This is a genomic window from Pseudomonas sp. NPDC089554 (assembly GCF_050280645.1).
Taxonomy (GTDB): domain Bacteria; phylum Pseudomonadota; class Gammaproteobacteria; order Pseudomonadales; family Pseudomonadaceae; genus Aquipseudomonas.
The window spans coordinates 1-57,671 of sequence record NZ_JBNNVR010000023.1 but is presented as its reverse complement, the minus strand read 5'-3'; the positions used below and the strand labels follow the sequence as shown (position 1 = coordinate 57,671).

The window sequence follows — 57,671 nt, the reverse complement described above, 5'->3', positions numbered from 1 at the left end:
CTCGGTTCCTTGCAGCACTCATGTTCAACCCGCACGCTTGCCGGGGTTGTGATAGAGGTCAGCGAACATGTCGGCCATGGCTTCTTCGCTGGGGTCTTCCTGCAACTGCACGCTCACTGCCCGGCTTACCAGCTGGTGCTTGCGCGGCAGCTGCAGGTCGTCAGGGATGCGTGGTCCATCGGTCAGGTAGGCAACCGGCAGTTGATGACTGATGGCCAGGCTCAGCACTTCGCCGAGGCTGCCCGTTTCGTCGAGTTTGGTCAGGATGCAACCGGCCAGCCCGCAGCGTTTGTAGCTGTGGTAGGCGGCGGTGAGCACCTGCTTCTGGCTGGTGGTGGCCAGTACCAGGTAGTTCTTGGCGGCGATGCCACGGCTGGCGAGGCTCTCCAGCTGCATGCGCAGGGCCGGGTCGCTGGCTTGCAGGCCAGCGGTATCGATCAGCACCACGCGCTTGCGCAGCAACGGCTCCAGGGCTTGGCCCAGGGACTCGCCCGGGTCGACGTAGGTCACCGGAACGTTGAGGATCCGCCCCAGGGTCTTGAGCTGCTCCTGGGCGCCGATGCGGAAGCTGTCCATGCTGACCAGGGCAATATTCTGCGCGCCGTACTTGAGCACGTAGCGCGCCGCCAGCTTGGCCAGGGTGGTGGTCTTGCCCATGCCGGCCGGGCCGACCATGGCGATCACCCCGCCCTCCTCGATCGGCTCCACCTCGGGTACGTGGATCATGCGCGCCAGGTGCGCCAGGAGCATACGCCAGGCTTGACGCGGCTCTTCGATGCCACCGGTCATGTCGAGCAGCTCACGGGCGATGGGCCCGGACAAGCCAATACGTTGCAGGCGGCGCCACAGGTTGGCCTGTTGCGGCTGGTTGCCTTGCAGCTGGCTCCAGGCCAGCGAGCCGAGCTGCACTTCGAGCAGCTCGCGCAGGCCAGAGAGTTCCGAGCGCATGGCGTCGAACAGACGCGGGTCGACCGGCGCGGGCGTCGGCGCCTTGACGGCTGCTGGCGGCAGTTCCACATGAGGTTCGATCAGCGGTTCCGAGGCGGTCAGCGAAAGGCCGGCAAACAGCTGGCGGTTACCTTCCTCAGTCTCTTTGCGGCTGCCGAGCTCCGCCTGGGCGGTGGCGATACGCGACTGCGTCTTGCGCAGCTCGTCCTCGAGTTCGGCATTGGGCACGCGCGGGGCCAGCGCGGACAGCTTGTAGTCCAGCGCGGCGGTCAGTTCGACGCCACCGGCGATACGCCGGTTGCCAATGATAGCGGCATCAGCGCCCAGCTCATCGCGGACCAGTTTCATGGCCTGACGCATGTCGGCGGCGAAAAAACGCTTAACTTGCATAACCCACTACCTCAGCCATTAGGGCCCACGGTGGCAACGATGGTGACTTGCTTGTTGTCCGGTATTTCCTGATACGCAAGGACATGCAGGTTCGGTACGGCAAGACGGCCGAAGCGCGACAGCATGGCGCGGATCGGGCCAGCCACCAGAAGGATGGCAGGTTGACCTTGCATCTCCTGGCGCTGCGCCGCTTCGATCAGTGAACGCTGCAGCTTCTCGGCCATGCTCGGCTCCAGGAGAACACCGTCTTCCTGGCCCTGCCCGGCCCGTTGCAAACTATTGAGCAAGATCTGTTCCAACCTTGGCTCCAAGGTGATCACAGGCAGCTCCGACTCAGTGCCGACAATGCTTTGCACGATGGCGCGACACAATCCGACGCGCACCGACGCCACCAGCGCGGCGGTATCTTGACTCTTGGCGGCGTTGTTCGCGATGGCCTCGGCAATGCTACGAATATCGCGCACCGGCACTTGCTCGGCAAGCAACGCCTGAAGGACCTTGAGCAAGCCCGACAAGGAAATGACACCCGGCACCAGCTCCTCGGCGAGCTTGGGCGACGCCTTGGCCAGCACTTGCAGCAGTTGCTGCACTTCCTCGTGGCCGATCAGCTCGTGGCAATGCTTCTGCAGGATCTGGTTGAGGTGGGTGGCAACCACGGTACTGGCGTCCACCACGGTGTAGCCCAGCGACTGCGCCTGGGCGCGCTGAGCGATGTCGATCCACACCGCTTCCAGGCCGAATGCCGGGTCGCGCGCGGCGATACCGTTGAGGCTGCCGAACACCTGCCCGGGGTTGATCGCAAGTTCGCGGTCCGGGTAGATCTCGGCCTCGGCCAGGATCACCCCCATCAGCGTCAGGCGGTAGGCACTGGGTTGCAGGTCGAGGTTGTCGCGAATGTGCACGGTGGGCATGAGAAAGCCCAGGTCCTGGGACAGCTTCTTGCGCACCCCCTTGATCCGCGCCAGCAACTGGCCGCCCTGGTTGCGGTCTACCAGGGGAATCAGCCGGTAGCCGACTTCCAGGCCAATGGTGTCGATCGGCGTCACGTCGTCCCAGCCCAGCTCCTTGGTTTCCATGGCGCGTTGCGGCGAGGGCAGCAAATCCTGCTGGCGCTGGGCTTCCTGCTGGGCCACGACCTTGGCCTTCTGTTGTTTCTTCCACACCAGGTACGCACCACCGCCAGCCAACACGCCCAGGCTGATGAAGGCCACGTGTGGCATGCCGGGTACCAAGCCCATGATGATCATCAGCGCGGCGGACACTGCCAGGGCCTTGGGCGAATCGAACATCTGCCGGTTGATCAGCTTGCCCATGTCCTCGGAGCCCGAGGCACGGGTGACCATGATGGCGGCCGCAGTGGACAGCAGCAGCGAAGGCAGCTGCGCCACCAAACCGTCACCGATGGTCAGCAGGGCGTAGATCTTGCCGGCTTCGCTGAAGGTCATGCCGTGCTGCAGCATACCGATGAGCATGCCGCCGATGAGGTTGATGAACAGGATCAGCAGGCCGGCGATGGCGTCACCGCGCACGAATTTGCTGGCACCGTCCATCGAACCGTAGAACTCGGCCTCCTGGGCCACCTCGGCGCGGCGCGCCTTGGCCTGGGCCTGATCGATCAGGCCGGCGTTGAGGTCGGCGTCGATGGCCATCTGCTTGCCCGGCATGGCGTCGAGGGTGAAGCGCGCGCTCACCTCGGAGATACGCCCGGCACCCTTGGTGACCACCACGAAGTTGATGATCATGAGGATGGCGAACACCACCGCACCGACCACGTAGTTACCGCCGATCACCACCTCGCCGAAGGCCTGGATCACCTTGCCCGCGGCATCATGGCCGTCCTGGCCGTGCAGCAGCACCACGCGGGTGGAGGCCACGTTCAGCGCCAGGCGCAGCAGGGTCGCGACCAGCAGGATGGTGGGGAAGGCGGCGAAGTCCAGCGGGCGCAGGGCATACACGCAGACCAGCAGGACCACGATCGACAGGGCGATGTTGAAGGTGAAGAACACGTCCAGCAGGAACGGCGGGATCGGCAACATCATCATTGCCAGCATGACCAGCAGCAACAGCGGCACGCCCAGGTTGCCTCGACCGAGGCCTGCCATGTTGTTGCGGGCATTGCTGATTAACTGGGAGCGATCCACCGCGATTCCTCTTCAAGCAAAACTTTGACGCCTGGACGGCGCTTGGGCGTGGCTTTGCAAGAAGCTTTCCAACTTTTGCAGGTAGTAGGATCACGGGCGGTGAATGGCTCAAGATCGCGGGTTGCATCGCAATGATGCCAGGAGCCGGAACATTAGCCTCGCTCCCTGATCTGATCGAGACTACCCTGGCGGCGAATCAATGACTTCAACCTCACGGCTGTTTGGAAAGGACACTATGGATCACCGAGTCATCATCGTAGGTGCGGGCATTACCGGAACGGCAATGGCCCGCGCGCTCAGCGCGAAAGGCATTGACGCAGTCGTGGTCGAGAAACGCACCGTGGCTGCGGACGACGGCCTGGCAATCAACCTGCCGGGCAACGCTATCGCGGCGCTTGATCGCCTGGGCCTCGCCGAGGATGTGACCCGGCTTGGCATGCCTGTACGCCGACGTGAGTACCGCACAGCCTCGGGGCGCCTGCTGTTCCAGGTTGACGAGGACGCGTTCTGGGGCGAGTCCATGCGACCGCATGCGATGCTGCGAGGGGACTTGCTGCGCATGCTCGGCAGCGGCCTCGAGGAAACCTCGATACTGCGCGGCAGCGGCATCGCCCGACTGGAACAAGACCAGCGGACAGTCACCGCAACCCTGGAAAACGGCCACACACTCAACGCCGAACTGCTGATCGGCGCGGACGGTGTTCACTCGCTGACGCGCGAGGCCATGGGGCTGGGCGAGCAACGCAAACCCTCGCTGATTGGCAGTGCGAGCTGGCGCTTCATGGTGCCCAACCCAGGCGTGGACTGCTGGACCGTGTTTGCCTCTGGCGGCACGGTGATCCTCTTGATGCCGGTGAACCAAGGCCAAGCCTACGGCTGGGCCATGACCGAGCAGCCCTCGAACGGGGACGCTCCGGCGGTCCTGGAAAACGCCTTCGCCAACTTCCCGAGCGTGGTTCGCCAAGCGATCGGCGCAGCGCTGGCAGAGCCTTCACGCCTCTACCATTCGCCGCTGCTCGACGTTCGTACAGGCGATTGGTCTCGCGGTCGTATCGTGCTGGCCGGCGACTCGGCCCATGCCATGGCGCCGGTCTGGGCACAGGGCGCGGCGCTCGGCCTGGAGGACGCCCTGGTGCTGGCGCAAGAGCTGTCCGACACCTCGGACTGGATCGAGGCCATTAACAAATACGAGGCGCGGCGCAAACCTCGCGCCGCCCATGTACAGGCCGCCACCGACGGCATGTCGCGCGCCGCCAAGCTGCCGCAATGGCTTCGTTCGCTGGTCTTGCCCATCGTAGGGCCGAAACGCTACGCCTCGACGTACGAGCCGCTGAAAAACAGGGCGTGATCAACAGGCGCGAGGTTCAACTATCGCGCTGCAGATCCGGCGGAATCGGCAGGTCCGACTTGAGCGGGTCAGGCGCCTTGCCCTTGCCGGCGCGGTACTGGCGGATCTGGAACACGTACGCCAGCACCTGCGCCACCGCCAGGTACAGCCCCGCCGGGATCTCGCTCTCAAGCTCGGTGGAGTAGTAGATCGCCCGCGCCAGTGCGGGCGACTCGAGGATCTGCACCTTGTGCTCCACGCCGATCTCGCGGATTTTCAGCGCCACAAAATCGGTGCCCTTGGCCAGCAGCAGCGGCGCCGCCCCGCCCTTCTCCGGGTCGTACTTGAGGGCGACGGCGTAGTGGGTCGGGTTGGTGATGATGACGTCGGCTTCCGGGACCGCAGCCATCATCCGTCGCTGTGACATCTCGCGCTGCACCTGGCGGATGCGCTGCTTGACCTCAGGCTTGCCCTCGGTGTTCTTGTACTCGTCGAGCACTTCCTGCTTGGTCATCTTCAGCTTGTTGTGCGCCTGCCACATCTGGAACGGCACATCCACGGCTGCGATCAACAACAGGCTCGCCGCCATCCACAAGGTGCTCCAGCCGACCACCTGGATGCTGTGAATGATCGCCATCTCCATCGGCTCGTTGGCGATCGCCAGCAACGCCTCGCGGTCGTGGGCCAGCACCACGACCGCCACGATCAGCACCAGGAAGAACTTGGCGACGGCCTTGAGCAGTTCGGTCAGCGAATGCAGCGAAAACATCCGCTTGATCCCCGCCAAGGGGTTCATGCGGCTGAACTTCGGTTGCAACAGCGAGCCCGAGAACAGGAAACCGCCCAGGGCGATCGGGGCGATCAGCGACAACACGAACAACAAAATCAATACGGGCTGGCTCGCCCAGATGGCCATTTTGCCCGAGGTCAGCAAGAGCGCGCCCATGGCGTCCTGATTGAGCACCATCTCACGCGTTAGCGAGAAGCTCATGCGCATCAGGTCCATCATCGTCTCGGCCATGAAACCACCGAAAATCAGCAGGCCAGCCGCTCCACCCAAGGTCACCGCGAAGGTGTTGAGCTCCTTGGAACGCGCCACCTCACCTTTTTCGCGCGCGTCGCGCTTGCGCTTGTCGGTGGGTTCCTCTGTCTTGTCCTGACCGCTCTCGCTCTCTGCCATGCTCGCTAGGCCCGTGCCAGTTCACGCAACCACTGCAGCGCTTCGCTGGCCAGCAGTTGGTAGTGCGAAAGAATGTCCGCCAGCCCGACCCAGAAGATGCCAAGCCCCAGCACTACGGTCAGCGGAAAGCCAATGGAGAAGATGTTCAACTGCGGCGCCGCGCGGGTCATCACGCCGAAGGCGATGTTGACCACCAGCAGCGCCGCGATCACCGGCAGGATCAACAGCAGGCCGGCGCCCAGCACCCACCCCAGGCGCCCGGCGATTTCCCAGAAATGCGTGACCACCAGGGCATTGCCGATCGGCAGCGTGGTGAAACTCTCGGTAAGCACTTCGAACACCACCAGGTGGCCATTCATCAGCAGGAACAGCACGCTCACCAGCATGGTCATGAACTGCCCCACCACCGCCACGTTGACGCCGTTGGCCGGGTCGATCATCGAGGCGATCGCCATACCCATCTGCACCGCAATGATCTGGCCGGCGACGACGAAGGCCTGGAACAGCATCTGCAACGAGAACCCGAACAACGCACCGACGATGATCTGCTCGGCACACAACAACAAGCCACGCAGGCTCAAGGGCTCGAATTCAGGGATCGGCGGCAGGCTCGGCACGATCACCACGGTGATGGCCACCGACACGTAGAGGCAAATGCGTGTCGGCAACATGCGCGTACCGAAGATCGGCATGGTCATCAGCACCGCCGTCACACGAAACAGCGGCAGCATGAACGTGGCGACCCAGGTGCCGATCTGCGCAGCGCTCAGCTCCAGCATGGCGGCCTCACCCGATCAACTGCGGAATGCTGGTGTACAGGCCGGTGAAGTACTCCATGAACTTCTGCACCAGCCAGGGCCCGGCGAAGATCAAGGTCACCAGCATCACCAACAGGCGCGGCAGGAAGCTCAGGGTCTGTTCGTTGATCTGCGTGGCGGCCTGGAAAATCGCCACCACCAGGCCCACCAACAGGCTCGGCACCACCAGCACTGCAACCATCAGCGCGGTCAGCCACAGGGCTTCGCGAAACAGGTCGACGGCAACTTCGGGGCTCATGGGCAACTCTCCTTGAGGGCGTCAGACGCCGCCGAAACTACTGGCGAGGGTACCCATGATCAGCGCCCAGCCGTCGACCAGCACGAACAGCATGATCTTGAACGGCAGCGAGATGATCAGCGGCGACAGCATCATCATACCCATGGCCATCAGCACACTGGCGACCACCATGTCGATGATCAGGAACGGGATGAAGATCATGAAGCCGATCTGGAAGGCCGTCTTCAGCTCGGAGGTGACGAACGCCGGCACCAGGATGGTCAGCGGCACCTGGTCGGGCCCTGCGATGTCGGTGCGCTTGGACAGGCGCATGAACAGGTCCAGGTCGCTTTGCCGGGTTTGCGCCAGCATGAAGTCCTTCAAAGGTCCCTGGGCCCTGTCGATGGCCTGCTGGGCAGTCATCTGCTCGTTCAGGTAGGGCTGCAGGGCATCGCGGTTCACCCGGTCGAACACCGGCGCCATGATGAACAGGGTGAGAAACAGCGCCATGCCGGTGAGCAACTGGTTCGAGGGTGTCTGCTGCAAGCCCAGGGCCTGGCGCAGGATGGAGAAGACAATGATGATGCGGGTGAAGCTGGTCATCAGGATGACGAACGCCGGGATGAAGCTCAGCGCCGTCATGATCAGCAGGATCTGCAAGCTGACCGAGTATTCCTGCTGGCCGTCCGCCCCGCTGGACAAGGTGATGGCCGGGATCGACAACGGGTCGGCGGCCAGGGCCAGCGGCGCCAGCATCAGCAGCGCCAGGGTCAACAATATGCGCGGCGCGCCGATCATCACGTCTTGTCCTTCTGGTCCTTGCCCATCAGCTCGAGCAGCCGCTGGGCGAATTCCGGCGCCGCCGGGCGCGCATTGGCGGGCATTGGCACAGGCTCCGCCAACACGTGCAAGGCTTCGATATTGCCTGGGCTGTGGCCAATCAGGATCTGCTCCTTGCCCACCTGCACCAGCAGCAACCGGTCACGCGGGCCGATGGCACGGCTGCCGACGATCTCGATCACCTGGCCGCCGCGCGGCGAAGCCACCTGCATGCGCCGCAGCAGCCAGGCCAGGCCGAAGATCAGGCCAACCACCAGCAGCAGGCCGAAGAGCATCTGTGCCAGTTGCCCACCCAACCCACCCGGCGTGCTGCTTGCCGTGGTCGCAACCTTTGCACCCGGCTCGGCGGCGGCCATCGCCACTTCGCTGGCCAGCAAGGCGCCCACGGCCGTCACGGCCCGCATCAAGCGCTTCATTCAGCGCAGCTTCTTGATACGTTCGCTGGGGCTGATCACGTCGGTCAGGCGGATGCCGAACTTCTCGTTGACCACTACCACTTCGCCATGGGCGATCAAGGTGCCGTTGACCAGTACGTCCAGCGGCTCACCCGCCAGGCGATCGAGCTCGATCACCGAGCCCTGGTTCAATTGCAGCAGGTTGCGGATGTTGATCTCGGTGCTGCCCACTTCCATGGAAATGCTCACCGGGATATCCAGGATCACGTCCAGGTTCGGGCCTTCGAGGGAGACGTTCTCGTTCGAGCGCGGCGAGCTGGCGAACTCCTCCATCGGCAGGCGCCCGGCGCCGGAGGCCTTGGCATCGGCGGCCAGCAGTGCGTCGATGTCGGATTGGCCGGCATCGCCGGTTTCTTCCAGGGCTGCGGCCCACTCGTCGGCCAGCGCCTGGTCTTCCGAAGAAGTGATCTCGTTTTCGTTAGCCATGATTTCCTCGACAAACATTCAATACGGGGTTGCGAACGACACGCCGTCAGCGGCGGTCGATCGGGTCGATGATCTGCAGCGACAGGGTGCCCTTGTGCGAGCCCAGCCGCGCCTTGAACGACGGCACGCCGTTGGCGCGCAGCACCAGGTGGTCCGGCAACTCCACCGGGATCACATCGCCGGGCTGCATGTGCAGGATGTCGCGCAGCTTGAGCTGGCGACGGGCGACGGTGGCCGAAACCGGTACGCTGACATCCAGCACGTCTTCGCGCAGGGCCTTGACCCAACGCTCGTCCTGGTCGTCCAGGTCGGACTGGAAACCGGCGTCGAGCATCTCGCGCACCGGCTCGATCATCGAGTACGGCATGGTCACGTGCAGGTCGCCGCCACCGCCGTCGAGCTCGATATGGAAAGTCGATACCACCACGGCCTCGCTGGGGCCGACGATGTTGGCCATGGCCGGGTTGACCTCGGAGTTTATGTACTCGAAGTTGACCGGCATGATCGCCTGCCAGGCTTCCTTGAGGTCGATGAAGCACTGGTCCAGCACCATGCGCACCACGCGCAGCTCGGTGGGGGTGAACTCCCGGCCTTCGATCTTGGCGTGGCGGCCATCGCCGCCGAAGAAGTTGTCCACCAGCTTGAACACCAGCTTGGCGTCGAGGATGAACAACGCCGTGCCGCGCAGCGGCTTGATCTTGACCAGGTTGAGGCTGGTGGGCACATACAGCGAGTGCACGTATTCGCCGAACTTCATCACCTGCACGCCGCCCACCGCCACGTCCGCAGAGCGGCGCAGCAGGTTGAACATGCTGATGCGGGTGTAGCGGGCGAAACGCTCGTTGATCATTTCCAGGGTCGGCATACGACCACGGACGATCCGATCCTGGCTGGTCAAATCGTAGCTTTTGACACCACCGGGTTCACCAGCGCTCTCGGTCTGCACCAGCCCATCGTCGACGCCATGCAACAGGGCATCGATCTCATCCTGGGACAGCAGGTCTTGCACGGCCATCTATGTGCTCCTACTGCAATACGAAATTGGTGAACAGCAGCTGGTCGATGACCGGCTTGCCGACTTCCTTCTGCGCCACTTCCTGGACCACCGCGGTGGCCTTCTGACGCAGCATTTCCTGACCCACGGCACTGCTGGACAAGGTGTCAAAGCCTTGGCCGGAGAACATCATCACCAGGTTGTTGCGGATCACCGGCATGTGCACCTTGAGGGCATCCAGGTCGACCTGATTACGCCCTTGCAAGGTGATGCTCACCTGCATGTAGCGCTGACGGCCATTCTGGTTGAAATTGACCACGAAGGCCGGTGCGAGTGGCTCGTAGATCGCGGCGGCCTTGACGTTGGTCTGGGCCGCCTCCGGCGCTGGGGCCGGCTCGCTCTTGTTCATGATGAACCAGGTGGCGCCCACCGACAGGCCCACGGCCAGCAGCAGGGCCAGTACCACCAGCAGGATCAGCTTGAGTTTGCCTTTAGTGGCGGGGTCTTTGACTGCTTCGCTCTTCGCCATGCCAATAATCCGTCGTCCGTCGGGGGTTTCAAGAAGGATGACGTGGCTTGAGCAAGTGTTATGCCAGATTTTGCAGGAGGCGCGCGACGGCGCTCGAACGTATCGCCCTCATCGCGGGACAAGCCCGCGATGAGGGCGACGCTGATGGCTCAGGCGTAATAGTCGATCGCACTGTCGCCGATGACCGTCTGGCGCTCCACCGGCCGCGAAGCATCGGCCAGCTCATCGGCCTCGCCACCCTCCTCGGCACGGCGCGCGGCTACACCGGAGAAGTTCGAGCCGCCCTGCTGGGCCTGCTGTTGCTGCTGCTCACGGGACTGGTCGGCGACGTTCACATCAGGCTGGGCCAACCCTTGCTGGGCGAACAGCTCACGCAGGCGATAGGCCTGGTTATCGAGAGCCTCACGTACGCCAGCGTGGCCACTGATGAAGATGATCTGGGTGGACTGGTCCGTCGCCACATTGACACGAATGTCCAGGCGCCCCAACTCAGCGGGCTCGAGCTGGATATCCGCCGACTTGAGGTTCTGGCTGGACAAGTACATCACCCGGTTCACCAAGCCCTCGCTCCAGGCACCCTGGTTCATCTGCAACGGCTGGTGCAGCGGGTTGCTCGGCGGTACGGCATTGGCGGTCTTCGGCGTGACCGCCTGGGTCAGGTTGGCCAGGCGGTTGGCGAAGTCATCGACACGGGTGTCGCTGGCCGCACCTTTGACATCCTTGAGGCCGTCACCCAGCAGCTCGGTGAAAGCCTTGTCGCCATGCTCGGACTGACCGGCATCGGCCTGGGGCTTGTCGGCCAGGTTCGCCAAGGTATTGACGGCAGCCTGTGCGTTGACGTCGGCGTCAGCCTGCGGTTGTGGAGTGGTTTCGCTGCGGGTGCTGGCGTGCGCGGAGGTGACGCCTTTGGCTTGGGCGTTCTGCTCCAGGGCCAGGCGCAAGGTCGGCAGGTTGGCCAGCGGGTCGGCTTCGGGGTCGAAGGTTTCGGCCGCGGCTTCTTCCGTCACCGGTGGTGGCGCGACGGGCAGCGACGGCTGTTGCGCTACCACAGGCGGCTGCACGGCCGCCTGCAGAACCGGCGCCACTGCCTCGGCCTGGGCCTGGAGCAACTGCCCGCCAGGCAGCGCATCGGTGACCTGGCCGGCGACCAGGCTGGCATCCAGCGAACTGCCCTGGTCAGCCTGCGCCGTATCGCTGACGTCGCTGGCTGGCAAATCATTGCCGCCATCGGCAACCGGCGTTGCCTTGTCGTCAGGCTTGTTGCCGCCCTGGGCAACCTCCGGCTTGCCATTGGGCTTGTCGTTGGGCTTGGCCTGCGGCGCCTTGTCGTCACGTGCAGGCACGGCATCGCGGGCCTGCTTGGCCATCACCTTGTCGAAGCTCGCGGCCTGGCTGGCTGGGGCTTGCAGGATTTTATCCGGCGCACTGACGGACGGGCGCGAGGCTACGCTCGCGGGCCCGCTTTGCAGTAATGGGTTGGGTGCGACAGGCATGAAAAAGGTCTCCGCGCCAGAAACAGAAGAAGCGTCTGGAGCTTAGAGAGGCAAAACTCGCGCCAGGTTTTGCACTAGCCCGCAGATACGCGTTGTCGCTCGCTGCGGTAGAAGCGTTGCACTTCGAGAAATTCCTGGTCGATGCGGTTGATCAGGTCCTCGATGCCATACAGCGGTTGCTGGCGCACCCGCTCTTCAAGCTGCTGGCACAGCCGCGCCAGGCCCACTGCGCCCATGTTGCTGCTGCTGCCCTTGAAGCTGTGCGCCGCCAGGCCCAGCTCGTCGGCGTCCTTGGCTTCGTGCAGCTGGTTCAGGCGCCGCTCGGAATCTTCCAGGAAGGTTTCCAGCAATTGCAGATAACCATCTTCCATGACCTCCTGCAGGTCGCTGAGGACTTTGTGATCGATATTCATGTCAGTCACTTGTTCGCTCCTTGATCAAGCCGAATTATGCCTGAGCCTTCACAGGGCTCACCAGGCAAACACCACACGCGCCAGGCGCCCGTCTTCCAGCCATTCGGCCTGCGGGCAAAGGCAGCGCACCAGGTTCAGGCCGCGCCCGCAAAAACCTTGCTCCTGCAGGGGGCGCGACAATACCTTGGCCACGTCGAAACCCGCACCACTGTCGCGGACCTCGATAATAAGACGCCCACCCCGCCCAAGCGGTTCCACCCTGACGTCGATATGCACCGTGCCATCACGCAAACGCGCCAAACGCTGCTTGCGCGCGTCGTAATAGGTGGCAAAACCCTGGGCATCGCGCTTGAGCTTCGAGTCCAGGCCCAGCACCCCGTGCTCCAGCGCGTTGGAATACAGCTCGCTGAGCACGCTGTACAACTGGCTGCCCAAGGGCCGCAGACCATGGATTTCCTGCAACAACTGGACCACGTAGGGCACCGGGTTGAAGCGTTTCAAGCTGTCGGCCCGCATTTCGAAGGATAGCGACCAATCCAGCGGGCTGGAGCGCCCACTGTCGGAATAGATCATCGGCAACAGCTTCTGGCGCTGCGGGGCGAGCATGCGAATGTCGCACAGGCTGATGTCATCGCGCGCAGCACCGCCGAAACGGGCCAATGCCTGCATCACTTCATCGAACAGCAGCGCCGGGTCGCGGTTGCTCGCCAGCACCGCTTGCAGGCGCTCGACACCAAACAGCTGCTCGTGCCCATCGCCGCTATCGACCACCCCATCGGACAACAACAGCAACCGCTCATCGACGCGCAGCGGCATCACCTCGGTGCTGTCGTCGAATTGCTCCGGCGCCAGGATACCCAGCGGTACATGCCGCGAGGGCAGCGTCGAAAGCACCTCGCCCGACGCCGACAACCGGTAGCCATCGGGCATGCCGCCATTCCACACTTCCACCGTGCCGCGCTGGAAATTCAGGCTGAGCAGCACGGCGCAACAGAACATGTCCACCGGCAGGATGCGCTTGAGCTTGGCGTTCATCTCGCGCAACGTTTCCACCAGGCCGTAGCCCTTGGCGGTCATGCCGTAGAACACTTCGGCCAATGGCATGGCGCCCACCGCCGCCGGCAGGCCATGGCCGGTGAAATCGCCGAGCAGCACATGCATGTCGCCGGTGGGGGTGTAGGCCGCTAACAGCAGGTCGCCGTTGAACAGCGCGTAGGGCGACTGCAGGTAGCGGATATTCGGCGAGCTCAGGCAGCCGGAATGCGCCACCTTGTCGAACACCGCCTTGGCCACGCGCTGCTCGGTGAGCAGGTGATGGTGGTGCCGGGCGATCTGGTCACGTTGCTCCAGCACCGTGGCCTGCAGGCGGCGCAGGCGGTCCATGGCGCGGATCTTGGCATTGAGGATCACCGCGCTGTAGGGCTTGGCCATGAAGTCGTCGCCACCGGCCTCCAGGCAACGCACCAGCGCCTGCTCTTCGTTCAGTGAAGTAAGGAAGATGATCGGCACCAGCGCCTCGCCGGCCAGTGCCTTGATCCTGCGGGCCGCTTCGAAACCGTCCATCACCGGCATCAGCGCATCGAGCAACACCAGCTGCGGGCGCTTTTCGGCGAACAGCGCGACCGCCTGCTCGCCGTTCTCCGCGGTGAACACCTCATGCCCCTGACGCCGGACGATCTGCGCCAACAACAGGCGGTCGGCCGCCCCGTCCTCGGCGACCAGTACGCTCAGCGCCTGGGATGTAGACATGGTTAGCTCAACTGATGTCGAACAGCTTTTCGAAATTGGAGATAGCGAGGATCTTGCGCACATCGGGGCTGGCATGCACCACGCGGATGTCCGACTCGTCGCCGCCGGCGTGATCGCGCAGCAGCAGGAGCATGCCCAGCGCCGAGCTGTCCAGGTAAGTGGCCTCCTTCAAGTCGACCACCACCACCGATGCAGGCTTCAGGTAATGGCGCTCGTAGGCATCCCTGAATTCCTGATGCTTGCCGAAATCGAAACGACCCTTGACCTTGATCGTCAGCTTTCTTTCATCCTGTGAAAAATCAGTTTCGACTGCCATGCGTGCGATTCCTTCGATGATGGCGAATACGTCTTCTCAAGGTGTAGCAGCCCGATGTGGGGCCTGCAAGGGAAGGCTGCGCTGCTACAGGTGCGCCTGGCGTGGCAGGCGCTGGCTCAGCTCATCGAGCAGCTTCTGCTCGCGCTTGTCCTCGGCACGCCGGGCCTCTTCCAGGTAGCGCTGCACCAGCTTGCGCAGGCCTTCCACACGAGCATAGGCCTGCTGCCAGGTGCCGCGGGCGTTGTTGAGGTTGTTCTGGTGCCAGGCCAAGCTCTGGCGCTGCTGGGTCATGGCCGTTTCCAACTGGCCAAGGAAGCGCTGGTAGCTGACCAGCCAGTTGCCATTGACGCCCTGCCCACCGCGGTCGATCCATTGGGCCTGGTAGCCCTCCCGAAAGTGCTCGAGTTCGGCAAGCTTGGCCTGGGCCTGGGCCACCTGCTGCTGGAAGTGGCCCAGGCGCTGGGCGGCCTTGCGCTCGGCGTCCTCGGCCATGTCCACCACCGGCGCCAGGCGCGCGGCTCGCGTAGGCTGAGCCATGGGCTATCAGCCGCCAGCCGTGGGCGATGCGAACACCGCCGCCAGTTCGTCGCGGCTCTGGGCCATGCCGACGTTCTCGTCCAGGCCCTGACGCAGGAAACCCACCAGTTTCGGCTGCAGGGCAATGGCCAGGTCGGTTTCCGGGTCGCCACCGGCCACATAGGCCCCCACGCTGATCAGGTCACGACTCTGCGACAGGCGCGACCACAGTTGCTTGAATTTCTGCGCCTGGCGCAGGTGGTCCGCATCGACCACCTGCGGCATCACCCGGCTGATCGAGGCCTCGATGTCGATCGCCGGGTAGTGCCCTTCTTCGGCCAGGCGCCGCGACAGCACGAAGTGACCATCGAGCACACCGCGCGCCGAGTCGGCGATCGGGTCCTGCTGGTCGTCACCTTCGGACAGCACGGTATAGAACGCGGTGATCGAGCCACCACCGGCCTCGCCATTACCGGCGCGCTCCACCAGCTTGGGCAGCTTGGCGAACACCGAAGGCGGGTAGCCGCGGGTAGCCGGCGGCTCGCCGATGGCCAGGGCGATTTCACGCTGGGCCTGGGCGAAACGGGTCAGCGAGTCCATCAGCAACAGCACGTTCTTGCCCTTGTCGCGGAAATACTCGGCGATACGCGTGCAATACATGGCAGCACGCAGGCGCATCAGCGGCGCATCGTCGGCAGGTGATGCGACCACCACGGAGCGCTTGAGGCCCTCCTCGCCCAGGATGTGCTCGATGAATTCCTTCACTTCCCTGCCCCGTTCACCGATCAGCCCGACCACGATGATCTCGGCTTCGGTGAAGCGGGTCATCATGCCCAACAGCACCGACTTACCGACACCGGTACCGGCGAACAGGCCAAGGCGCTGGCCACGACCGACCGTGAGCAGGCCGTTGATGCTGCGGATGCCGACGTCCAATGGCTGGCTGATCGGGTCGCGGTTGAGCGGGTTGATGATCGGCCCATCCATCGGCACCCAGTCTTCGGCGCGCATGCCGCCCTTGCCGTCCAATGCACGACCAGCACCGTCGAGCACCCGCCCGAGCATGCTCATGCCCATGGGCAGACGGCCGCTGTCATCCAGCGGCACGACCCGCGCGCCGGGTGCGATACCGGCGATACTGCCGACCGGCATGAGGAATACCTTTGAGCCGGAGAAGCCCATCACCTCGGCCTCCACCTGGACCGGGTGGTAGCTGTCGTCGTTGATCACCATGCAGCGGCTACCCACCGCACCGCGCAACCCCTCGGCCTCCAGGGTCAGGCCGACCATGCGCAGCAGACGCCCCTCCACCACCGGCTGCTCAGGCAGCGTTATCGCCTCGGCGTAGGTGCCCAGGCGCTTGCCGAAACTGGTGCGGTCAAGGCGCATCGGGTTCGCCCAATTCGATGGAAAGGTCTGGCGTAGCCGGGTGCAGGGCCTGGTCGTGGAGCTGGTCGAACAGCTGCGACACGGCTTTTTCCATGCGCGTTTCCATGGTGGCGTCGATGCGGCTATGGGCCGTCTCGATACGGCAACCGCCAGGCAGCAGGGCCTCGTCCTCGAGCAGCTTCCAACTCTCCTCATGGCGTTCGCGCAGGGCTTTTGCCTGCTCGAAGTCCTGCGGGTTGAGGTGGATGCGGATGTTGTCGGCCCCCATCGGCAGCAGCTTCAGCGCCTCGCGCAGCACGTGGGTGATCTGGCTGGAGTCGGTGCGCAATTCGCGGCAGATCACCTGGCGGGTGAGGTGCGCAACCAGGTGCACCAAGGTCTGCTCGATCTGCTTGTCCTGCTCGGCGATCGGATCGAGCAGGTGCGTCATCAGTTGCTTGAGGTCGGCAAGCCTGGCCGCCAAGGCCACCTCGGCCTCCTGGCGAACCTTGATCTGGGTACTGTGGAAACCCTCGCGCTCGCCGGTGGCGAAACCTTCGTTGTAGGCCTCCTGGCGAATGGCTTCGAGCTCTTCGAGGGTCAACGGCTGGACTTCCTCCAGCGGTATCTCCTCGACTTCCTCCTCGATCACCTCGGGCTCGGGTTCAGGCTCGGGCTCAGGGTCGAAACTGGGCAGCGTCCAGACGTCGACACCCTCGAGGTCGCGGGCGCGGATCAGGTCACTGAGGTGTTCTTTGGTGGACATGCTGTCAGATTCTCAAACCAGGTTCGACCGACGCGGTCCCTGTAGGAGCGGGCTTGCCCGCGAACGCGTCAGCAGGAACAACGCTTCGCCTGACCTGGCGCCTTCGCAGGCAAGCCCGCTCCCACACGGGGTAGCGCCAGTCGACAGGCATACACGAAGCCGCTTAGATCATTTCCTCGGCGCCCTTGCCGCCGAGCACGATCTCGCCGGCCTCGGCCATGCGACGGGCAATGGTGAGGATTTCCTTCTGCGCCGTCTCCACGTCGCTGACCCGCACCGGGCCCTTGGCTTCGAGGTCGTCGCGCAGCAGTTCCGAGGCACGCTTGGACATGTTCTTGAAGATCTTGTCCTTGACCCGCTCGTCGGCACCCTTGAGCGACACCACCAGCACGTCGGAAGACACTTCGCGCAGCAGCGCCTGGATACCGCGGTCGTCGACATCGGCCAGGTTGTTGAAGACGAACATCAGGTCTTCGATCTGCTCGGACAGGTCGGAATCGATCTCGCGGATCGAGTCCATCAGCTGGCCTTCCACGGAGCTGTCGAGGAAGTTCATGATGTCGGCAGCGCGCTTGATACCACCCAGGGTGGTGCGCGCAGCGTTGGAGTTGCCCGAGAACTGCTTCTCGAGAATCTGGTTCAGTTCCTTGAGCGCCGCTGGCTGCACGGTATTGAGCGACGACACGCGCAGGACGATGTCCAGGCGCACCTTGTGGTCGAAATTGCTCAGCACTTCACCGGCCTGGTCGGGGTCGAGGTAGGCGACCACGATGGCCTGGATCTGCGGGTGCTCGTAGCGGATCACGTCGGCGACGGCGCGCGGCTCCATCCACTTGAGGCTGTCCAGGCCGCTGGTGTTGCCACCCAGCAGGATGCGGTCGATCAGGCCGTTGGCCTTGTCCTCGCCCAGGGCCTGGTTGAGCATCTTGCGGATATAACCGTCCGAGCCCACGCCCAGGCTGGTCTGGTCGCCGACGATCTCGACGAACTCGCTCATCACCTGCTCGACCTGCTCGCGGTGCACGTTGCCCATCTGCGCCATGGCCACCCCCACCCGCTGCACTTCCTTCGGGCCCATGTGGCGCAGCACCTGGGCCGCATCGGTCTCGCCCAGGGACAGCAACAGGATCGCCGCCTTGTCGACGCGGCTCAGCTTGGCGGTAACGGCTCGGTTGTCACTCATCGGCGTTGATCCACTCTTTCACGACCTGGGCGACGCGGCCCGGGTCTTCGGCCACCAGGCCCTTGATTGCGTTCAGTTGCGCTTCGTAGCCCTCGGTAGGGCTTGGCAGCAGGATACTGCTCGGGCCGCCAAGGCTGACCCGATCGTTACCCAGCTCGCCGTCCAGGCCGATCATGCCGCCCAGTTCCATGTCGCTGTCGTTGGCCGCACTCTTGTTGCCGCCAGTGATGTTGTTGAGCACAGGGCGCAGCACGCCGAATACCAGCACCAGGATGAACAGCACACCCAGCACTTGCTTGACGATGTCCCAGAACCATGGCTGCGAGTAGAACGGAATGTCTACCAGCGCCTCACCACGGTCTGCGGAGAACGGCACGTTGATCACCGTCACGCTGTCGCCACGGCTGGCATCGAAGCCCACCGCGTCTTGTACCAAGCGGGTGAAGCGTGCCAGGTCCTCGGCGCTCCAGGGGGTGTTGGTGGCTTCGCCGGTTGCAGCGTCGAGCTTGACCTGGTCGTCCACTACCACGGCCACCGACAGGCGGGTCAGGCGACCTTGCTGCTGGCGGGTGTGGCTGATCGAGCGGTCCAGCTCGAAGTTCTTGGTGCTTTGCGTGCGCTTGTCGGACGGATAAGGCGCGAGCATCGGCTGGCCGGTGGCCGGGTCCATGATCTGCTGGCCGTTGGCATCCACCAGCGGCTGGCCGGGCTGGATGGCACCCGCAGGCGTAGCAGTGCCGGTGGCGTTTTCCGGCGCGTTGGCGCCGGCTGGCGGCTGGTTGCTCAGTGCACCCGGTACGCCCTGCGGGCCTTGGCTGCTGGCACGCTGCTCGTTGACCGCCTGCTCGCTGCGCAGGGCCGGCTGGTCGGGGTTGAACTGCTCGGAGGTGGACTCGGTGGCGCTGAAATCGACGTCGGCGGACACTTCGGCCTTGTAGCGGTCGTTGCCCAGCACCGGCAGCAGGATGTTGTGCACACGCTGGGTGAGCATGCCTTCCATGCGGCGGCTGTAGTCGAACTGCTTGCCGGCCATGGTCAGCGCGGTGTCTTGCAGTTGGTCGGAGAGCAGGTTGCCTTTCTGGTCGACCACAGTGACCTGGGACTTGTCCAGTTCCGGCACGCTGGTGGCGACCAGGTTGACGATCGCCATCACCTGGCCGGCTTCCAGGGCACGGCCCGGGAACAGCTCGACCAGTACCGAGGCGCTGGGCTTGCGTTCGTCACGCACGAACACCGAGCTTTTCGGGATCGCCAGGTGCACACGTGCGGCCTTGACGTTGTTCAGGCTGGAAACGGTACGCGCCAGTTCGCCTTCCAGGCCACGACGGTAGCGGGTGGCTTCCATGAACTGGCTGGTGCCCAGACCCTGCTCTTTATCGAGGATCTCGAAGCCGATGTTGCCATCGCTGGGCGCCACACCCGCCGCGGCGAGCTTCAGGCGCGCACGGGAAAGATCGTCGGCCTTGACCAGCAGCGCGCCGGAATTGGGCTCGACGGTATAGGGAATGTCGGCGGCGGCCAGGGTTTCCATGACCTGCTTGGTGTCCATCCCGGCCAGGCTGCCGTACAGCGGACGGTAGTCCGGCTGCTGCGACCAGAGCACGACGGCAAAGCCGATCGCCACGCTGGCGGCCAACCCGACCAACAGGCCGACCTGACGCAACATGGGCATCTGCGAGATGTTTTCCAGGAACGCCATGCCGAACAGCGGCGGCTTTGCCGCTGGCGGGCCGCTCTTGGCGGGGGCGTTATCGACGACTGCTTCGGCCATGACTCAATTCGTCCTCAAACCGGCATCTGCATGATGTCTTGGTACGCTTGCACCAGCTTGTTGCGCACCTGGGTCAGGGCCTGGAACGAGACACTGGCCTTTTGCGAGGCGATCATCACGTCAGTGAGGTCGACGCCGCTCTTGCCGATCTCGAAGGCATTGGCCAGCTGGTTGGAGGCCTGCTGGGTGTCACTGACCTTGTTGATGGCCTGGCCGAGCATGTCGGCAAAGCTGCTCTGCCCCGGTGCCAGTTCAGGCGCCGCAGTGACCTTGGGCAGCGACATGGCATCGGCCTGCATGGCGCGCATGTCCAACATCAGACGATTGAATTCAACACCTTGGCTCATGAATCTCTCTCTCCGGCGGCCGCATTTTTTTGACACTCATGCGGCGGATACGCTGAAGCTAGCAACAAGAATGCCAGCCGCGCCGCGATAGCTTAAAACCCTTGTCAGCCGTACAGGCTGGCCTCTACGTCGAGCCCTGCATCGCGCATCTGCGCCAGCTTGTAGCGCAGCGTTCGCGGGCTGATCCCGAGGCGCTCGGCGGCTTCCTTGCGACGACCGCGCTCGGCGCGCAAGGTGTCGATGATCATCTGGAATTCATGGCGACGCATATCGTCGCCCAGGCCACTGGACTCGGCGCTGGTTTCGAGAGATGATATCTCAATGACATCATCCACACTATTCGACAATGGAATGGCGCCGGCCAGACAGAAATCCGCCGCCTCGATCACCCCGCCCTGCTGCAGGATCAACGCCCGCTGCAAGGCGTTGTCCAGCTCACGCACGTTGCCAGGCCAGGCGTAGCCCTGCAGGCAGTCGCGCGCCTGCGCCGACAAGCGCACCGGTGCGTGTTTCATCTTGCTCACATGGCGATTCAGCAGGCGCTCGGCCAGCGGCAGAATATCGGCACTACGCTCGCGCAATGGCCGCCAGGCGAGTGGGAAAACCGACAACCGATAGAACAGGTCTTCACGGAAGCGTCCAGCGGCGACTTCGCCAGCCAGGTCGCGGTTGGTGGTGGCCACCACGCGAATATCCAGGGCGATCGGCTTGCGCCCCCCCACCCGCTCCACTTCACGCTCCTGCAACACGCGCAGCAGCTTGGCCTGCAACCCCAACGGCATTTCCGAAATTTCGTCGAGCAGCAAGGTGCCACCTTCGGCCTGCTCGAATTTGCCTGCCTGAGCGGCAATGGCACCGGTGAAGGCGCCCTTCTCGTGGCCGAACAGCGTGGCCTCGAGCATGTTGTCCGGGATCGCCGCGCAGTTGATTGCCACGAAGGGATTCGCCGCGCGCGCCGACTGTTGGTGGATATAGCGCGCCAGCACTTCCTTGCCGGTGCCCGACTCACCCGAGATCAACACCGTGGAGTCGCTACGCGCCACCCTTGCCGCCAACTCCAGCAACTGCCGACTGGCAGGCTCCGCAGCCACAGGCCCCTGCTCGTCGGATGCCACATGCCCCGCGCCGTGGCGCTCGACCAGGCTGAGCAGGGCCTTGGGCTCGAACGGCTTGACCAGGTAATCTGCCGCACCTTGGCGCATGGCCTCCACCGCGCGCTCTACTGCCGCATGGGCGGTCATCAGCAGCACCGGCAACTGCGGGTGATGGCGGCGCAGTTGGGCCAGCAACTGGTGGCCGTCCATGCCAGGCATGTTCACATCACTGACCACCAAGCCATAGGCATCTTGCGCCACTGCCTGCAACGCCTCTTCGGCACTGCCCACGGCGCGGTGCTCGAAGCCGCCGATTTCCAAGGTGTCGGACAGCGCCTGACGCAGAACTCGGTCATCCTCGACCAGCAATACCTTGACCATCATGCCTCCTGCGAAGATTGCGCAACGATCAGCGGCAATACCACCCGTACGCAGGTGCCACGCCCCACTTTCGAACGCAGCGCCAGCTCGCCCTGGTGCGCGCGCACAACCGCCTTGACCACGGCCAGGCCAAGCCCGGTACCTGTCGATTTGGTGGTGAGGAAAGGCTCGCCCAGGCGTGCCAGCAATTGCCCATCGATCCCGCTGCCTGCATCACTGACACACAGGTGCAGGTTTTGCTCGCGACGGTACAGGTGCACCTTCAGCCGCGCAGGTTCAGGGCTGGCTTGCAGGGCGTTGTCGATCAAATTGAGCAAGGCACCGACCAGGGTATCGCGGTTGCACAGCAGCTCACCCAGGTGGGTGTCGCACTGCCAGCGCACCGAATGCCCCTGCACATGGGATTGCGCCGCCTGCTGAAGCGCCTGGAACAACGCCTTGGGCGTCACGCGGTCGCCCAGCGGCAGCTCGCCGCGGGCGAACACCAGCATGTCGCGCACCTGGTGCTCGAGCTCGTGCAGGCGCTCCTTGAGCTGGGTGGCAAAGCGTTGACGGGTCTGGGCCGGCAGTTGCTGCTCGTCATCGGCCAGGTGGCCTGCATAGAGCATGGCGGCAGACAAGGGAGTGCGGATCTGGTGAGCCAGGGACGCCACCATGCGCCCCAGCGCCGACAGGCGCTCATGGCGCGCCAGCTGGCCTTGCAAGCGGCGGGTTTCGGTGAGGTCGTTGAGCAATACCAGTTGGCCAGGCTCGGCATCCAGCGAGCGCGTGGCAATGGACAATCGACGGCCATCGCGCAGCGAGACCTCGTGGCCGTCATCCTCGCGCGGCGCGAAGCTGCGGGCGATAACCTGGCGCCACAGCTCCCCCACCAAGGGTTCGCCCAGCAAATCGCACGCTGCCGGGTTGGCCTCGCGCACCAGCCCCTGGCCATCGATGACGATCACACCGCCCGGCAGCAGGTCGAGCAGGTTCTGCAAACGATTGGCCAGACGTTCCTTTTCACCCAGCTCGGCCATGCGCTGGGCGCTGACCACCGCCAGCTCGCCCTTGAGCTCGCTGACCCGCGCCTCGAGCATGCTGTAGGACTCGCTGAGCTGGCCGGAGACCTGGTTGAACAGGGCAAAGGCTTGTTCAAGACCCTGACGGCTTTCCTGCTCGGCCGGGGTGCGCGCCTGCGGGTCTTGGGCTCGGGAAATCTGGGCGAACTGTGGCATCGTGCTTTCTCGCGTGGCCACCGTCATAAAAACGGTATGTTGCCAGCGGTGTAGCAAAGGCCGTGCCGGACCCCAAAAAACAAGGGCCGCTAAGCGGCCCTTGTTCATGCGAGGACGTTACTCGTCGACCGCATCTTCGCCGTCGCGACGGCTCATGCCGTACTTGCGCATCTTCTCCACCAGCGTGGTACGGCGAATGCGCAAGCGCTCGGCGGCGCGGGCGACGATACCGTTGGCATCGTCCAGCGCCTGTTGGATCAGCCCCTGCTCCAGGCTACCGAGGTAGTCCTTCAGGTCCAGGCCTTCAGGCGGCAGCATGGCGTGACTGGAGAAGTTCGGCGTGTGGCCATTGATCGCCACGCGCTCCTCGAGGTCGCTGCGCAGGCTGTCTACCAACTGCTCGTCCTCGTCATCGACATAGCGGAACTTCTTCGGCAGCTCGGCCACGCCAATGACCCCGTAGGGGTGCATGATGGCCATGCGCTCGACTAGGTTGGCCAGCTCACGCACGTTGCCCGGCCAGCCATGGCGGCACAGCGACATGATCGACGCCGAGTTGAAGCGAATCGAGCCGCGCTTCTCGTGCTCCATGCGCGAGATCAGCTCGTTCATCAGCAGCGGAATGTCCTCGACCCGCTCGCGCAGCGGCGCCATCTCGATGGGGAAGACATTCAGGCGATAGTACAGGTCTTCGCGGAAGGCCCTTCCTCGATCATGTTCTCGAGGTTCTTGTGGGTCGCGGCAATGATGCGCACATCAATGCTTTGGGTCTTGTTGCTGCCCACGCGCTCGAAGGTACGCTCCTGCAGCACACGCAGCAGCTTGACCTGCATCGGCAGCGGCATGTCGCCGATCTCGTCGAGGAACAACGTACCGCCGTTGGCCAGCTCGAAACGGCCTGCGCGGCTGGTGATCGCACCGGTGAAGGCACCTTTCTCGTGGCCAAACAGCTCGCTTTCCAGCAGCTCCGCCGGAATCGCACCGCAGTTGACCGGCACGAACGGCGCCTCGCGGCGCTTGGAGTGGTAGTGCAGGTTACGCGCCACCACTTCCTTGCCAGTGCCAGACTCACCAAGGATCAACACGCTGGCATCGGTATCGGCCACCTGCTGCATCATCTGGCGCACGTGCTGGATCGCCCGACTGGTGCCCACCAGGCTGCGAAACAGGTTCGGCTCGCGCTGACGACCGCGCTCGCGCGCTTGGTCGTACATTTCGCGATAGACCTGTGCGCGGTGCAGCGAATCGAGCAACTGGCTGTAGCTTGGCGGCATTTCCAGGTTGGAAAGCACGCGACGGCGAAGCTCTTCCGGGAAGTCCGCAGAAGAAATTTCACCTAAAAGCAGGACAGGAAGGAACTCATCCCAGGCCGCCACGGTCTTAAGCACGCCCAGAATGCTGGACGGTGCATTGACAGTGCCGATCAGCACGCAGAGCACCTCGCGGCTCGAGGACAATACCTCGACCGACTGCTGCCAGTCGCTACTGGAACAGGAGAGGTTCTCTTCACCGAGAAAGTTCAGGACCACCGCCAGATCGCGGCGGCGTTCGCTGTCGTCATCGATCAGAAGGATCTTGGTTTCACGCCACATTAAATAGCAACTTCCCTAGTCATATCGGCGCCCGCAGGCAGGCTCGAGATCATTCCGACTGAATGGTCAGTGTTCGGACGTCTGATTGTCGAAAACAGCCACTAGTTAAGTCAAAAAACAGCCCATAGTCAAATTTATGGCGCAAAGCTTTTTGTATCATCCAGCGATCAGCTGAACAGATGGTATACCTTTGCCGCACTTTGCGCCTGACGCATCTGCGTCATTTCGTCGACTATCGATTGACGCTCGCCACTTGCAACCTCGATCAACTGCCCGTAGACCTGCAGCAATTGCTCAAGGCTCGAACGCACTTCAGCCTCGTTGCTGAGCGCTTCGGCCAGCACATCCTCGACGCAAACACGGCACTCAAGGTCAAGCTCACCGACCGCCTGCCAGTCACGACTGGCCAGCGCAGCCAGCAACTCGTCACGCGTGCGCTCGATACGCTCGATTACCTCGCTCATACCACCTCCCGCTTCACAGGGCCGCCGACTAGGCGCCGATCGCGTCCCAGCCTTCCTTGACCGTGACCAGCAAGTCCCTGACCTCATCGAGTATCGACGGGTCATTCTTCATGTTGGCCTCGCTCAGGCGACGCGTCATGTACAGGTAGAGGTTGTCGAGGCGATTGAGCTCGTCGGTCATGTTGTCCCGATCCAGGCCTTCGCGCAGCCCGCCAATGATGCCGATGGCCTTGCCGATGGCGATGCCCTTGCCAGCGATGTCGTTACGCTGCATCGCACCATGGGCCTGCGCGATACGGTCTAGGCCACCCTCCATGAGCATCTGCACCAGACGATGGGGGCTCGCCTCGGAAGTCTGCGCCTGGGCGCCAATCTTCTGATACTGCCGAAGGGCTAACATTGGATTCATGAGTACCTCGTCACCACGGGGTTGCTGTATGACCGGGCTATCGGCGCGGCGTCAAAAAACTTTAGCAAGAATACGAAAAGCCCGGCAGCGCGTCACGCGTTGCCGGGCTTTTGGCGCTGACTTGTAGCACAGGCCGAAGCCTCATGCGGGGTCAGGAGTTCTTCCGCTGGGCGTTCATGGCGTCGAAGAAGGACATCACGCTATCGCGCTGAGCGTTCAACTGGCCGACCAAGGTATCCATGTTGTTGTACTTCTTGGTCAGCGAGCTTTCCAGGTCCTTGATGCGGGCATCCAGCGCGCTCTGCTCCACGCCAAGGCCTTTTTTGGCGACCTCGAGCGTTTTGCTGCGCTCATCCAGCACGCCACCGGTGGTGGAGAAGGGCTCCATGGCCTTGGTCATGCGATTGAGCAGACCGTTTTCACCGTTGAACAGGTTCTGGACTTCTCCACCCAGCCGCTGCTCATTGATCGCCTTGGTGAACGTGGTGCTGTTGAATTCCAGCATGCCACTGCCCTGAACGGTATTGATACCCAGCTGCGAAAGCACGCTGAGCTGCCCCGAACCACCGCTATTGGGCACCACCAGCTCGTTACGCATGGCGGCAAGCATGCCGCGTATCGCAGGGTCGCCTGCCAGGGCCGGCGACTTCCAGTTGCCCTGCGCATCCTTGGTCGAGACGCTGACCGTGTTGACGGCAAGCACCAACGCATTGTAGGCATCGACGAACGACTGCACCGACTTCTTCAGGCCCTCGGTGTTCGCGGAAACGCTGACACTCACCGGCGACAGCGTTTCGGTCTTGGCAAGCAGCTCGAAGGTCATGCCGCTAACGGCGTTATCGACCTTATTGGATTTGCTGGTGAGCTGCATGCCGTCGATTTCGAACACAGCATCCTTGGCCAGCTCGCCTACGCGGCCAGCACCACCACCAGCGGTCATTTCCGCTGCGGGGTCGATGGTCAGCACGCCGGAAACGGAAATGTCCGAACCCTCGCCCATGGTGTCGGAACTGATCACCAGCCGCGAGCCAGTACCGTCGTTGACGACGTTGGCGGTAAAGCCTTTGGAGCCGGCATGGGCGTTGATCGCGTCACGGGTCTGCTGCAACGTGGCATTGGCCGGAATGGCAACGTCGATATTGGTGCCATTCTGGGTGATGGTCAGCGTGCCACCACCGGCGGACACCACGGAGTTTGCGTCAGTGAAACGCTGGCTGGCCACCCGCGACGCCGTGGCCAGCTGGGACACCTGGATCGAATAGCTGCCATTGACCGCCGAAGCGCCGGCGGTGGCCTTGACGTACTTGTCGTTGGAGGAAACAGCCGTCGACCCGAGGAATGCCGGGTTAGTGGTGTCATTGAGCTTCTTCAGCGCGGCAGAGTAGGTCGACAGCGCGTTCTTGAGGTTACCTATCGCCGAAATCGATGCGGTGTTCGCCGACGTACGGCGGTCGAGCTGGCTTTGCTTGGGGGTTTTCTCTGCATCGACCAGGGCCTTCACAATGGCCGTGGTATCGAGACCGGAACCCAGCCCCAAACCCGGTAAAATTGGACTTGCCATTACCTTCTCCTTTTCTGCTCGACGCCGACACGCTGAGGTGCCTCACCAGCACCACGACAACCGTTGAAATGACCTGCGGATCGTCAGACTTTCTCGTCGAAGAGCAGGCTGTTGACACCTTGCATGTTCCGGGCCAACTCCAGCGCGGTTTCCGACGGAATCTGCCGGATAACCTCACCGCTGTCGCGGGCAACGACCTTGACGACCCACGTACCAGTGGAATCATCCACCGAAAATTCCAGGTTGCGCTGCAACGACTGGACGAAATCCTGTATTTCCTTCACGGCCGAGTGTAGCTCGACCTCGCTCTTCGGAGCGTCTTGCTGCGATGCCTTGAAGGCCTGCCCGGAGGCTTTCTCGACCGACTCATCCTTGTAGACGTTGCCAAGAGCCGTAGACATCGGATACGACGGGCTCGACTTTACGCTTATGTCCATCGCACATCACCTCTGAAAGTAAAAAGCGAGGGAGCGTATGCACACCCCCTCGCTGAACTTCATCGCACTATTACTGAAGCAGTTTCAGTACAGCGGATGGCAGCTGGTTGGCCTGGGCCAGAACTGCGGTCGAAGCTTGCTGCAGGGTCTGCTGCTTGGTCAGCTGAGCGGTTTCTGCGGCGAAGTCGGTGTCCTGAACACGGCCCATGGCGGCAGCCGAGTTCTCGTTCATGCTCTGCAGGTTGTTGATGGTCGACTGGAAGCGGTTCTGGATAGCACCGAGGTCCGACTTCTTGTTGTCAACGGTTTGCAGGGCGGCGTCGATCGCGGTGATCGCGCCGTCAACGGCAGTGTGAACGGCGGAGTCGGAAGTACCCGAGATCGCCAGGGTGCCAGTGCCGACAGCCAGGGTGGAAGCGGCGAACGAGGTGCTCATCGAAACGCTCAGGATCTGGCTGGTGCCAGTCATCGCGCCAACCTGGAACTCCATGGTGCCAGCAGTGCCGTTCAGCAGCTGCTTGTTGGTACCGAAGGTGGTGGAGGTGGCGATACGAGTGATCTCGTCCGACTTGGCAGCGAACTCTTTGTTCAGAGCAGCGCGTTCAGTGGTGCCGTTGGAGTCGTTACGGGACTGCAGAGCCAGTTCACGCATACGCTGCAGGATGTTGGTGATTTCCGACAGTGCGCCTTCAGCGGTCTGGGTGATCGAGTTACCGTCGTTGGCGTTCTTGATGGCAACGGTGGTACCGGTAACCATGGTTTGCAGCTTGTTGGCGATCTGCTGGCCGGCGGCGTCGTCTTTGGCGCTGTTGATACGCAGGCCGGAAGACAGACGAGTCATCGAGGTGCTCAGCGCGTCGGAAGCTTTGTTCAGGTTCTTCTGCACGCCCAGCGAAGTGGTGTTGGTGTTTACGGTTAAAGCCATGACGAATTCCTCGTTGGATGGATACTGTGGCTTCCGGCCCTGGCGTCCGCCGGGTGTGGCCTAGAGAACCTTCGTAATGGTTATCGTCGGTTTTGCAAGTTGCTTTAGGGTTTTGCCAAAAAAAAATGCCATCACGGCGCCACCCCTTGTAAACCGGGCCTTACAGCCACCCCCCCATCCCACCCCTGCAACCACGAAGCGTGATCGACATCACACTTCAGTGCGAAGCGCCCTGCTCGACCAGGTGCAGCAACTCGTATTCGAGGTAGTCGGCCAGTGCCAACCAGTCCTGGCGCTGCTGCGCATCGAGCATGGCCTGCAGCACCACCGCCCCGGCCTGGGGCTCGATTTGCGGCAACACGGCCTCGAACAGCTCGACCATGCGCAGAGCCCCCGCTACATCCCGCCCCAGACGGAACAGTGCGGCGCATTCACGCAGGGCGTCGTCTTGATCGATGGCACTCACGAGCAGAACTCCGTGTCGAATGTGGTACCGGCGATCTGCGCGCCCGCTCGGCTGGTGTTTTGGAAGCGTACCTGGGGATGACGCGCAATAAACCGCTCCAACTCGATCAGGTAGCCGCGGAAGTTGAGCTGGGTACGCACCCGCTGGCCATAGCCGTCCAGCACCCAGTGCCGCGCCGCCGAGACCGCAGGCCCCAGGACACCATCGTCCCAGCCCGTGTGGGTACGATCGCCCGGAAAGGCGAAATCGGCGCCGAACAGGGTAATGCGCCCCGCCCCCATCTTTACCGCCAGGTCCGCCGCGGGGTGAATCACACTGCCACCAACGAACAACTCGGCACGTGGTATCGCTTGGCGCACCTGCGCATACAGCGCACTGGCCGAATACGCGCTGTAGCGGGGCCCACGCCAATTGCCCAGCAACTCGACATCCAGCATCGGCATGTACACCAGGGCGGTCGCCGCCGAATCGTCGGGCGGCAAGTGACGCAGGCGGATCTTATGGTCGACGCTGACCACGATGTCGGGCTGAATACCAGCGCGTAAAAGTGGCAGGTAAGCGGTGTCGACACAGATGAACAGCGGCCGCCCGGCTTGTGCGCGGACCCTCGCCAAGGCCGGCAGGTGCCCGGCCAATGTGGGGCCAGTGGCGATCACATAGCAATCACGCCCGGCCTGGGTATCGAACAGAGCCGCCACGTCAGGGTCTTGGCGCAGCAGCGGCAGGCTGTCTTCGAGCAGTTTCTGCAGGCGCGGGTCGGCCACATCGAAGGCACGGTTGTTGTCCGACAGGTGCGCTTCGCTGATCAGTCGATCGCGGATCTTCGCATTGAAGTCATCGGCCAACACCAACTCCGATGGCGAGGCGAAGAACGGCAGGGCAATTTCCGCACTGTCGCCGGCATAGGCCAACTCGACCCGTGGGTCGGCAAGCCAGTCGGACTGATCGAGCAGTTGCAACACCTGTAGGAAGAGTGCGCCATTGAGCAGGTAGACCTGCAACTGGACGAGCCCAGGGCGCTCCAGCAACACACGTGGCAAGTCGCCCAGGCCCACGCCATACAGGTGAACGATGGGGCTGTGCGCGGGCAAGCTGGCCGCCTGCATGCGCGCTTCGGCAAGCCGGTCGTGGCGGCTGGTGAGCTGAATGCCGCAGACGCTCAGTGTCGAGCCCAAGCCTTCCACCAACTCGACCTCGAGGGCGCCCCCCTCCTCGCCGTGCAGGCGCTCGAACAGCGCCGGCCAACGGCCCAGCAGCACCTCAGCGTTACGCTGGAAAAACTCGCTCATGGTTGAGCTTCCTTTGCCCGCAAAACACTGGAGATTATCCTACTGGCCAATGGCTGCGAAGTGCTCGCCCGCCAAGGCGGCGAGCACAAGCGGTGTTCAATCGGCCTTGTGCAGAATGGCCGAGCCCCACGACAGGCCGACCCCGAAGCCGCTTATCGCCACGCGTTTCCAGGTGCCGTCGAACATGTGCTTCTGCAACAGCAACGGAATGCTCGAGGACACGGTATTGCCGGTTTCCAGCATGTCCTTGACGAACTTGTCGGCCTGGGACTTCTCCGGATCTTCCTCGAAGCGGCGCGCCACCGCATCGACGATCGCCGCACTGCCCTGATGGATGCAGAAGGCGTCGATATCCTGGTTCTGCAGGCCCGACTCACCCAGCAACTCATGCAGGTGCGCCGGCACCTTGACCAGGGCGAAATTGAATACCTGACGGCCGTTCATGTAGAACTCGCCGTCGGTGATCTTCAGATGAGGCGCCCCTGCGCCGTCGGTGCCGAATTTCGACTTGCCCAGCTGCCAGACGGCGTCTTCGCCCATCCAGGTGGCGGTGGCGGCATCGCCGAACAGCATGGTGGTGTTGCGGTCTTCGGGGTTGACGATCTTGGAGTACGGGTCGGCGGTCACCAGCAGGCCGTTCTTCAGGCCCGTGGCCTCCATGAAACCCTTAAGCGCATAGATGCCATAGACATAACCGGAGCAGCCCAGGGAAATATCGAACGCCGCGACATGGGTCGGCAGGCCGAGTTTGTCCTGGACGATGGCCGCGGTGTGCGGCAGGCCTTCCTCGTCACCGTTCTGGGTAACGACGATCAGCGCATCGATGGATTCGCGCTTGAGGTCGGGGTTGGCAGCGAACAAATTATTGACGGCCTCGACACACAGGTCGGAGGTTTCCTGCTCGTCAGACTTGCGGGGCAGGAAGCTCGCGCCGATCTTGCCGAACATGAACGCTTCGTCCTTGCCGAATTTGGCGCCTTGTACATAGTTGTCCAGGCCGGCAGCGGGCACATAGCTCGCGATGCTTTTAATGCCGATCATCATGGCTTCCCAATAAATAACAGCTCAATACCACCGCTCGGATGGCTCGAGCGGTGCCTGAAAAACGGGATCCGTCGCCCGGTGGACTGGGCGGCAGGCAGAGGCAGGCATGCGGCGTTCGCACACGACCCCATTTATGGTTACAGAGGAAGATGCCCGCTCTGACCGATAGGTCACGAATATTTTGAGACAATCGCATATTTTGCCTGGGCCCGTCACCCAGGCATTGGGGTTGTCAGTGTGCGGGCACCGCGCAGGCAAGGCGCCTGCGAGCAGCTGCTTTCAGTCGAGCAGCGACCAGTCCAGCGCCGTACCGCGGGTAAGCGCGTGCCGGGCCTTGCGCCCGAGTACCGCGTCGAGATGCCCTGGCGCCAGCCCCAGGCCCGGACGGATAGCGCGCACATTGCTGCGGTCGAAGACCTCGCCAGCGACCATGTCACGCACCACGTACAGCGAACGACGGAAACGCCGCGAGGCCTCCTCGGCCTGGGTCGCGCCATAGTGCACTCGCCCCAGCGACTGCCAGCCACGTTCGGTTTCCTGAACCAGCGCCGCCATTTCTGCAGGCTCAAGGGAGAACGCCGCATCCACGCCGCCATCGCTGCGGTCAAGGGTAAAGTGCTTCTCGACCACCGTGGCGCCCAGGGCCACCGCCGCCACCGCCACACCAACACCCGTAGAATGATCCGACAAGCCAACCTGGCAACCGAACAGCTCGCGCATGTGCGGGATGGTCAGCACGTTGCTGTTGTGCGGGCTCGCCGGGTAGGTGCTGGTGCACTTGAGCAACACCAGGTCACGACACCCCGCCTCCCGCGCCACCTGCACGGTGCGCTCAAGCTCCGCGAGGCTGGCCATGCCGGTGGAAATGATCATCGGCTTGCCGGTGGCCGCCACTTTGCGGATCAGTGGCAGGTCGGTGTTCTCGAAGCTGGCGATCTTGTAGGCAGGCACGTCCAGGCTTTGCAGAAAATCCACCGACGTTTCGTCGAACGGTGTGGAAAAGGCCAGCATGCCCAGCTCACGGGCGCGCTCGAAAATCGGCCGATGCCATTCCCAAGGAGTGTGGGCTTTTTCGTAAAGCGCATAGAGCGACGACCCATCCCAGAGGCTATTCGGGTCGGCAATAAAGAACTCGCCGTGTGCCAGGTCCAGGGTCATGGTATCGGCGGTGTAGGTCTGCAATTTCAGCGCATGAGCACCCGCAGCCGCTGCCGCCTCGACGATCTCCAGGGCACGTGCCAGCGACTGGTTGTGGTTGCCGCTCATTTCCGCGATCACCAGCGGTGGCTGGTCTGGGCCAACACAACGGTGCCCGATGTTGAAACTGTTCATGGGCTACTCCGGAAATACCCGTTCGAACGAGCACGGCGACTGAGCGAAGCCTGCACTCGCAAATAATTGCAATGATGCCTGGTTGTCGGGGAGCACCTGGGCCTCGATCGCCTGCAGGTCTGGCCAGCGCGCACGTACGCAGGCCTCGCCACGGGCGAGCAGTGCCCTACCCCAACCCAGGCCGAAACGCCCTGCGAACAGATACAGCGACACCCGCACCCGCTCACCCGGCAAACGATCGTAGCGCACGCTACCCACCGGCCCATCGCCGGTTTCGGCGATCAGCAGCAGGCGCTGCGAATCCGACAATGTGGCGGCCAGCCAGGCTTGATGCGCCGTCCAGTCCAGTGCCTGCGCCTGTAGCGAGCGGCGTTGCACCTCGGGCGCGTTACGCCCGTCAAACAGCAGCCGCGCATCCTCGAGGCGCGCCGGGCGCAAGACAAACCCGTCGCCCAGTAAAGCCACCGCCACCCGCTGCGCGCCGCGGCCATCGACCTGCGCACGACTGCGCTCGGCGAAACTCTGGCGCAAGCCCTGGTTGCCCAGCAGCAGGGCAATCGCCTGGCGCAACGTCGCCACGTCGATCTGCCCCGCCTCGCCCAAGTAAAGGTGCATGCCCGCCTGGGCCATGGCTTGCGCGTTGGCCCGCTGGTTGTCGGCCACGCTCACGCACAGGCTTGGCAAGCCCATGACTGCGCGCTCCCAGGTAGTGCCGCCTGCAGCACCGATGAACAGGTCCGCCGCCGCCATCCGCGCTGGCAGGTCGTCGACATAGGCATGCAGCTCCCAGCCCTCATGGCGATCGCACAACTGCCTAAGCCGCTCGTCCTGGTCGCCCCCGAGCCCGGCGATGCAGGTCACCTGCAGCCCTTGCAGTGCGGACAGCGCCTGCAAGGTCTTGGGCAGCATGCCGGCCACATCGAAGCCGCCGAAGCTGACCAGAACCCGTCGTGCCGAGTCCATCGGCGCAATCGCCGAGCCCTGGAACGCGGGCCGGACCAACGCATAGCGTGGCCCCAACAAACGACGGCATGCCGCTGGCAACCGGTTCGCGTAGAACGCCTCGCTGGCATTGAAGTTTTGATTCAACAAAAGATCGGCCGCATGCTCACGGTTGGCCAGGTCGTCTATCACTGCGATACGTTGGGCGAATGCCCGGGCGGCGTGTTCCCAGCGGGCATCCAAGCCGTAATGGTCGACAATCACCCAGTCGAAGCGCGCGTGCACCGGCAGGGCCTCAACCAGCTCGGCGATATCCGCAGCCCAGCGCTCGATGCCTGGCACGTCCCTGGGTTGCGACCAGGCGAAAACCTCGAAGCCCTCTTGCTCGATGGCGGCCCGACGGTGACCGTCAAGCAGGCAGCACGCAAAGCTGACCTGCGCCCCGTGCGCGCGCAAGGCATGGGCCAGGGTCAAGCAGCGTGCCGTATGACCGATACCGATGGACGAAGAAGCGTCGGCCCGTACCAGTACCTTCACCGATCCAGTTCCCCGCCCGCCTTGAGCGCCTCGTACAGGTACTGCGCACGTAGCCAATCGTCCTCGGTGTCGATGTCCTGGACCAAATGCCGGGGAATGATCACCGGCAAGCTGCGCTCGGAGTAAAGCACCTCGTTTTCCAGCCAGGCCGACACCCGCCCCCAGTAGAACTGACCGGCATCCTGATAGGCCGGCGCCAGGTCCTGCGATCGGGTCTCACGGAACTGTGGATACAGCGGCGCCACCGCCCCCTGGGTATCCAGCATCAGCGCCCGCTGCACAGGGAAACCGAAACCACTCACCGAAAAGGCGAAGGAACGCTCAGGGTGCTGGTGCAACAACGCCAACCCTTCATGCAGGTAGCGCTGCTGCAGGAACGGTGCCGTGGCATAGATGCAACAGGCATGAGTCAGGTCTTGGCCCTGGCTCAACAGTGTCTGTAGGGCATGACTGATCACCGAATGGGTGGTCGCATAATCATCGGCCAGGTGTGCTGGCCGGCGAAAAGGCACCTGCGCCCCGTAATCACGGGCCACCGCCTCGATTTCAGGATCGTCGGTACTGACCACCACCTGATCGAACAAACCACTGGCGCGCGCCGTGAGGATCGAGTGGGCGATGATCGGCATCCCGGCGAAGGTCTTGAGGTTCTTGCGCAGGATTCGGCTGCTGCCACCGCGAGCTGGAATGATCGCGACGTTATTTCCCATACGTTCAGTCATGCACACAGTCCACCGGCAGCTCCAGCAACCTGCGCAAACTGTCGACCACGTGATCCTGCTGGGCATCGGTCAGGTCGGGGTACATCGGCAAGCTCAGGGCCTGCGTGTAATACGCTTCGGCCTGCGGAAAATCCCCAGGCTTGAACCCCAAATCGCGGTAATAGGGCTGCAAGTGAATGGGGATGTAGTGAAGGTTGACCCCGACCCCAGCAGCCCGCATACCGTCGAAGATTTCCCGGTGCGAACGCGCAACACGATCGCTGTGCACCCGCACCACGAACAGGTGCCAGGCGGACTCGGCCTCCTGCTGGGGTGCCTGAACGCTTACCGGCAGCTGCGCGAGCAGATGCTGGTAGCGAGCGGCCAGCTCTCGGCGACGGGCGAGGAACGCCTCCAATCGCGTCAACTGGGAAAGGCCAAGGGCGGCTTGCAGGTCGGTAATGCGGTAGTTGAACCCCAGTTCGAGTTGCTGGTAGTACCAGCCACCATGGCATTCTTCGGTCATCTGGCTGGGGTCACGAGTGACCCCATGGCTTCGCAGCAAGCGCAAGCGCTTGTCCAGGTCCGCCCGATTGGTAAGGACCATGCCGCCTTCGGCTGCGGTAATGATCTTGACCGGGTGAAAGCTGAATACCGTCATGTCAGCGAATTCGCCACAGCCAACCGCCACACCCGCATAACGCGCACCTATCGCGTGGGCAGCATCCTCGATCAGCGTGAAACCGTATTGCCGGGCCAATGCCGCGATCGAACGCATGTCGGCGCTTTGACCGGCGAAAGCCACGGCAACCACCACCTTGGGCAGGCGTCCCTCCCGGGCGGCGCGTTCGAGCTTCACCGCAAGTGCGCCGGCATCGAGCGCCCAGGTGTGCGGATCGATATCGACGAAATCGACCTCGGCCCCGCAGTAGCGCCCACAGTTCGCCGACGCGACAAAGCTGATGGGAGTGGTCCACAGCCAATCCCCCTTGCCGAGGCCGGCAGCCAGGCAGGCCAGGTGCAAACCAGCAGTGGCGTTGCACACCGCCACTGCGTAACGTGCGCCACAGTACTGGACGATGGCTTGCTCGAAACGCTCGACCATTGGCCCTTGGGTCAGCCAGTCGGACTGCAAAACCTCGACGACCGCGGCGATGTCCGCCTGATCGATGCTTTGTCGGGCATAAGGAATCACGCCAGCGACCCTGCGCAGGAATCTATCGCTCGGCCTTTGGGGAGGAAACCGGACCACACTGCAGCACGTTGCGACCGGCAGGCCTCAAGCAGCCGCTCGATCAAGCGGCGCCCGAACGACCCGGCTCCACCGGAAATGAAAATGGACTTGTCGTCGAACATACAGGGATCCTAGGGGCGGCGCGATCAACGGAGGATCGCGCCTGGTGGCAGAGTCAGGCAGGGCGAGCAGCCTACAGATTTCTGACTCGCACCCTCCATGACCCTGTCAAAAGCAAGTTTCAGGCCAGCCCCTCTGGACACCCCGCTTCAGCCAACCAGGGCAGCCCAGTCCAGCCGCCCCTTTTCAGGCGCAAGCACCTGGCCGTGGGCCGCACCCTGCCACTGCGTCGACCATTTGGCGCGCAAGGCCGCAAGCGCGGTTTGGTCCTGGCTGACAGCCCCAGGGTGAATCACCTGGGCCTGCGGTGTCCAGACCGTCAGCAGGCCGGCTTCGGCAGCTTTCAGGCACAAGTCGACATCGCCGTGCGCCTGGGCGAAGGTCGTTTCATCCAGGCCGCCCAGGGCGCGGAATACTTCGCTGCGGATCATCAGGCAGTTTGCAGAGACCGCCGGGCAATTCTGCTCGACCGCCAGCTGGTTCAGGTAGCCCGCAGCATCAGCCGCCATACCCGCAGAGGCTGCCGCCACCCCGCCATCGGCCTTCAACAGCAGGCCGGCCTGGGTGAGCTTGCCTTCGCCATCCAGCAGCTTGCCGCCGACCACACCGACCTCCGGACGTTGCGCCTGGTTGAGCAACGCCTCGATCCAGTTGGCGTTGACCACCTCGGCATCCGCCGCCAGCAACACCAGGTACTCGCCCTTGGCCTCGGCACTGGCGGCGTTGCACAGTGCCGCCGGGCTCAGGCGCTCGGCGCTTTGCAGCACGCGCACCTTGCCGGCGCCCTCCTGCAGTTGCGCCAGCCAGTCGAGCAATTGCGGCGATTGGCTGGCGTTGTCGGCGATCAGCACCTCGTAGCGCGCATAGCGGGTGCGTTGCAGGATGCTCTGCAGGCACCGCTGCAGCACCTCCAGGTTATCCTGGGCCTGCAGCAGGATGCTCACCAGTGGCCGCTCGACGTGCCGGTAATCGATACGCAAGGTACCGGGCAGTGGCGCACTGACCTGGGCCTTGTAGCCGCGGCTCGCCAAGTGCCGTGCCAACGCCTGCCGGGCATGCTCGTTGCCCGAGGCTTTCGGTGCCGGGGTGATCAGCACGGGCTCGTCGAGGTGGGCCAGGCCATTGAGGCCGCCCTGCTCGATCAGGCGCAGCAGCAGGTCGAACTCCAGGGCCTGGTCGTATTGCTTGTCGAACCCGCCCGCCTCCACCAGCACCTCCCGGCGCAGCAGCCAATGCCGCGCCATCAGTGCCGGGTTGGTTTGCAGCAGGTCCAGGTTGACCCCAGGTCGCAGCAGCTCACGCCAAGCACCATCGGGCTGCTGCTGGATCTCGTCCACCGCGACTGCGCGGCAATCCGACGCGTTCAGCAGCTCCAGGCTGGCGCGCAACAAACCAGCGGCGGTGAAACGGTCACCCGCCTCGGCCAGCAGCAACCAATCACAAGAAGACTGCCGGGCCAGCTGGTTGATCCGCTCGACATAGTCTTCGCGGCTGACCTTGATGAAATGCAAGGTGTCCTGCAGCGACGTTGCCACGGGCGACTCGCCCGTGCTGAAGACCAGCACCCGGAAGGCCTTGCTCAGGCCGGCCAACAGGCTGTCGAAGGTGTCCTGGAGCGCGGCCTGATCGTTATTCAGGTCCAGCAGCAGGATGCCAAATTGCGGGCCACCCTGGTGCGACGCCAGGCGCTCCCTAATAGCGGCAAGGGCAGCGGCGTCGGGCTTGCGCATCTCCAGCCAGTCGAGCAGGCGACCCGAAGGCATGCTGCCGAGCAGTTCACGGCCGCTCTGCTGCGACACACTCTCCAGCCGTGCCAGCCAGGCGAACATCGCCTCGCGCTGTTCGTGCTCGCCGTTTTCGCCCAGTTGCGCAGCCAGGCGACGCACCACCTCGCGATTGAACGCATTGCGCCCCAATGCCTCCCACAGACGATCACGAACGGTCTGTGGGCTGTCGTTGGTGTGCACCTGCATCAGTTGTTCCTGGCGCAGCAGTACCGATTCCAGTTGCTGCAATTGCAGGCGCCCGGCCGGCATGGCATGGATGAGGAATTCAAACGCGGTGAGCTGATCGAAGAATGCCTGGTTGTAGAACGGCATTTCCACGTACTGGGTCGCCAGGAAGGTGCGCACCGGCGGGTTCAGCGGGTCGGTCCATTTCGAGCCCCAGACCGGCTTCAAGGTCAATGCCCGTTGCTGGAACAGCCCCTGGGCCATGGCCGCGAAGCTGTCGAGGGCGTGCTGGCGCCGCGCCTCACGATCCAGCCCCTCGATGGCGGTGGGGACGTCGGCGAGAAACTCGGCGAATGCCTCGCGCTCGGCCACCGACTTGGGGTCGGGAAGGCTGAGCACACGGATGACCTCGGTCTTGTGCTCGGAACTGCCGTAATTGACCTCGCGCACCGCGTACGGCGTCGGCAGGATCCGCGCCTTGGCGCTGGCCAACAGGAAATACACATGGCCGATTTCCTGCCATTCGAACGGGGTGCCTTCGGGCAACAGCTCGAACCAGCGACGCAGCAATTGGGTACGGGTAACGGCGAAGAATGGCGGAATGAACTCGCCCATGTAGTCCAGCACACGCTGCTCAGCGCGCGGATGACCGTAGTCCTCGCTGACTTTCTTGTCACGGCGGTAGTAGCTGGTACTGGCCGCCTCGGCCAGGTACATCATGCTGTAGCCCAGGCACGTGCCGTAGTCTGGGTTGGCCGCAAGGAAGTCCAACGACTGGTTCAGGCCATCGAACACGAGGAAGTCGTCATCGGCGGCGAAGGCCATGAACGGCGTGTTCACCCGGCTCACGCCATAGGTCAGCTTGGCCTGGAAGCCAAGGTAGGAAAACTGCGGCAGGTGCAGGTACTCGACACCCGGATACTGCGCGGCCACCGCCTGGGCCGACTCGGTCGAGGAGTCCAGCACAAGGATCGAGCACGGGTAGTCGCTGTAGTACCGCAGCGTACGCTCCAGGAACACCGGCCGGTTGTGCGTCATCAATACCAGCGTGAACCGTTCGCGCAGCGAGGCTGCCTGGTCTGCTGCGAATTTGCCTTGCATAGTCTTCCCCACCATTGGCGTTGCCGCCGAAAAAATCGAATGCTGTTGAACGTCTCAGCGAACCCGGCGCAGGTAGCCGTCAGGCGCCACGGTGACCAGCAGCTTGTTTTGCAGCTGGTAGTCGATCTCGAAGCTGTCGTTGCCCTTGAGGTACTCCCAGACCGCAGTCTTGGGGTTGTCGCCCGGGCCCCAGGGACGATCGGGGAAGAAGTCGGCCGGCATGTCCTCGACCACGGTGTCCATCACCACGCAATAGCTGCCCACGGCCACCAGCGGCGCGTACAGCTCCAGCTCCTTGAGCACGTGCTCGTGGGTGTGATTGGAGTCGAGTACGAGGATGACTTTCTTGCCCTCGGCAATCGCCTTGACCTGCTCGGCGATACCGGCGTCGATGCTCGAGCCTTCGATCATGCGCACACGCTTGCTCATCGGGTGCTCCTCGATGGCCTGGCGGTTGTGCGGGCGGATGTCGATGTCGATGCCCAGCACCTCGCCGTGCCCTTGCAGCTCGAGCAAGGAGGCGTAGTAGAGGATCGAGCCACCGTGGGCGATGCCGCACTCGATGATCAGGTCCGGCTTGACCTGCCAGACGATCTCCTGCATCGCCATCATGTCCTGGGGCAGCTGGATGATCGGGCGGCCCATCCAGGAGAAGTGGTAGGTGTACTTGTGCGCGGCGGACTGGTTGAAGAAGTCACGGGACACTTGCTGCAGCGCCTGGTCTTCACCTTGGGCGGCAATTTGCGCAGTGCATTCGGCTTCGAAGGCCTTGATCGGCGAGTCGGTCATTGTGCGGTCTCGGTTGGCAGGTGGGTGAAATCGGCGCTGTCGACGGCGTGGTAAGTGAAGCGCTCGGCAGTCATGCGGCGGATTTCGTCGAGGTAGTTGGAATTCATCACGAACAGGTGCGCACCGTCAGGCAAGGCGTCCAGCGCCTCCTGCGGCGAAGACACCCGGGCGCCGCTGAGCGGCAGGTAGCGGCCCTGCTTGGCCGGGTTGATGTCGATCACCCGGTCTACCGGCGCGCCGGCGCGTTGCAGGAACAGCGAATAGATCACCCCCTTCGACGAAGCGCCCCAGATCGCCGAACCGCGTCCGGCATCGCGCTGAACGAGGCGTACGGCGTGCTCGAGGCTGGCGCTGAAGTCGGCGGGCAGGCTCAGCGGCGGCACCGGCTCAAGCGTGGTGCGCAGGCTGGCGAGGTCGGCGACGATGTACAGGTACTGGCCATCGAATAGGTGACCGGCCTCGGCGACCGTGCCGAACAGGCGGCGCAGGTCATCGAGGCGGAAGTAGTTGACGTGCTCGTAGAACAGGTCGAACCAGGCCTTGTGCTCGATGATCCAGTCCAGGCACGGCACCTCGATGTAGATCTGCCCGGCCCCGCCGTTGGCGTCGGCGATAGCGGCCAGGAACGCCACCGGGTCCTGGATATGCTCCAGCACATGGCGCAGCACGATGGCCTCGGCCCGGCAGTTCAATTCGCGGGTGAACGGCGCCTTGAGCACGTCGGGGTTGTCGCCCTCGTAGGCGGGGTCGATGCCGGTGACGGCGTAGCCGCGCTCGCGCAGCAGTTCGAGGAACCAGCCTTTGCCGCAGCCCACTTCGATCAGGCTCTGGCCTTTGAAATGGCGGGCGATCACGCCTTCGACATCGTCCAGGTGGCGCTGGAAGCGCGCCGAGTGGCCTTGCTCGTTCTGGTAGTCGCTGTCGTAGCTGAGCTTCTCGGCGTCGAAGGCGTCGTTGTACACCAGGCCCGTACGACCATCCTGCACCAGGCGCATGTCGGCGCAGGCCGAGGCGCGCGCCGACTCGGCATCGGCAAAGGTGCGGTTCTGCAACACCGGCAAACCGGTGGCGCGGTATAACTCATGCTTCATCACAAGCAACTCCCAACAGGGCCCGCAACCGGCGGGCATCGCCCCAGAAGGCCATGGGTTCGTGGGTTGGATAGGGGTAGTGCCCCAGGTTCAGCGCGATGTTCGCGCCGCGCTTGGCGATATGCGACTCGACCAGCGTGCGCACGGCGATCGGCTGACCACTGCAACAATTGACCACGCCACTGAAATCGCCCTGCTCGAGCAACTTGGCCAGGTAGCCAACAGCGGTTTCGATAGGCAGGAAATCGCGCAACTGCTCTCCACCCGACATGTCGAAGCGCGGCTGCCCGGCATCGATGGCCCGGTCGAGTGCCGCCAGCAGGCTGTTGGGGTTCTGGCCTTCGCCGTGCAGGTAGAACAGCCGCACCCATTGCAGGGCAAACGGCTGCTGCGCGGCCAGGCTTTCCAGGAACAGGCGCAGGCTGTGCTTGGCCAACCCGTAGGGGTTGGCCGGTTGGCAGGTTAGCGACTCATCCAGCGCACCATTGCGCAGGCCATATTCCAGGCAAGTGCCAGCCACCTGAACCCGGCCCACCCCGCTTTGCACCACGCGCTGGATGAAGCCATAGTCGGCCATCAGGTTGCGCTCGAAGTGGAACAACCCCTGGTAGTTCGGCAAACCCGGCCAGGCCAGGTGCGCTAGCGCATCGACACCGTCACACAACGCGTCGACCGCCAGCTGCGGGTCGTGGATATCGGCGCGAACGAACTCGACCTGGTCGAACCACGGCATGGCCTGGGCAAGCTCCAGACGGCGCGCAACGGCACGCACCCGGTGCCCGCGTGCCAGCAGCGCGCCAACCAGGTGGCGTCCGACGAAGCCGGTGGCGCCCGTCACAAGTACGTTCAAGGCCGTCACAGGATTGTCAGCTCCGGCACGGCGATGACGAAGCGCCCCCCCCACTCACGCACCTGCGCCTGCTGCTCGCTGACTTCCTTGAGCAGGTTCCAGGGCAGCACCAGCACGTAGTCGGGCTGCTCGATGGCTAGGCGCTCAGGCGCCACCACCGGAATGCGGCTGCCCGGCAGGAACTTGCCCTGCTTGTGCGGGTTGGCGTCGGCCACCCAGGCCACCAGGTCGGGCTTGACCCCGGCATAGTTGAACAAGGTGTTGCCCTTGGCCGCTGCGCCGTAGCCAACCACGCGCTTGCCTTCGGCCTTGGCCTGCAACAGGAAACGCAGCAGCTGGTGCTTGATACGCTCGGCCGCCGGCGCCAGGGTGCTGTAGAACCCCGCGGTGCTGACCCCTACCCGCGCTTCGATGCCGAGCAGGTCATCGACGCTGGCCTGGCGCAACTGCGGGCCACCGGCACGCTGGGCGAAGACCCGCAGCGAACCGCCGTGGGTCGGCAGCTCGCTGACATCGAAGATTTCCAGGCCATTGCGCGCGCACAGGGTATTCACCGCCGTCAGCGACAGGTAGGAGTAATGCTCGTGGTACAGGGTATCGAACTGCTGCTCGGCCATCAGGCACAGCAGGTGCGGAAACTCGAAGGTGGCCACGCCATCGGCCTTGAGCAGGGTGCTGAAGCCGCGCAGGAAGTCGTTGATGTCCGGCACGTGGGCCAACACGTTGTTGGCTGCCATCAGGTCGGCCGACCAGCCCTCGTCTGCCAGCTCGCGGGCCGCCTGTTCGCCAAAGAACACCTCGCGGATCTGCAAGCCCTTTTCGCGCGCCGCCTGGGCAGTGCTGCGGGTAGGCTCAACGCCCAGGCAGGGAATGCCGCGCTCGGCCACGTACTGCAAGAGATAACCATCGTTGGCGGCAATTTCCACCACTCGGCTGCGAGGGCCCAGGGCGAAGCGCTCGACCATTTGCGCCACGTAGTCGCGGGCATGGGCCAGCCAGGAGCTGGAGTAAGAACTGAAATAGGCGTAGTCGGCATCGAACAGCGCATCGGCCCGGGTGTAATCCTCGGTCTGCACCAACCAGCACTGCTCGCACACCGCGACCTTCAAAGGCACCCAGGCCTCGGCCGCGGCCAACTGGTCGGCGCGTAGGTAGGCGTTGGACGGCGGTGCGGTGCCTAGGTCGATCAGGGGCAGGTTCAGGCAGGAACCACAGCCACGGCAATTCATGGGCACACTCCGGTGAACGATGGGGTCAGCCAGGGATGCCCGGCATCGCGTAGAGACAAATTTTTGACAGCCAGCGGCCAGGTGATCGCCAGCCTGGGATCATGCACCGACAGCCCGCCTTCGCAACCCGGGGCATAGTCGGCGCTGTGCAGGTAAAGCAGTTCGGCTTCCTCGCTCAGTACTTGAAAGCCATGGGCGAAGCCGGCCGGGATCAGCACGCTGCGCCCGTCGCCGGCGCGCAGGTGCTCGGCGTGCCAGTGCAGGAAGGTGGGCGAGCCTTCACGCAGGTCTACCGCCACATCCCAGACTTCGCCGCGCAGGCAGGTGATCAGCTTGCTTTCCGGCGCATCGCCCAACTGATAGTGCAGGCCACGTACGCTGCCCTGCCCGACGGTATGGGAGTGGTTGATCTGGCGCACATGGAACGGCGCGCCCAACTCGCCCAGGCGGGTTTCGCAGTGCAGCCGGGCGAACTGGCCACGGGCGTCGCCGTGGCGCTTGTGCTGGACACTGAACAGACCGTCCAGCGGCAAGGCGTGCAATTGCAGGTCGCTCACGACAGCTCCGCGTACAGGTTCAACTGGTCAAGGGTAAAGCCACGCATGTCGTCGCCACGCTGCCAGGCAAGGTGCCAATCCAGGGTGTGCTTGAGGCATTCGTGCAGCGACCAGCGCGTACGCCACCCCAGTACTTGCCGCGCTCGCGAGCTGTCCAGGCGCAGCAGGCCAGCCTCGTGCAACTCGCTGGGCTCTACCTGCAGCCCCGGTGCCGCAGGCCACTGCTTGGCGAGATAACCCACCACTTCGCCGACGCTGCACATGTCCTGCTCGCCAGGCCCGAAGTTCCAGGAGCCCGCATAGGCCGGGCCTTCGCGGTACAAGCGCTCGGCCAGTTGCAGATAGCCGGCCAGCGGCTCCAGGGCGTGCTGCCAGGGGCGCACGGCCTGCGGGTAGCGCAGGGTCACCGGCTCGCCTGCGGTCCAGGCCTTGAGCACGTCGGGGACCAGGCGGTCGGCGGCAAAGTCGCCACCGCCCAGCACATTGCCAGCGCGCGCGGTGGCCAATGCCAGGCCGTGCTCGGCATGCTTGTCCGCCGGGAAGAACGAGGCGCCATAAGATTGCGCCAGCAGCTCGCAGCAGGCCTTGCTGCTGCTATAGGGGTCGTGCCCGCCGAGGGCTTCGTTCTCGCGGTACGGCCAAGGCCACTCCTGGTTGGCGTAGACCTTGTCGGTGGTCACCAGCACGCAGGCGCGCACGCCGCCGACTTGGCGAATGGCCTCGAGCAGGTTGAGGGTGCCCATGACGTTGCTCGAATAGGTCCCCAGCGGGTCGCGATAGGCCTCGCGCACCAAGGGTTGCGCCGCCAGGTGCAGGACGATTTCAGGCTGGACTTCGGCCACGATTTCGAGCAACGCGCCAAGGTCGCGCAGGTCGCCGCGCACATCGCTGATGTCGCGGCCAACCCGGGCCAGTTCGAACAGGTTGGGCTCGCTGCCGGGGTCCAGGGCGAAGCCTGTGACCTGCGCCCCCAGCTCACGCAGCCAGAGCGCCAACCAGCTGCCCTTGAAACCCGTGTGGCCGGTGAGCAGGACACGCTTGCCCTGCCAGAATGCCGGGCTCAGGCCCACTGCTTCCATGGGGCCTCCCCGTTCTGCCAGAGTTGCTCCAGGTAGTTCTTGTCACGCAGCGTATCCATGGGGTGCCAGAAGCCGTCATGCTGGAAGGCGTTCAGCTGCGCCTCGTCAGCCAGACGAATCAGCGGCTCGGACTCCCAGGAGGTCTGGTCGTCGGCGATATAGCCCAGCACTCGCGGCGAGAGCACGAAGAAGCCGCCATTGATCCAGCCACCATCGCCACGGGGTTTTTCCACGAAACCGCACACTCGGTCGCCGTCGCGCTCCAAGGCGCCGTAGCGACCCGGAGGCTGAACCGCAGTGACGGTGGCAAGCTTGCCGTGGGCCCGGTGGAAATCCACCAAGGCGCCGATATTCAGGTCCGAGACGCCGTCGCCATAGGTAAAGCAGAAGGCTTCTTCGTCTTCGATGTAACGCGCGGCGCGGCGCAGGCGACCGCCGGTCATGGTCTCTTCACCGGTGTCGACCAGGGTGACACGCCAGGGCTCACTGTAGTTCTGGTGCACGTCCATGCGGTTGGCGCGCATGTCGAAGGTGACGTCCGAGGTATGCAGGAAGTAGTTGGCGAAGAAGTCCTTGATCGCGTAGCCCTTGTAGCCCAGGCAGATCACGAAATCATGGATACCGTGGGCCGAGTACTGCTTCATGATGTGCCAGAGAATTGGCTTTCCACCAATCTCGATCATGGGTTTTGGCTTGAGGTGGGACTCCTCGCTGATACGCGTGCCCAGTCCACCGGCCAGAATTACCGCCTTCATGTTGTCCCCTCTTGTTCGTCACCGGCCATGAATCGTGTGATTGCACGATTTATGGCGATATGGCGGGGGTACTGCATGAAACGCGCCAGATAGCACTTTTTTGTCGATGCGCACATCGACGACGGGGGACGACGCCCCCCGTTATCGGTCAGGCTCGGCGAAAACCTCGGTCAGTTCGGCATCCAGCCGCTGTACCAATGCTGCACATGCTCTTCACGCAGCACGTAGTCGCGCAGCACTTCCTGCTTCAAGCGGTCGCCCAGGCGATAGCTTTCGTCAGGGTCGGCCAAGTGCATGCGAATCGCGTCCAACCACTCCTGGGTGCTGTTGGTCTTGATCCGCGTACATGGCAGGTAGCCTTCGTAGGCGCGGGTGTCGGTGACGATCACCGGGTAGCCACAGGCCCCGTATTCCAGCAAACGCAGGTTGCTCTTGCAGTCGTTGAAGATGTGGTACTCCAGCGGCGCCAGGGCAAGGTCCAGGTTCAGGCTGGCAAGCTTGGCCGGATACAACTCCAGCGGCACGGGCGGGTGGAACTCGCTGATGTAGGGGCGCAGCGCTGGCGGACACATGCCGAAGAACACCCACTGCACGTCGTTCGCCAAGGTCTTGACCACCTCGGCGATCACTTCCAAGTCACCCGTGTGGCTGGTGCCACCACCCCAACCCACTCGCGGCTTGCGCCCGGCTCGACGGCGGCTGCTCATGTCGGTCCACAGGTGCTCGGCCAACATGTTCGGCATCACCCGGATATCGTCATGGGTGTCGTGCAAGGCATCCGCCAGGGCCTGGGTCGACACCACCAACCGGTCACAGCGCTCGATACCCCGGCGCAACGATTTTTCCAGGTCCTTTGGCGTGAACTTGAGGTGGCCATTTTTCTTCGGCACATCGATCACGTAGTCGTCCAGCTCGTAGATGCAAAAGCCCTTGGAGAAGGTCTTGAGCCGCTCGATTTCCTTGACGAAGCCTTCGGTATAGCGCCCCTGCAAGATCGCCACGTCCGGCGAGGAACGCTCCAGCTCGACGTTAGTGGGAATCTCGAAGTACTGCTGCTGAGTCACCCAACCGGCCTTTTCCAGCTCTGTCACCGGCTGGATCACCCGGTAGTGGCCCACCGCAGTCTTGTTCATCGGCAAGGCCAGCACGTGGGGCAGCGGACGGCTGACGAAGGGCATCCAGGCGGCCTTCAGGCCTGGGTCCAGGCAGAAGCTCGAACCGTTCAGCGCCAGGTTGACGTTGTAGGCCGGATCACGCGCCACCATCGGCATCCAGGCGCGGAAGAACGCATCGTGCTGCTCCACCAACTTGGCCTGGCGCTCGGCTTCTTGCTGCGGGTCGGGCGCAGGTGCCGGCGGCGGGTCCATGACCAGTTGGGCATGGGGTGTCCACACCACCAGGTAGCCCGCCTCACCCAGGCGCAATGCGAAATCGACATCGCTGAACGCGTGGCTAAAGACGCGCTCATTGAGCCCACCCAGCGCCACGAACAGCGCTTTGCGCACCAACAGGCATTCGGAGCCAACCACCGAGTAATTCTGCGCGACCTGCAAGCGCTGCATGTAGCCGCCCGCCTCGATCGGCTCGCCAACGAACGGCGAACCCACCGCACCGCGCAGGCCAAGCACGCCGCCGGCATGGATGATCAGCCCGTGGGCATTGCACAGCTTGGCGCCCACCGCGCCGACTTCATGACGCTGGCCGTGGCTGAGCAGCGCGTCGAGCCAGTCAGGCTCGGTAACCACCGCGAATGGGCTGAGCATCAGCAGGTATTCGCCGCGGGCGTGTTGCGCTGCCAGGTTCTGCACCGCGGCGAAACTGGTTTGCTCGTCCAGCTTCAGCACCCGCAGCTTGTTGCTGTCCAACTGCTCCAGCGCGGCCAACCAGGCATGGGTCTCGGCGCCCTGGCTGGCGTTGTCGACGATCAGCACTTCGTAATGGGCATAGGCGGTGCGCTGCAACACGCTTTCCAGGCAGCGCTCGAGCGCCGGCAACTGGTCCTGGGCACTGATCACCAGGCTGACCAGCGGCTGGGTGGCGTGCAGGTAGCGAACCTGGTTGATCGCCCCGCCGTCGTTCTGTAGCTCATAGCCCACGCCCAGGCGCGCAAGGTGCGCCTCCAGCAGTCGCGGGTTTTCCTCGATGACCGCCGCCGAAGACAGCCAGGCGGCATAGCTGAAGGTGCTTTCGGCCAACACTTCCGGAATGTGCTCGATGGTCTGCGGGCCACGGTTTTCAACCAGGCGCCAGAGCAAGTCGTGGGGCGCCAGCTCGCGGTAGTCGGCAGTGAGGCCACCCAAGGCTTGCCAGGCTTCGCGGGCGAAGGCCAGCATGCGACCGGTAAACGGGTAGCCACGCATCAGGTCGAGGTTGAAGTCGGGCTTGAACACCGGCTCCACCGAGCTTTCGTCGTGCTGGCCGCCCTCATCGCCATAGCAGCAGGCGATCTGCGGATGGGACACGATCCGCTCGGCCATCAGCATCAGGCTGAAGGCGTTGAGCCGGTCACCGGCACGCAGCAAGTAGACCCACTCCTCCTCGCCCAGTTGCTCGACCACCGCGTTCAGTTGCGTGGCCCAGTCAGCCTGCAACGGCTGCCGGATGAGGCGGGCATCGGTAGCACCGGTCAAAGGGGCGCTGGACAGTACCCAGGTCGGCTCTGCGCCATAGACCTGGCCGGCGATGCTGTCCAGGGTCACCTTCAGCGCCTGCGTATCGCCTTCAGGGTCGATCACCACAGGGACGATGCGCGGGCGCTTCGGCCAGTGCTCGCTCAAGCGCATCAGTTTTGCCAGCACCAATGGGTCCTGGCGGCACTCCAACCACTTGGCATACAGCTCGGAGAAACTGTCGCTGTCGCTACCGACGTGGGACTCCTGGATCGCTTGCAGGCAGCGCAGGGTGTGCACCAGGAACAGGTTCTCCCACTCGCGCGGGGCGTCGAGCTCATGACCATGAAGGATCTGTACGCGCACCCAGCCGGAGAACGGCTCACGCTCAGCGGTACGGGCCGCGAACATGTCACGCAGGTGTTGCGCTTCGCTGGCGGCCACAGCCTGCACGTCAGGCTGGCGGCGCAACTGGTCGGGGTGGACCCGCTCGATGCAGTGCACCCCGGCCGTCACGCCCAGATGCCCACGGCGCAGCAAGCATACGAACAACACCAGGTCGAGCAGCGCTACGAAACCCGGCGCCAGGGCTGGCAGCAGTTCGCGCAGGTCGCTGGCGCGCAGCAGCACGCTGCTCAGCCCGCCGATGAAATTGAGCTGGCGGGTTTCGAAGAAGTCCAGCAGGTCGTCGCCATGGAACAGGGTGTCGCCGAAGGTGACCGGGCTGCTCTCCAGGCGCTGCGGCAGAATGTGATCCTCGGCATCCACCAGGTGCCGCCTGGCGGCGACCAGGCTGACATCGCCATGGGCTTCGAACAGCCGCACCTGGCTGGACACGCAATCGGCCATCAGCCGGTCATCGTCGCAGAGGAACTTGATGTAATGCCCCTGGCTCTGCTCCAACCCTTGCAGCAAGTTGCCGGCAAAACCCAGCGGCTGCGAGTTACGCACATGGATCAGGGGATGACGCGCCAGGCTGCGCAGCTCCTCGACCAGCGCCTCGATCTCCGGCCCTTGGCTATCGTCGCAGACGATGACTTCGAGGTTGTCGTAGTCCTGGGCCAGGGCGCTGACCAGGCTTGCGCGGAAGAACCGAGGGTTGTTGGCGGGGATGACAAGGCTGACTAGGGGCACTGGGTTCACGAGCGAATCTCTCGACAGATGACTGCCCGCAGAGCATTCAGAACAGTCGCTACCACGGGGAAAACAACGCACCGCCATCCCTCACCCCTGACGGAGCGAGCGTGGCGGTGACGCGCGCACTCAAAGTACGTTGAACAGGCTCAACTGGCTGACCCGCGCGAACGCCGCCTGCGACGCTTCGAGCGTGGTTTGCTGCTGGGTGAGGCGAATCAGCACCTCGGCCGGGTCGGAATCGCGGATCGACGACTGCGTGGTTTTGTTGGCGATGCTCAGGCTTTCGTTGGTGCTCTCTTGAATCTCCAGCGCCTTGCCCCGCGCACCGATATCGGTAACCGACGTGTTGAGCCGGTCCTGGCCGCTCTGGATGTTGGAAATGGCCGAGTCCAGGTCGGCGCGCAACTGCTGATAGGCCGCAGGGTTGCCGTCGATTGGTTGGCTCAGGGCAGTACGCAGCTGGGCGACGGTGTCCAGAACGCTCTGGGTCTGGTGGTTGTCGACGTTCACCAGGTACTGGTCACCGTTTTGCTGCGGCGGCACGGTGGTGAAGGTGAACGCCACACCGGCGGCCGTGGCGGTGTTGCCCACCATGGTACCGCTGGCGACCGGGCGGCTATCGGCGGTCAACGGCTGCGCATACAGCTCGAAATCGGTGGCGCTGGTGAACTTGATCACGGCACCGCCACTGGGGAACATCGCCTGGTACTGGGCCGGGTTGGTAACGTTGATGCCCGACACCTGGGCGTTCGACGCGTTGCCAGGGCTGCGAGTGGCGGTGATGGTATCTGGCTTGCTCTCCAGGGTGAAGCTACGGCCTCCCACCACGGTGTCCGGTACGTCACCGGGCTGCAGGTTGATGTTCAAGCGCATGTCCACGCCACGGAAGCTGATCATCGAGCCGCCAACGGTGTTCGGGTCGAAGGTGCCGCCTTGGGTAGCCTCGGCGGTCACGTCAGTACCCCCGCTGTCGGTGATGCGGAACTGGGTGCTGCTGAGCATGGTGACCGTGTAGGGCTGGCCGCTTCTGAAACGGTCATTGTAGGTAACACTGCCGGACACCTGGCCGTTGGACAGATTTACCTTGCCATCATTGGGGGTCGGTGGGTTCGGGCGGGTTTCGGTGCGGCTGGTGTTCAGGGCCTGCTCGAACACGCTGTAGCCGGTGCTGTTACCGGCCATCTTGAGCATGTCGCCAACTTGCAGCTCCTGCTGGGTCTGGTCGCCGCGGTAGGAGTAGGTGCCATCGGCATTGCGCACGAACGGCGCGGTGTCGGTCTTGGAACCGGCGAACAGGTACTGGCCGTTTTCGTCGCGGCTGTTCATCAGGCTGAGCAGTTGGTCTTCCAATTGCCCCAGCTCGGCTGCCTTGGCCTTGCGCTCGGTGTCGGTGTAGCCGGCGTTGCCCGACTCGAGGGCCAGCTCGTTCACCCGCGTCAGGATCGTGTTGATCGAGTTCAGCGTGGTCTCGGCCTGGTTCAGCGAGTTGGTGATGTTGGTGGCGTTGGTCTTGAACTGCTCCAGCATGTCCGCCTGGTTGCCCAGTTGCAGCAGACGCGCTGCCCCCACCGGGTCATCGGCTGCGGTGTTGACCCGAACGAAGGAACTCGCCTCCTCGTTGGTCTTGATCACGTTGGCGTAGTTGCGCTGGTAGTTTGCCGCGCTGGATTGGTAGAACTGGGCCGTGGAGATACGCATGGATCAATGCTCCTTAAAGCGCGGCGATCAGAGTGCTGAAGGTTTCCTGCGCCGCTTTGATGATCTGCGACGAGGCCGTGTAGTACTGCTGGTACTTGACCAGGTTGCCGGCTTCTTCATCCAGCTGCACGCCAGACAACGAATCGCGCGCACCCGCTGCCTGGGTCAGCACCACGCCGGTTGCCTGGACATCCATCTGGCCTTGCTTGGCTTGCGCACCCACGCTTTCCACCAGCTTGCCGTAGGCGTCGGTGATGCTGATGCCCTTGGTCGAGCCGATGTCCATCGTTTGCTTGGTTTGCAGCTCTTGCAGGGACAGCGCGTTGCGGTTGTCCGAAGAGCCCGCGCCGGTCAGCGCCACAGTGAAGTTGTCGCCGTTCTTGGGCGAGCCTGCGACCTTCATCTCGAAGCTGAAGGTCTTCTGCACGCCACCGCCATCGAGGATCGGGTTACCTGCCGAGTCGATCATCGGCACATTGAACTGCAAGGTGTTGCTTTGCCCTGGCACGAAGGTGCCCGTGCCGATGCTATTGCCCTTGGCATCGAACGCCTCGTAGGTCTGCGGCGAGGCATTCTCATCGCGGAACACCAGGCGCACTGGCGTGGAGTACTTGATGCCGGTCTGCAATTCCAGGCGCTGGGCCGGGTCGGCGATGTCCAGTACCGATTTCAGTACCGGCTGGGTGATCACACCAGTGCCGGTGTTGCCGTTACCGGAGGTGCCGGTCAGCGGTGCGGCCAATGCCAGACGCTTGGCGTCGGTGAGCACCACCTCGATTTCCGCCGAGGCGTTGCGGGTCGGGGTGATCTTGAAGCTGTCGCCCACCGCCGCCGTGCCGCTCTTGAGGTCGATGCTGAAACCGTCGATGACCGGCGCCGGGTCATCGTTGGTGCTGAACGTGCCCATGTCGGTACCGTCAGGCAGCTTCTTGACCTGGTAACGGTCCGCGCCTGGGCCTACGAACGTGACCTGGTAGTCGCTGGTGCTCAGCTTGCCGGTATCGCGGATGACCACGTCCAGGGCCGCGCTGCCGGCGTTGCCGACCTTGGCGGTGCTGCGCCCGGCCATGGCCTTGTCGCTGTTGAGGTCGCCGAACAACGCCGCACCGAACTCACCGTTCTTGTCGATGCCTTGCCCGAGCTGCGAGTTGATCTGCTGGGACACCACCAAGGCGATACGGCCCAGCTCGTTCATGGCCGGGGCCAGGGTCTCGCTGCGGTAACGCAGCAGGCCACCCATTTCACCGCCACTGATGGTGCTGGTGATATCCATCTTGGTGCTGCCACGGTCGAGCTTGATCGCGAACTGGGTGGGGTCGGTGATGCTCGGCTCGGTACTCATCTTGTTGGTGGAGGTACCCAGCACCAGTGACTGGCCGTTCTTCAGGTAGACGTCGATAGTGCCGTTGCGCTCGACCGTGTCTACGCCGACCAGTTGGTTCAACTGGCGAATCGCCTCGTTGCGCTGGTCGAGCAGGTCGTTGGGCTGGCCGCTGATCGTCGAGGTCTTGGCGATCTGCTCGTTGTACTGAGCAATGGTGGAACTGAGCTCGTTGATCCGCGAGGCCATCGAGTCGAGGTTGCCGTTGATGTTGGTGTTCTGCTCCTTGAACTGGGCAGACAGGCTGTTGAAACGGCCAGCCAGCGCCGAGGCATTGCTCAGCAGCAGTTGACGCGAAGCATCTTCGGTCGGTTTGTTGGCGGCGCTTTGCAGGGCGGCGAAGAAGTTGGTCAGCGCACCGGTGATGCCGGTATTACGGTCGGACAGCAAGTTGTTGAGCGGCGTCACCTGGTTCAGGTAGGCGTTGCTGTCGCTGTTGAGCGAGGTGGCGGTCTGCAACTGTGCATCCAGGAACTGGTTGTACACCCGGCGCACATCCGCAAGCGTAGTCCCGGTGCCCATGAAGACATGGCCTTCCTGGATCGAGCCCTTGGACCGCTGGATGTTCTGCTGACGGGAATAGCCGGCGACATCGGCGTTGGCGATGTTGTTACCGGTAGTGTTCAGGCCCGCCAGGGAAGCCGACAATCCCGACATACCAATGTTGATCAAGCTCGCCATGGTTGCATGTCCTTAAAGTTGCGTGGTGGACCCGAGCATTGCGTAGCTCGTGTCCGACTTCATCTGTTTCGCGATCTGCGAGATCTTGCTGGCGTAGCTTGGGTCGGTGGCATACCCGGCCTTCTGCAGCTCTCGCACAAACTGTTCTGGGTTATCGGCAGCCTTCAAAGCATCTTGATAGCGCGCGTTGCCCTGCAACAGGTTGACCAGGTCATGGAAGCTGTCCTGGTACGAGTCATAGGAGCGGAACGCCGCCGTTTCCTTGACGAACTGGCCATCGCGGAACTCGCTGGTGATCGCCCTCGCCTGCCCGCCCTGCCAGTTGCTGCTGGCCTTGATGCCGAACAGGTTGTGGCTGCTGCTGCCATCGGCGTTGCGCATGACCGACTTGCCCCAACCGGTTTCCAGGGCGGCCTGGGCCACCAAGTAGCGCGGGTCGACGCCAATACGCTTGGCGGCCTGTTCGGCCATCGGCAGCATGGTGGCGACGAAGGCATCGCTGTCGCTGAAGGCCTTGCTCGGCGCCAGCGGCGGCTGGGCCACGGCGCGGCCGAGAATGCGCATGTTGCCAGGGGCGGCGAAGGTCTGTGCCGGTTGCCAGTCGCCAGTGGCCACACCGCCCACCGGAATGTCGCCACGCCCCGGCAGCGCCGCGTTGTTGGTGACGGCGGCCGGGGTACCTGCCGAAGGCACGATACCGGCCAGCAGGCGGTCGGTGAGCTTGCCGGGCAAGGCCAGGCGCCGCGAATTGAGCGCAGCCACATCGTTGCGCACGCCCGGGGTTTCGCTGGTGGCCACTGCGGGCTCGGCGACCTTCGCCCCCCACAGCGCTGGCGCGTGTCCGGCCACTGCCGGGAACGGGCTGGAATTGGGGCGCATGGCCTTGTTCTTGGAAAGCTGGCGCACCAGTACATCTTGCAAGCCGATACCGCCGCCTTCGCGGGACATGCTCACGGCCAGCTGCTGGTCGTACATGTCGCGGTACTGCTTGACGGTTTCGGTGTTCAGCGGGTCGCCATCGCCCAGCACGTCGCTGGCCTTGCGCGAGGCCTTGAGCATTTCGCTGATGAACAGCGACTCGAATTCCTGCGCCACCTTGCGCACGTTGGCTTCGCTGTCGCGATCACCGTGCTTGAGCGAACTGAGCCGGTTGATGTCGGTATAGGCACCGCTGTCGGCGGGGCTACGCACCATGCTCTTGGGGTTCATTGGGCGTCCTCAGATCACGATCAGGTCGGCTTGCAACGCGCCGGCCTGCTTCAGGGCTTCGAGGATCGCCATCAGGTCGCCTGGCGCTGCGCCGACCTGGTTCACCGCGCGGACGATTTCATCCAGCGTGGTGCCCGGGCCGAACTTGAACATCGGCTTGGCTTCCTGCTCGGCATTGACCCGCGAGCGTGGCACCACGGCGGTCTGGCCGTTGGAGAACGGCCCCGGCTGGCTGACGATCGGGTCTTCGGTGATGGTCACGGTCAGGCTGCCATGGGTCACCGCTGCCGGCGACACCTTGACGTTCTGGCCGATCACGATGGTGCCGGTACGCGAGTTGATGATGACCTTGGCCGACGCCTGGCCGGGGTCGATCTCGAGGTTCTCGAGGATCGCCAGGTAATCGACGCGCTGGGTCGGGTCCATGGGCGCGGTGACGCGCACCGAACCGCCGTCCAGCGCCTGGGCCACACCGGGGCCGAGCAGGTCGTTGACCTTGTCGACGATGCGCTTGGCGGTGGTGAAGTCGGGGCGGTTGAGGTTCAAGGTCAGGCTGTTGCCCTGGCTGAAGCCGCTCGGTACCGCGCGCTCGACGGTGGCACCACCAGGAATGCGGCCAGCCGACGGCACGTTGACGGTGATGCGCGAGCCGTCACGGCCCTCGGCATCGAAACCGCCGACCACCAGGTTGCCTTGGGCGATGGCGTAGACGTTGCCGTCGATCCCCTTGAGCGGGGTCATCAGCAGGCTGCCGCCGCGCAGGCTCTTGGAGTTACCGATCGACGACACGGTGATGTCCACCACCTGGCCGGGCTTGGCGAACGGCGGCAGGTCAGCGTGAATCGACACTGCGGCGACGTTCTTCAACTGCACGTTACCCGACCCCGGCGGCACCTTGATGCCGAACTGCGAGAGCATGTTGTTGAAGGTCTGCAGGGTGAACGGGGTCTGAGTGGTCTGGTCACCCGTGCCGTTCAGGCCGACCACCAAGCCATAGCCGATCAACTGGTTGGTGCGCACGCCGGAGATGCTGGCAATGTCCTTCAGGCGCTCGGCGTGGGCGCCGAACGCGAAGGACATCAGAAGGGTCACGGCAATCAGCTGCCTTAGGTTGAACATGTTCATCCGTACTCAGAAAGGCCAAAGCGGGCTGAGGAAGAAGCGGTCCAACCAACCGGGCTGGCTGGCGTCGGCGAAGGAACCGGTTCCCGAGTAGGTGATGCGCGCATCGGCCACGCGGGTGGACGGCACGGTGTTGTCAGTGGAGATATCGTCGGCACGAACCAGCCCGGCGATACGCACCAGCTCTTCACCGGTATTGAGGGTCATCCACTTCTCGCCGCGCACGGCGACCACGCCGTTGGGCAGCACCTCGGCGATGGTCACGGTGATCGAGCCGGTCAGGGTGTTGCCCTGGCTGGCAGTGCTGGCGCCCTGGGTGTTGCGCTCGCCGCTGTAGCCGGCATTGAGCGACAGGTCGCCACTGCCGAACGGGTTGTTGGTATTCGGCACGGCGCCGAACAGCGAGGTCAGCCCGATGTTGGCCTCGCTGTCCTTGCGGATCTGCGAACCGGCGTTCTTGCTGGCCGAGGTACGCTCGTTGAGGGTGATGGTGATGATGTCACCGACCCGGAACGCCTTGCGATCGCCATACAGGTTCTGCTCGAAACCGGCCTGGTAGATCGAACCGTTGTTGGCCGCCGCCGACATCGGGGTGCGCGGCAATACCGGCGCGTAGTACGGGTCGTTCGGCTTTGGCGTCGGCGCGACGCAACCTGCCAGCAACACCGCCCCCCCCAGGGCGAATACGGACAACAGACGATTCATGACACTTACCTCACGGTGAAACAGGGTGTGTGACTTTACTTACAGCTGCTGGGTAACGAACGACAGCATCTGGTCGGCGGTGGAGATGACCTTGGAGTTCATCTCGTAGGCACGCTGGGTGGTGATCATGTTCACCAGCTCTTCCACGGTGCTGACGTTGGAGTTTTCCAGGGTCTGCTGCTGGGTGGTGCCGAAGCCGTTCAGGCCTGGGGTACCGATCTGTGGCGCACCGCTGGCAGCGGTTTCCAGGAACAGGTTGTTACCGATCGCTTGCAGGCCGGCCGGGTTGATGAAGTCGGCGGTCTGCAGGTTGCCGATGATCTGCGGCGCCGGGTTGCCGGCGATGGTGATCGACACGGTACCGTCCTGGCCGACGGTGAAGGTCTGCGCATCTGGCGGTACGACGATGGCCGGTTCCAGGGCGAAGCCGTTGGCGGTGACCACCTGGCCATCGGAGTTCAGGTGGAAGGTGCCGTCACGGGTGTAGGAAACCGTGCCATCGGGTTGCAGCACCTGGAAGAAGCCACGGCCGTTGACCGCCAGGTCCAGCGGATTCTCGGTGGTTTGCAGGCTGCCGACCTGGAAGTTCTTCTGGGTGCCGACGATGCGCACACCGGTACCGACCTGCAGGCCCGACGGCAGCTCGCTGTCCTGGGTGGACTGGGCACCTGGCTGGCGCTTGACCTGGTACAAGAGGTCCTGGAACTCGGCGCGGTCACGCTTGAAACCTGTGGTGGAAACGTTGGCCAGGTTGTTGGAAATGACCGAGAGGTTGGTGTCCTGGGCGGACAGGCCGGTTTTAGCGACCCAAAGAGCCGGAAGCATTCAGTGTTCTCCTCGTGCGCCTGTTTTACGGCACCCGTTCAAAGGTGATTAGGTGATTTGCAAAACCCGAGCCATGGCTTCGTCGCCCTGCTCGGCTGTTTTCATCATCTTGACGTGCAACTCGAACTGCCGGGACAGCGCCAGCACCGAAGTCATTTCTTCGACGGCATTGACGTTGCTGCCCTGGAGGAAGCCCGACACCACCCGAACGTTGACGTCGGCGTCGGCCGGTTGGCCGCTCGTGGTGTGCATGAGCCCGTCCAGGCCCTTGGTCATGCCAGCGATATCCGGGTTGACCAGCTTGATGCGGTCGACCTCGGCCATCACCCGTGGGTCTTCGCCCATGGCGCGGATACTGATGGTGCCGTCGTCGCCGACCTCGACCTTCTGCTCTGGCGGAATGGCGATCGGGCCACCGTTGCCGATCACCGGCATGCCATTGCCGGTGCGCAGCACGCCCAGGGCGTCAATGTTGAGGCTGCCGGTACGCACGTAGGCCTCGCTGCCGTCGGGGGCCTGCACGGCAATGAAGCCATTGCCGGACACCGCGACATCCAGCTCACGACCGGTCTCGATCATCGCGCCGGGGGTGAAGTCGGTGCCGGGTCGCTCGCTCATGGCGAAGGCCCGCGCCGGAAAGCTGTCACCGAATACCGGCATCGAACGCGCCTGCTCCAGGTCACGCTGGAAACCGGTGGTGGAAACGTTCGCCAGGTTGTTGGCATGGGCCTTTTGCGCCATCGCGTTCTGGCTGGCGCCGGTCATGGCCACATAAAGCATCTTGTCCACAGTCATCCTCCGCTACGCTGGCGATCGGTTGCCGCCCGCCGTTGCTCTGATGGCTATAAAGCAAGTTCCGAACCAACTTTCAAAAGATGTGAAAAAGCCCGTGAATACATCGGCACCCTGGATGCCGACAACAATGCCGACCCGGTTGGCCTGCCGCCGGTCACGCCGCCGCCAGACAAC

51 protein-coding genes and 2 pseudogenes are annotated in these 57,671 nt (G+C 63.6%); 1 reads left to right on the top strand and 52 read right to left on the bottom strand.

Annotation, left to right across the window (positions count from 1 at the left end):
- Positions 1–24: 24 nt before the first annotated feature.
- Together flhF and flhA are read right to left on the bottom strand one after the other, a co-directional pair.
- Complete coding sequence (gene flhF, locus ACQKPE_RS09975) at positions 25–1,338, bottom strand: flagellar biosynthesis protein FlhF (RefSeq protein ID WP_427665374.1); 1,314 nt, start codon at positions 1,336–1,338, stop codon at positions 25–27.
- Positions 1,339–1,349: 11 nt separating this feature from the next.
- A complete protein-coding gene (gene flhA / locus ACQKPE_RS09970) occupies positions 1,350–3,479 on the bottom strand; it encodes a flagellar biosynthesis protein FlhA (RefSeq protein WP_427665372.1) in 2,130 nt (709 codons plus the stop codon).
- A gap of 235 nt (positions 3,480–3,714) precedes the next feature.
- Between flhA and ACQKPE_RS09965 the strand changes: the two genes are divergently transcribed.
- Complete coding sequence (locus ACQKPE_RS09965; RefSeq protein ID WP_427665371.1) at positions 3,715–4,827, top strand: FAD-dependent monooxygenase; 1,113 nt, start codon at positions 3,715–3,717, stop codon at positions 4,825–4,827.
- 16 nt (positions 4,828–4,843) lie between these two features.
- On the opposite strand, the gene flhB is transcribed toward ACQKPE_RS09965, so the two are convergent.
- The 50 genes and pseudogenes from flhB to ACQKPE_RS09715 form a co-directional block, all read right to left on the bottom strand.
- Positions 4,844–5,986 (bottom strand): flagellar biosynthesis protein FlhB, encoded by a 1,143-nt coding sequence (gene flhB, locus ACQKPE_RS09960; protein ID WP_427665369.1) that lies wholly within the window; start codon positions 5,984–5,986, stop codon positions 4,844–4,846.
- Positions 5,987–5,991: 5 nt separating this feature from the next.
- A complete protein-coding gene (gene fliR / locus ACQKPE_RS09955; protein WP_427665367.1) occupies positions 5,992–6,765 on the bottom strand; it encodes a flagellar biosynthetic protein FliR in 774 nt (257 codons plus the stop codon).
- A gap of 7 nt (positions 6,766–6,772) precedes the next feature.
- On the bottom strand, positions 6,773–7,042 hold the full coding sequence (gene fliQ, locus ACQKPE_RS09950; protein WP_427665366.1) for a flagellar biosynthesis protein FliQ: 270 nt from the start codon (positions 7,040–7,042) through the stop codon (positions 6,773–6,775).
- Between the two features lie 21 nt (positions 7,043–7,063).
- A complete protein-coding gene (gene fliP, locus ACQKPE_RS09945) occupies positions 7,064–7,819 on the bottom strand; it encodes a flagellar type III secretion system pore protein FliP (RefSeq protein ID WP_427665364.1) in 756 nt (251 codons plus the stop codon).
- Positions 7,819–8,277: a flagellar biosynthetic protein FliO gene (gene fliO / locus ACQKPE_RS09940; protein ID WP_427665362.1), complete on the bottom strand. Its 459-nt coding sequence runs from the start codon at positions 8,275–8,277 to the stop codon at positions 7,819–7,821. The genes fliP and fliO overlap by 1 nt, the downstream gene beginning before the upstream one ends.
- On the bottom strand, positions 8,278–8,742 hold the full coding sequence (fliN, locus tag ACQKPE_RS09935; protein WP_427665360.1) for a flagellar motor switch protein FliN: 465 nt from the start codon (positions 8,740–8,742) through the stop codon (positions 8,278–8,280).
- A gap of 46 nt (positions 8,743–8,788) precedes the next feature.
- The gene (fliM, locus tag ACQKPE_RS09930; protein ID WP_427665359.1) at positions 8,789–9,757 is read right to left on the bottom strand and encodes a flagellar motor switch protein FliM; all 969 of its coding nucleotides are present in this window, start codon (positions 9,755–9,757) and stop codon (positions 8,789–8,791) included.
- 10 nt (positions 9,758–9,767) lie between these two features.
- The gene (gene fliL / locus ACQKPE_RS09925) at positions 9,768–10,265 is read right to left on the bottom strand and encodes a flagellar basal body-associated protein FliL (RefSeq protein ID WP_427665357.1); all 498 of its coding nucleotides are present in this window, start codon (positions 10,263–10,265) and stop codon (positions 9,768–9,770) included.
- Between the two features lie 149 nt (positions 10,266–10,414).
- Positions 10,415–11,758, bottom strand: a complete 1,344-nt coding sequence (locus ACQKPE_RS09920) for a flagellar hook-length control protein FliK (RefSeq protein ID WP_427665355.1) — start codon at positions 11,756–11,758, stop codon at positions 10,415–10,417.
- A 74-nt stretch (positions 11,759–11,832) separates the two neighbouring features.
- Positions 11,833–12,180, bottom strand: coding sequence for an Hpt domain-containing protein (locus tag ACQKPE_RS09915; RefSeq protein WP_427665354.1), 348 nt, complete (start codon positions 12,178–12,180; stop codon positions 11,833–11,835).
- Between the two features lie 48 nt (positions 12,181–12,228).
- Positions 12,229–13,920 carry an ATP-binding SpoIIE family protein phosphatase gene (locus ACQKPE_RS09910; protein WP_427665352.1) on the bottom strand — a complete coding sequence of 564 codons (1,692 nt, stop codon included), beginning with the start codon at positions 13,918–13,920 and terminating at the stop codon, positions 12,229–12,231.
- A 7-nt stretch (positions 13,921–13,927) separates the two neighbouring features.
- Positions 13,928–14,236 carry an STAS domain-containing protein gene (locus ACQKPE_RS09905; RefSeq protein WP_427665351.1) on the bottom strand — a complete coding sequence of 103 codons (309 nt, stop codon included), beginning with the start codon at positions 14,234–14,236 and terminating at the stop codon, positions 13,928–13,930.
- A gap of 84 nt (positions 14,237–14,320) precedes the next feature.
- Positions 14,321–14,773, bottom strand: a complete 453-nt coding sequence (gene fliJ / locus ACQKPE_RS09900; protein ID WP_427665349.1) for a flagellar export protein FliJ — start codon at positions 14,771–14,773, stop codon at positions 14,321–14,323.
- A gap of 6 nt (positions 14,774–14,779) precedes the next feature.
- Positions 14,780–16,141, bottom strand: a complete 1,362-nt coding sequence (gene fliI, locus ACQKPE_RS09895) for a flagellar protein export ATPase FliI (RefSeq protein ID WP_427665347.1) — start codon at positions 16,139–16,141, stop codon at positions 14,780–14,782.
- Positions 16,131–16,886 (bottom strand): flagellar assembly protein FliH, encoded by a 756-nt coding sequence (fliH, locus tag ACQKPE_RS09890; protein ID WP_427665345.1) that lies wholly within the window; start codon positions 16,884–16,886, stop codon positions 16,131–16,133. The genes fliI and fliH overlap by 11 nt, the downstream gene beginning before the upstream one ends.
- 163 nt (positions 16,887–17,049) lie before the next feature.
- A complete protein-coding gene (gene fliG, locus ACQKPE_RS09885; RefSeq protein ID WP_427665344.1) occupies positions 17,050–18,069 on the bottom strand; it encodes a flagellar motor switch protein FliG in 1,020 nt (339 codons plus the stop codon).
- The gene (fliF, locus tag ACQKPE_RS09880) at positions 18,062–19,840 is read right to left on the bottom strand and encodes a flagellar basal-body MS-ring/collar protein FliF (protein WP_427665342.1); all 1,779 of its coding nucleotides are present in this window, start codon (positions 19,838–19,840) and stop codon (positions 18,062–18,064) included. Before fliF ends, fliG begins: the two co-directional genes overlap by 8 nt.
- A 14-nt stretch (positions 19,841–19,854) precedes the next feature.
- On the bottom strand, positions 19,855–20,187 hold the full coding sequence (gene fliE, locus ACQKPE_RS09875; protein WP_427665340.1) for a flagellar hook-basal body complex protein FliE: 333 nt from the start codon (positions 20,185–20,187) through the stop codon (positions 19,855–19,857).
- A gap of 104 nt (positions 20,188–20,291) precedes the next feature.
- Entirely contained in the window at positions 20,292–21,665 is a 1,374-nt protein-coding gene (locus ACQKPE_RS09870; protein ID WP_427665338.1) for a sigma-54-dependent transcriptional regulator, read from the bottom strand.
- The gene (locus ACQKPE_RS09865; RefSeq protein ID WP_427665336.1) at positions 21,662–22,879 is read right to left on the bottom strand and encodes a sensor histidine kinase; all 1,218 of its coding nucleotides are present in this window, start codon (positions 22,877–22,879) and stop codon (positions 21,662–21,664) included. The genes ACQKPE_RS09870 and ACQKPE_RS09865 overlap by 4 nt, the downstream gene beginning before the upstream one ends.
- Positions 22,880–22,996: 117 nt before the next feature.
- Positions 22,997–24,471 (bottom strand): annotated as a pseudogene (fleQ, locus tag ACQKPE_RS09860) (transcriptional regulator FleQ).
- Positions 24,472–24,638: 167 nt separating this feature from the next.
- Positions 24,639–24,935 carry a flagellar protein FliT gene (gene fliT, locus ACQKPE_RS09855; protein WP_427665334.1) on the bottom strand — a complete coding sequence of 99 codons (297 nt, stop codon included), beginning with the start codon at positions 24,933–24,935 and terminating at the stop codon, positions 24,639–24,641.
- Positions 24,936–24,963: 28 nt separating this feature from the next.
- Complete coding sequence (gene fliS, locus ACQKPE_RS09850) at positions 24,964–25,344, bottom strand: flagellar export chaperone FliS (protein ID WP_427665333.1); 381 nt, start codon at positions 25,342–25,344, stop codon at positions 24,964–24,966.
- 151 nt (positions 25,345–25,495) lie between these two features.
- Positions 25,496–26,905 (bottom strand): flagellar filament capping protein FliD, encoded by a 1,410-nt coding sequence (fliD, locus tag ACQKPE_RS09845; protein ID WP_427665331.1) that lies wholly within the window; start codon positions 26,903–26,905, stop codon positions 25,496–25,498.
- Positions 26,906–26,988: 83 nt separating this feature from the next.
- Positions 26,989–27,342: a flagellar protein FlaG gene (locus ACQKPE_RS09840; protein ID WP_427665329.1), complete on the bottom strand. Its 354-nt coding sequence runs from the start codon at positions 27,340–27,342 to the stop codon at positions 26,989–26,991.
- A 70-nt stretch (positions 27,343–27,412) separates the two neighbouring features.
- Positions 27,413–28,267, bottom strand: coding sequence for a flagellin domain-containing protein (locus ACQKPE_RS09835; protein WP_427665327.1), 855 nt, complete (start codon positions 28,265–28,267; stop codon positions 27,413–27,415).
- Between the two features lie 217 nt (positions 28,268–28,484).
- The gene (locus ACQKPE_RS09830) at positions 28,485–28,733 is read right to left on the bottom strand and encodes a hypothetical protein (RefSeq protein ID WP_427665325.1); all 249 of its coding nucleotides are present in this window, start codon (positions 28,731–28,733) and stop codon (positions 28,485–28,487) included.
- A complete protein-coding gene (locus tag ACQKPE_RS09825) occupies positions 28,730–30,022 on the bottom strand; it encodes a motility associated factor glycosyltransferase family protein (protein WP_427665323.1) in 1,293 nt (430 codons plus the stop codon). The genes ACQKPE_RS09830 and ACQKPE_RS09825 overlap by 4 nt, the downstream gene beginning before the upstream one ends.
- A gap of 96 nt (positions 30,023–30,118) precedes the next feature.
- Positions 30,119–31,063, bottom strand: coding sequence for a ketoacyl-ACP synthase III (locus ACQKPE_RS09820; RefSeq protein WP_427665322.1), 945 nt, complete (start codon positions 31,061–31,063; stop codon positions 30,119–30,121).
- A 282-nt stretch (positions 31,064–31,345) separates the two neighbouring features.
- Positions 31,346–32,398, bottom strand: coding sequence for a pseudaminic acid synthase (gene pseI / locus ACQKPE_RS09815; protein ID WP_427665320.1), 1,053 nt, complete (start codon positions 32,396–32,398; stop codon positions 31,346–31,348).
- Positions 32,399–32,401: 3 nt separating this feature from the next.
- Positions 32,402–33,877 carry a UDP-2,4-diacetamido-2,4,6-trideoxy-beta-L-altropyranose hydrolase gene (gene pseG / locus ACQKPE_RS09810; protein ID WP_427665318.1) on the bottom strand — a complete coding sequence of 492 codons (1,476 nt, stop codon included), beginning with the start codon at positions 33,875–33,877 and terminating at the stop codon, positions 32,402–32,404.
- On the bottom strand, positions 33,874–34,599 hold the full coding sequence (gene pseF, locus ACQKPE_RS09805) for a pseudaminic acid cytidylyltransferase (RefSeq protein ID WP_427665317.1): 726 nt from the start codon (positions 34,597–34,599) through the stop codon (positions 33,874–33,876). The genes pseG and pseF overlap by 4 nt, the downstream gene beginning before the upstream one ends.
- Entirely contained in the window at positions 34,592–35,773 is a 1,182-nt protein-coding gene (gene pseC / locus ACQKPE_RS09800; protein ID WP_427665315.1) for a UDP-4-amino-4,6-dideoxy-N-acetyl-beta-L-altrosamine transaminase, read from the bottom strand. Before pseC ends, pseF begins: the two co-directional genes overlap by 8 nt.
- A 50-nt stretch (positions 35,774–35,823) precedes the next feature.
- Positions 35,824–35,934 (bottom strand): annotated as a pseudogene (locus tag ACQKPE_RS09795) (UDP-N-acetylglucosamine 4,6-dehydratase (inverting)); the annotation flags it as partial.
- Positions 35,935–36,081: 147 nt separating this feature from the next.
- Positions 36,082–38,985 carry a TIGR00180 family glycosyltransferase gene (locus ACQKPE_RS09790; RefSeq protein ID WP_427665314.1) on the bottom strand — a complete coding sequence of 968 codons (2,904 nt, stop codon included), beginning with the start codon at positions 38,983–38,985 and terminating at the stop codon, positions 36,082–36,084.
- A gap of 54 nt (positions 38,986–39,039) precedes the next feature.
- Entirely contained in the window at positions 39,040–39,774 is a 735-nt protein-coding gene (locus ACQKPE_RS09785) for a cephalosporin hydroxylase family protein (RefSeq protein ID WP_427665312.1), read from the bottom strand.
- Positions 39,771–40,865, bottom strand: a complete 1,095-nt coding sequence (locus ACQKPE_RS09780) for a class I SAM-dependent methyltransferase (RefSeq protein ID WP_427665311.1) — start codon at positions 40,863–40,865, stop codon at positions 39,771–39,773. The genes ACQKPE_RS09785 and ACQKPE_RS09780 overlap by 4 nt, the downstream gene beginning before the upstream one ends.
- Positions 40,855–41,715, bottom strand: coding sequence for an NAD-dependent epimerase/dehydratase family protein (locus ACQKPE_RS09775; RefSeq protein ID WP_427665310.1), 861 nt, complete (start codon positions 41,713–41,715; stop codon positions 40,855–40,857). Before ACQKPE_RS09775 ends, ACQKPE_RS09780 begins: the two co-directional genes overlap by 11 nt.
- 5 nt (positions 41,716–41,720) lie before the next feature.
- Positions 41,721–42,944 carry a methyltransferase domain-containing protein gene (locus ACQKPE_RS09770; RefSeq protein ID WP_427665309.1) on the bottom strand — a complete coding sequence of 408 codons (1,224 nt, stop codon included), beginning with the start codon at positions 42,942–42,944 and terminating at the stop codon, positions 41,721–41,723.
- Positions 42,941–43,501, bottom strand: a complete 561-nt coding sequence (locus ACQKPE_RS09765) for a dTDP-4-dehydrorhamnose 3,5-epimerase family protein (protein WP_427665307.1) — start codon at positions 43,499–43,501, stop codon at positions 42,941–42,943. Before ACQKPE_RS09765 ends, ACQKPE_RS09770 begins: the two co-directional genes overlap by 4 nt.
- Positions 43,498–44,580 carry a CDP-glucose 4,6-dehydratase gene (gene rfbG, locus ACQKPE_RS09760; RefSeq protein ID WP_427665305.1) on the bottom strand — a complete coding sequence of 361 codons (1,083 nt, stop codon included), beginning with the start codon at positions 44,578–44,580 and terminating at the stop codon, positions 43,498–43,500. The genes ACQKPE_RS09765 and rfbG overlap by 4 nt, the downstream gene beginning before the upstream one ends.
- Positions 44,562–45,335, bottom strand: a complete 774-nt coding sequence (gene rfbF / locus ACQKPE_RS09755; RefSeq protein WP_427665304.1) for a glucose-1-phosphate cytidylyltransferase — start codon at positions 45,333–45,335, stop codon at positions 44,562–44,564. Before rfbF ends, rfbG begins: the two co-directional genes overlap by 19 nt.
- Positions 45,336–45,505: 170 nt before the next feature.
- Positions 45,506–49,087, bottom strand: coding sequence for a glycosyltransferase (locus tag ACQKPE_RS09750; protein WP_427665302.1), 3,582 nt, complete (start codon positions 49,085–49,087; stop codon positions 45,506–45,508).
- A gap of 120 nt (positions 49,088–49,207) precedes the next feature.
- Positions 49,208–50,779, bottom strand: coding sequence for a flagellar hook-associated protein 3 (locus ACQKPE_RS09745; protein WP_427665300.1), 1,572 nt, complete (start codon positions 50,777–50,779; stop codon positions 49,208–49,210).
- A gap of 13 nt (positions 50,780–50,792) precedes the next feature.
- Positions 50,793–52,841 carry a flagellar hook-associated protein FlgK gene (gene flgK / locus ACQKPE_RS09740; RefSeq protein WP_427665298.1) on the bottom strand — a complete coding sequence of 683 codons (2,049 nt, stop codon included), beginning with the start codon at positions 52,839–52,841 and terminating at the stop codon, positions 50,793–50,795.
- A gap of 12 nt (positions 52,842–52,853) precedes the next feature.
- Positions 52,854–54,050, bottom strand: coding sequence for a flagellar assembly peptidoglycan hydrolase FlgJ (gene flgJ, locus ACQKPE_RS09735; protein WP_427665296.1), 1,197 nt, complete (start codon positions 54,048–54,050; stop codon positions 52,854–52,856).
- Between the two features lie 9 nt (positions 54,051–54,059).
- A complete protein-coding gene (locus ACQKPE_RS09730; RefSeq protein ID WP_427665294.1) occupies positions 54,060–55,169 on the bottom strand; it encodes a flagellar basal body P-ring protein FlgI in 1,110 nt (369 codons plus the stop codon).
- Between the two features lie 12 nt (positions 55,170–55,181).
- Positions 55,182–55,877, bottom strand: coding sequence for a flagellar basal body L-ring protein FlgH (gene flgH, locus ACQKPE_RS09725; RefSeq protein ID WP_427665292.1), 696 nt, complete (start codon positions 55,875–55,877; stop codon positions 55,182–55,184).
- A 39-nt stretch (positions 55,878–55,916) separates the two neighbouring features.
- Positions 55,917–56,702: a flagellar basal-body rod protein FlgG gene (gene flgG, locus ACQKPE_RS09720; protein WP_427665290.1), complete on the bottom strand. Its 786-nt coding sequence runs from the start codon at positions 56,700–56,702 to the stop codon at positions 55,917–55,919.
- Positions 56,703–56,750: 48 nt separating this feature from the next.
- Entirely contained in the window at positions 56,751–57,491 is a 741-nt protein-coding gene (locus ACQKPE_RS09715; RefSeq protein ID WP_427665288.1) for a flagellar basal body rod protein FlgF, read from the bottom strand.
- Positions 57,492–57,671 lie beyond the last annotated feature (180 nt).

Coding starts and splice junctions, on each gene's coding strand:
- fliE (WP_427665340.1), bottom strand. CDS start 20,187: ATGAGCCAAGGTGTTGAATTCAATCGTCTGATGTTGGACATGCGCGCC.
- fliN (WP_427665360.1), bottom strand. CDS start 8,742: ATGGCTAACGAAAACGAGATCACTTCTTCGGAAGACCAGGCGCTGGCC.
- ACQKPE_RS09835 (WP_427665327.1), bottom strand. CDS start 28,267: ATGGCTTTAACCGTAAACACCAACACCACTTCGCTGGGCGTGCAGAAG.
- ACQKPE_RS09910 (WP_427665352.1), bottom strand. CDS start 13,920: ATGTCTACATCCCAGGCGCTGAGCGTACTGGTCGCCGAGGACGGGGCG.
- fliL (WP_427665357.1), bottom strand. CDS start 10,265: ATGGCGAAGAGCGAAGCAGTCAAAGACCCCGCCACTAAAGGCAAACTC.
- flgK (WP_427665298.1), bottom strand. CDS start 52,841: ATGGCGAGCTTGATCAACATTGGTATGTCGGGATTGTCGGCTTCCCTG.
- ACQKPE_RS09745 (WP_427665300.1), bottom strand. CDS start 50,779: ATGCGTATCTCCACGGCCCAGTTCTACCAATCCAGCGCGGCAAACTAC.
- ACQKPE_RS09905 (WP_427665351.1), bottom strand. CDS start 14,236: ATGGCAGTCGAAACTGATTTTTCACAGGATGAAAGAAAGCTGACGATC.
- ACQKPE_RS09865 (WP_427665336.1), bottom strand. CDS start 22,879: ATGCCACAGTTCGCCCAGATTTCCCGAGCCCAAGACCCGCAGGCGCGC.
- ACQKPE_RS09820 (WP_427665322.1), bottom strand. CDS start 31,063: ATGATCGGCATTAAAAGCATCGCGAGCTATGTGCCCGCTGCCGGCCTG.
- pseF (WP_427665317.1), bottom strand. CDS start 34,599: ATGACTGAACGTATGGGAAATAACGTCGCGATCATTCCAGCTCGCGGT.
- ACQKPE_RS09965 (WP_427665371.1), top strand. CDS start 3,715: ATGGATCACCGAGTCATCATCGTAGGTGCGGGCATTACCGGAACGGCA.
- pseI (WP_427665320.1), bottom strand. CDS start 32,398: ATGAACAGTTTCAACATCGGGCACCGTTGTGTTGGCCCAGACCAGCCA.
- fliT (WP_427665334.1), bottom strand. CDS start 24,935: ATGAGCGAGGTAATCGAGCGTATCGAGCGCACGCGTGACGAGTTGCTG.
- ACQKPE_RS09770 (WP_427665309.1), bottom strand. CDS start 42,944: ATGAATTGCCGTGGCTGTGGTTCCTGCCTGAACCTGCCCCTGATCGAC.
- ACQKPE_RS09730 (WP_427665294.1), bottom strand. CDS start 55,169: ATGTTCAACCTAAGGCAGCTGATTGCCGTGACCCTTCTGATGTCCTTC.
- flhB (WP_427665369.1), bottom strand. CDS start 5,986: ATGGCAGAGAGCGAGAGCGGTCAGGACAAGACAGAGGAACCCACCGAC.
- ACQKPE_RS09785 (WP_427665312.1), bottom strand. CDS start 39,774: ATGACCGACTCGCCGATCAAGGCCTTCGAAGCCGAATGCACTGCGCAA.
- fliM (WP_427665359.1), bottom strand. CDS start 9,757: ATGGCCGTGCAAGACCTGCTGTCCCAGGATGAGATCGATGCCCTGTTG.
- ACQKPE_RS09790 (WP_427665314.1), bottom strand. CDS start 38,985: ATGCAAGGCAAATTCGCAGCAGACCAGGCAGCCTCGCTGCGCGAACGG.
- ACQKPE_RS09870 (WP_427665338.1), bottom strand. CDS start 21,665: ATGATGGTCAAGGTATTGCTGGTCGAGGATGACCGAGTTCTGCGTCAG.
- fliI (WP_427665347.1), bottom strand. CDS start 16,141: ATGCGCCTTGACCGCACCAGTTTCGGCAAGCGCCTGGGCACCTACGCC.
- ACQKPE_RS09825 (WP_427665323.1), bottom strand. CDS start 30,022: ATGAGCGAGTTTTTCCAGCGTAACGCTGAGGTGCTGCTGGGCCGTTGG.
- fliH (WP_427665345.1), bottom strand. CDS start 16,886: ATGTCCACCAAAGAACACCTCAGTGACCTGATCCGCGCCCGCGACCTC.
- fliD (WP_427665331.1), bottom strand. CDS start 26,905: ATGGCAAGTCCAATTTTACCGGGTTTGGGGCTGGGTTCCGGTCTCGAT.
- rfbF (WP_427665304.1), bottom strand. CDS start 45,335: ATGAAGGCGGTAATTCTGGCCGGTGGACTGGGCACGCGTATCAGCGAG.
- fliS (WP_427665333.1), bottom strand. CDS start 25,344: ATGAATCCAATGTTAGCCCTTCGGCAGTATCAGAAGATTGGCGCCCAG.
- ACQKPE_RS09840 (WP_427665329.1), bottom strand. CDS start 27,342: ATGGACATAAGCGTAAAGTCGAGCCCGTCGTATCCGATGTCTACGGCT.
- ACQKPE_RS09780 (WP_427665311.1), bottom strand. CDS start 40,865: ATGAAGCATGAGTTATACCGCGCCACCGGTTTGCCGGTGTTGCAGAAC.
- flgH (WP_427665292.1), bottom strand. CDS start 55,877: ATGAATCGTCTGTTGTCCGTATTCGCCCTGGGGGGGGCGGTGTTGCTG.
- fliP (WP_427665364.1), bottom strand. CDS start 7,819: ATGATCGGCGCGCCGCGCATATTGTTGACCCTGGCGCTGCTGATGCTG.
- fliG (WP_427665344.1), bottom strand. CDS start 18,069: ATGAGTGACAACCGAGCCGTTACCGCCAAGCTGAGCCGCGTCGACAAG.
- fliO (WP_427665362.1), bottom strand. CDS start 8,277: ATGAAGCGCTTGATGCGGGCCGTGACGGCCGTGGGCGCCTTGCTGGCC.
- fliJ (WP_427665349.1), bottom strand. CDS start 14,773: ATGGCTCAGCCTACGCGAGCCGCGCGCCTGGCGCCGGTGGTGGACATG.
- ACQKPE_RS09920 (WP_427665355.1), bottom strand. CDS start 11,758: ATGCCTGTCGCACCCAACCCATTACTGCAAAGCGGGCCCGCGAGCGTA.
- flhF (WP_427665374.1), bottom strand. CDS start 1,338: ATGCAAGTTAAGCGTTTTTTCGCCGCCGACATGCGTCAGGCCATGAAA.
- fliF (WP_427665342.1), bottom strand. CDS start 19,840: ATGGCCGAAGCAGTCGTCGATAACGCCCCCGCCAAGAGCGGCCCGCCA.
- flgJ (WP_427665296.1), bottom strand. CDS start 54,050: ATGAACCCCAAGAGCATGGTGCGTAGCCCCGCCGACAGCGGTGCCTAT.
- fliQ (WP_427665366.1), bottom strand. CDS start 7,042: ATGAGCCCCGAAGTTGCCGTCGACCTGTTTCGCGAAGCCCTGTGGCTG.
- flgG (WP_427665290.1), bottom strand. CDS start 56,702: ATGCTTCCGGCTCTTTGGGTCGCTAAAACCGGCCTGTCCGCCCAGGAC.
- fliR (WP_427665367.1), bottom strand. CDS start 6,765: ATGCTGGAGCTGAGCGCTGCGCAGATCGGCACCTGGGTCGCCACGTTC.
- rfbG (WP_427665305.1), bottom strand. CDS start 44,580: ATGGAAGCAGTGGGCCTGAGCCCGGCATTCTGGCAGGGCAAGCGTGTC.